This is a genomic window from Peptoclostridium sp. (assembly GCF_009881055.1).
GTDB lineage: Bacteria > Bacillota > Clostridia > Peptostreptococcales > Peptostreptococcaceae > Peptoclostridium_A.
Window position 1 is genome coordinate 1 of record NZ_WXFG01000022.1, and the last position, 57,671, is coordinate 57,671.

The window sequence follows — 57,671 nt, forward strand, 5'->3', positions numbered from 1 at the left end:
TAATGCTTTATCATTTGTCTGATTTGGTCTTTACTTAAAATTCCCATAGAAAAAGTGCGTACCTCCTTGAATGATAGTTTGATTATATCAATTCTAAGGAAGATACACACTTTATTTTACACACTCAAATCCTGCCTTAAGGCAGGATTTTTTAATGTTATTTTTAATAGAGTTAGTTGCTAGGGTGTTCGATTAACTTTTATACATCGCGTTAACCTTTACATAATCGTAGCTTAAGTCGCATCCCCAAGCCGTAGCGGAATGATCTCCCGCTTTGAGATCCACTGTTATGTTGACATACTCTCCTTGGAGTATTTTTTGAGCGTCATCCTCGCTAAAGCCTACCTCCATGCCGTTCTCGGCAATTTTGATCTGGCCTGATTCGTTCTTGAAGTAGATGTCGACTGTGTCAGGATTGAAATCGGCTCCTGAATAGCCAATAGAACACATTATTCTTCCCCAGTTTGTATTGTTGCCGAAGAAGGCCGCCTTTACAAGATTCGACGAGATTACAGATCTGGCACACAGTCTTGCTGTCTCGAGTGAAGGGGCATTTATAATCTGCGCTTCGAGCAGTTTTGTGGCGCCTTCGCCATCGGAAGCTATCATTTTGGCAAGCTCTGTATTTACATAGTCGAGTGCTTTCTTAAACTCGAAATAATCGTCTGATTCTGAAGTTATCATCTCGTTTCCTGCAAGCCCGTTGGCAAGAACAAATGCGGTATCGTTTGTACTGGTGTCCCCGTCCACTGAAATCATGTTGTAGGAATCGTCAACACTTGACTTGAGAGCCTTTGATAGCATCTGCTTGTTTATGCAAACGTCAGTTGCTATGAAAGAGAGCATTGTGCCCATGTTAGGGTGTATCATGCCCGAGCCCTTGGCCATGGCTCCTATAGTCACCTTTTTTCCACCTATGCTTACGCTTACAGCTATTTCCTTGGGGAAGGAATCTGTAGTCATTATCGACTGGGCTGCATCGCTTCCGCCATCTTCAGAAAGTGCACTGCAGGCATTTTCGATACCCGTGAGCACTGTATCCATAGGCAGCTGGATGCCTATTATCCCGGTTGAAGCTACTAGCACATTTTTGGCATCTATGCCAAGGCATGCGGCTGTCTTTTCGGCCATGGCTATGGCGTTGGCCATGCCCTGCTCACCAGTACACGCATTTGCATTGCCGCTGTTTACTATTATAGCCTGCGTTGTTTCGTTTTTTATGTTCTCCATGTCAAACAGCACTGGAGCAGCCTTGACCACGTTGGATGTGAATGTGGCGGCAGAAACCGCAGGCACGCTGCTGTATATTACGCTCATATCCTTTTTGTTCTTTTTAATGCCGCTGGCAATTCCTGAAGCTTTGAATCCGGGCACTGAAGTTACACCTTTGCTTGTCAATATATCCATTGTTTCATCTCCTTTCAAGACTATGGGAATGTAGGGGCGAAATTTATGCCCGTTTTTTCATCAATTCCAAAAATAATATTCATATTCTGGACGGCCTGGCTGGCTGCGCCCTTCATAAGATTGTCTATAGCTGATACGACAACGATTCTGCCAGTCCTTTTGTCTACGGTAAATCCTATATGGCAGAAGTTCGAGGATTTGACCCATCTTGTTTCTGGAACGCCGTCTATTACCTTCACAAAAAATTCGTCACTGTAGAAATCATTGTAAAGCTTCACTATGTCTGATTTGTCACACTTGTCGTTAAGCTTTGCATAGCAAGTCGAGAGTATTCCCCTGTTCATTGGAACAAGATGCGGAGTGAAGCTCATAATTATATCTTCTCCGCCGAGCAATGAGAGTTCCTGCTCAATCTCGGGAGTGTGTCTGTGGCTTCCAAGCTTGTAGGCCTTGATAGACTCGTTGACTTCTGTATATATGTTGGCTATGTCGGCAGACCTTCCGGCTCCTGAGACCCCTGATTTTGAATCCGCAATTATACTATTTGTGTCAATCAGGCGGCCCTTTAGAAGGGGTGCCAATGCAAGTATGATTGAAGTCGGATAGCAGCCAGGGTTGGCAATTATCTTGGCATTTTTGATTGACTCTCTATGCAGCTCAGGAAGGCCATACACAGCTTTTTCAAGAAGGTTGGGGTAGCTGTGCTCAAGCTCGTACCACTCACTGTATGTCTCCTTGCTGCTTATTCTGTAATCGGCGCTTAGATCTATTACCTTTATGCCCCTGTCGTATGCCGCTTTAACCGCATCCATAGACTTGCCGTGAGGAAGTGAGCAGAACAGGACATCAATATTATCAAGCATTTCATAAGCTGTATTTGTAGAGACGCAAGTGTAATCCGCCACGCCCTGATAGTTCTTGTATATGCTTGAAAAAGAGGCGTCCTCATAGCTGTTGGTAGACAAGAAGCTTATTTCAACTTCCGGATGGTTTAAAAGCAGCCATGCAAGCTGCTGCCCCGCATAACCCGTAGAGCCCATAATTCCTGCTTTTATCATTCAAAACATCCTTTCGATAGTATAATTTTTTTTTAAAGCTAAAACTATCAGAACAACGTTAAATTTCGCATGTTCTGTGGTATTAAAATACCCTAATTAGGTTTTAGTAAATCAGACTGCGAGTATAAAAAAAGCCTTCGTCTCTTGTATAAACAAGAAAGAGACGAAGGCTGATTCGCGGTACCACTCTTTTTAAAACGGCAGAAATGCTGCCATTTTATCTCAAAAGCTTTAACGGGCTGACCGGATTTTTCTACTCGAATATGCCTGTGCATACCTTTGGAAAAACCTCTTCATGGATACGTTTCGGCAAAGCTATGTGCCGGGCTCCCACCGCCGCCGGCTCGCTGTACAACAATCACAGTACCTACTCTTCCAATCGCAAGATTTAAATTATAAAGTTTTATTAGTATTGAATGATAAGGCAATTCGTCGTATAAGTCAATACTAAAAAATAATTTTTATGAATATGCATATTTTGGCTGTCAGTGGGAATAGATATCAATGGGGAGCCTATCTGAGAAATTGTATTCGCTGACTGAAAAAATAAAAAATTATTTGTTGACACGTAATATCATGTAATATATAATTGGCTTAAATTAAATGAAATATGCAAGTAAATCAGCGAAAAATTCAATATCATCAAATTCAGTGACGGGGAAAGTAGGTTGTGACAAGGCTCAAAGCGAGCCGGAGAAGGTGGAAGTCCGGCAGTACATCATTTCTGAAACGTACCCCTGAGAAGATTCCTTGAAATCATATCGAGAGTATGGGGATTCGGCTGTGGCCGTTATTTTATTACGAGTGAGTCCGGGCTGCAAAGCAGCGGACTAAAAAGAGTGGTATCACGGAAGGCTTTCGTCTCTTATTTTTATGGTAAGAAGCGCAGGTCTTTTTTTATTACAGCCAATGCAGCAACAGCAAATAAAAAAACCAAATTTCAAAAAATTCTGGAGGTGGCATGATGGATTTTTCTGGTGGCAAGGTTAAAGTACTTACCGAGGCGCTGCCATATATCAAGAAGTTTCAAGACAAAATATTTGTCATAAAATACGGCGGCAGCATAATGAGCAATGAAGAGGCGAAGGACGCATTCATAAAAGATGTGGCGCTGCTTAAACTTGTTGGTATAAACATAGTGCTGGTACATGGAGGCGGTCCTGACATATCAGGCATGCTCAAAAAGCTAAATATACAGACCAAGTTTGTCAAGGGCCTGAGAGTCACAGACCAGCAGACTGTGGAAGTGGTTGAGATGGTGCTCTCGGGCAAGGTTAACAAGGAGCTGGCTTCAAGGCTCTCAAGCCACGGCATAAAGGCAGTTGGAATAAGCGGAAGGGACAGCAACATAGTCACAGCCAAAAAGAAATACCTTGAAGACGGAGATGAGCTCATTGACATCGGCTTTGTCGGTGAGGTTACAAGCATTAACAAGGAGCTCCTCATAGATCTTATCAAGGCGGATTATCTTCCGGTGATATCGCCTGTGGGCTGCGATGAGACAGGTCAGATATACAACGTAAATGCGGACTATGTCGCAGGAGCTATAAGCTCTGTGCTGCAGGCCGAAAAACTGATACTCCTTACAGATGTAAAGGGGCTCTTCAAGGACATACAGGACGAATCGAGCTTCATATCGGAAATTACAGTGCCGGGGATTGTTGAATATATCAGAAGCGGCGTGATAAAGGGCGGCATGATTCCAAAGATGGAGTGCTGCATGCAAAGCATCGAGGAGGGCACTAAGAACATACACCTTGTGAACGGGAATGTCGAGCACAGCCTTTTGCTGGAGATATTCACAAAGGCCGGAATAGGAACAATGGTAAAAGGGGAGGAATAGGAATGCAGAGTCTAAAAGGAAGAAGCTTTCTAAAACTAAAGGATTTTTCAAGCGAGGAAATAGCATACATGCTCGAGCTTTCAAAAAAGCTAAAGCAAAAGAAAAAATCGGGTGAAAAGGGCAGCCTGCTATCAGGCAAAAATATAGTGCTTCTCTTTGAAAAAACATCGACAAGAACAAGATGCGCGTTCGAGGTTGCAGCCTACGACGAGGGCGCAAATGTGACATTCCTGTCCAATTCACAGTTTGGCAAGAAGGAGTCTGTAGAGGATTCGGCAAAAGTGCTGGGAAGATTCTATGACGGAATACAGTTCAGAGGCTTTGAACAGGAAACGGTAAAGATGCTTGCTGACTATTCAGGCGTGCCTGTGTGGAACGGACTTACAGACCTTGCGCACCCCACTCAGACGCTTGCGGATTTCCTGACTATAATGGAGCACGTGGACAAGCCCCTTTCTCAGGTGAAGCTTGTATACGTGGGTGATGCCAGAAACAATGTATGCAATTCCCTTATAGTTGGCAGCGCAAAGATGGGCATGAATTTTGTGGCTTTAGCGCCGAAAGAGCTATGGCCTTCGCCGGAGCTGCTTGAGGAAATGAAGGCAGTATGCGATGAAACCGGTGCAAGCATAAGCGTCACTGACAGCATGGACGACATAGAGGGCGCAGATGCTGTATACACAGATGTTTGGGTTTCTATGGGAGAAGAGGACATGTTCGCGGAGAGAATAAAGCAGCTCCTTCCATACCAGGTGAACATGGAGATGATGAAAAAGATAGGCTCAGACAGCTCCATATTCCTCCACTGCCTCCCTTCCTACCACGACCTTAACACGGAAGTTGGAATGGACGTGTTTGAAAAATTCGGCCTTGAGGAGATGGAAGTGACAGATGAGGTTTTCAGAGCTCCTATGTCCAAGGTGTTCGACCAGGCCGAGAACAGGCTGCACACGATAAAGGCTGTAATGGTAGCGACGCTTTCGGACCAGGAATAAAGGAGCACGGGAATATAAGGTTACTAAGAGATTACGGGGTGATAAATAATGGGGAAGACTAAATTCATGAGCACATACTGCAGGTTCGATTTGACTTTCGAAACAGGCAAGGGTGCCAAACTATACGATTCAAACGGCAAGGAGTATATAGATTTTGTGTCGGGCGTGGCGGTAAACTGCCTTGGGCACTCGCATCCTTCATTGGTCGAGGCAATAAAAACTCAGAGCGAAAAGCTGATACACATATCAAACCTCTACTGGAGCCAGAACCAGATGGACCTTGCAAAAAGGCTGTGTGAGCTGAGCGACCACGACCAGGTTTTCTTTTCAAACAGCGGAGCCGAGGCGGTCGAAACCGCCCTCAAGCTGGCAAAAAAATACGGCAGGATTTCAGGTGGCGAAGCAAAGCATAAGATTCTCTATATGAGCGATTCATTCCACGGCAGGACCATTGGTGCACTGTCGGTGACCGGAAGCTCTGATAACAAGTATCAGAAGGACTTCATGCCTCTGATGCCGGGCACGGTCAGCGTGAAATTCAATGATATTGAAGACCTGAGAGCCAAATTCGACAAGGACGTTTGTGCCGTCATAGTCGAGCCGGTGCAGGGCGAGGGAGGACTTGTTCCTGCTGCGGCAGAGTTCCTGAGCGCGATGAGAAGCTTGTGCGATGAAAATGACGCCGTCCTGATATTCGACGAGGTGCAGTGCGGCATGGGAAGGATGGGCACGATATTCGCATACCAAAGCTTCGGCGTGATTCCCGATGTGATATGCATGGCAAAGGGCCTTGGAGGAGGATTCCCAATAGGCGCCACGCTCGCTGTAAAAAAAGTCGGGGATGCATTCACTTACGGCGACCACGGCTGCACATTCGGCGGCAATCCTCTTGCCTGCGCTGTTGCGCTTGCAGTTCTTAAGGAACTCTCTGAAGGCAAGGTGGCTGAAGGAGTAAATGAAAAGAGCGCCTATTTATACGGAAAGCTTGAGGAACTGGCCAAAACGCACGGTGCCATTGTCGAATTAAGGGGCAAAGGACTGCTTGCGGGCATGCAACTTTCCTGCGACACTTCGCAGTTTGTAAACGGAGCAATAGATAACGGGCTGTTGCTTGCCAAGGCCGGAGGAAATGTGATAAGGCTCATGCCGCCTCTTAACGTTGAAAACAGGGACATGGATGCTGCAATTGAAATAATCGGCAAAGTACTCTCAGAGATGGAGAGCGAATAGAAATTGAAAGAGAAAACCGCGTGCATAGCATGCGGTTTTTGCTGTTATTATTGTAAACTTATGCTATAATTAGTCTTGTTTATAATTTGTTTAAATTATGTTAAGTTGGATTTACATAAAAATAGAAACGAAGGAGTATGCGTTATGAAGATAAAAGCTCCCATCAGAATTGACAGGAAGACAAAGAACCTGGCAAAAAGAATAAGTCCGGGAGAAATTGCAGTAATAAACCACAGAGACATTGACGAGGTGGCCGCCAATTCACTTGTGGAAAAGAAAATAAAGGCCGTCGTAAATGCAGACTTGTCTATAAGCGGCAAATACCCGAACAAGGGGCCTGAGATTCTCAGCGAAAAGGGCATAATACTGATAGACAACGCCGGCATTCACATATTTGAGGTGCTGAAGGAAGAAGACATAATAGAGATTGATGAAGACGGCAGTATTTACAAGGACAGTGAGCTGATAGGCAAGGGCGAGATTCTCAACGAAGACAGGATAAAGGAGTTGCTGGAGATTGCATACGGCAACCTTTCCCAGGAGCTTGAAAACTTCATAGATAACACCATAGAGTACGCGAAGAAGGAAAAAGGTTTCATATTAGGGGACATAGGCATGCCCAAAACATCCGTAGACATGCAGGGCAGGCACGCGCTGGTTGTGGTGAGGGGACAAAACTACAAGGACGACCTGAGCGCCATACTGTCTTATATAGAAGAAGTAAAGCCGGTACTTATAGGCGTGGACGGCGGTGCGGACGCTCTTTTGGAATTTGGCTACAAGCCGGACATAATAGTGGGCGACATGGACAGCGTAAGCGACAAGAGCCTTCAAACCAGCAAGGAGATAATTGTCCACGCGTATCCTGACGGCAGGGCACCTGGACTCAAAAGAGTCGAGGACATAGGCCTGAAGCCCATAGTGTTTCCAGCTATTGGAACAAGCGAGGACATAGCCATGCTCTTGGCATACGAAAATGGTGCGGAGCTGATTGTGGCGCTTGGAACGCATTCTAACATAATAGACTTCCTTGAAAAGGGCAGAAAAGGTATGTCAAGCACATTCCTGGTGCGAATGAAGATTGGCTCCAAGCTCATAGACGCTAAAGGCGTAAGCATGCTCTACAGGAGCCAGCTCAAGATCAAGTATATATGGGGCCTGATAATTGCGGCTCTCTTTCCTGTGTTCATTGTGGCATATCTTTCGCCGCCGATACAGCAAGTGCTCAGGATAATGGAGCTGAAAATGAAATTTTTGATGGACCTGTAAATGAGGAATTGAAAAGGGGAGAAAACAATGCTGATAAATATGAAATACTATATAACTACAATTGGGGCTATTTTCATAGCTCTTGGCATAGGAATACTCATAGGTTTCAATCTCGATGGGGATATTATGATAAGCGAGCAGCAGCTTGAAATGGTGAATAAACTCGAGGAGAAGATTTCAGAGGTAAAGGCACAAAACGAGACGCTTAGCGGAACAATATCAGGCATGGAAAAACAGAGGGCAGATATTGAAAAATATATTGAATACAGCAGCGAACATGTCATAAAGGACAGGCTTGCAGGCAAAAATATTGCAATCATACAGACTACAGAGGACTATTTCTATCCAAATACAGGTGCATTTTTGCAGAAGGCGGGAGGCGGCGTGCCTTTTGAGCTGCTGCTAAAGGACAGCCTTATTAAGGATCTGGATGTACAGGCCTTTAATCAGGAATTCGGCACCTCGTTTGCTACAAGCGCAGACATTGTAAATCATCTTTGCAAGACGATTTTTGAAGAAAAGAACATGGTATTTGCAAATACGCTTGCACAAAAGGGCTATGTCCAGATAAATGCGGGCAGCATGAATCTGAAAAATATTGACGCGGTAGTGATAGAATCGGGCGGAACCAGGGAAGACAAGGAAAAGATGCAGCTCTTCGACGGGAATGTAATAGAATACCTCAAGGGCAAGAATGTCAGGGTTGTGGGCGTTGAAAGAACTGATGTGGAGTTTTCGCATGTGCCTTTCTTCAAAGCTGCAAAAATATCGAGCGTTGACAATGTAAATAATATACTGGGAGAAATTTCTCTTGTGATGGCGCTGGACGGCAAGAGCGGCCATTTCGGAGAGAAGGAAACGGCGGAGGCAATACTTCCGCAAGAGTTAAACTAGGCGAGGTGAAAAGATGCGAATAAGCGTATTGATTCCTGCGTACAACGAGCAGGACAGAATAGGTGCAACACTAGAGGGGATTATTGGCCTCAATTCCATAGACGAGATTGTGGTAGTAGACGACGGTTCTGCAGACCGCACGTATGAGATAGCTTCCTCGTATGAAGGCGTTAGTTCATACAGGCTTGAACAGAACAGGGGCAAGGGTTATGCAGTTAACTTCGGCCTCTCAAAGATAAAGGGTGCGGATATAATAGTATTTCTAGATGCTGATGTAGGCTCGACATCAAGCGAGGTGCAAAAGCTTATTGAACCCATATTAAACGGAGAGTGCGACGTCACTATAGCGGCGTTTCCTCCGGCTGCAAAAAAAGGCGGCTTCGGCATGGTAAAGAGACTGGCAAGGGCTGGCGTGAAACTATTCACAGGCGCCGAACTGAGCGCAACGCTTTCGGGACAAAGAGCGTTCAAGAAAGAAGTACTCGAGATATTCGACACGATACCTTCAGGCTACGGGGTTGAGGTTGGAATGACAATAGACATTCTAAGGAAAGGCTTCAAAGTCAAGGAAGTGCCCGTGTACATGACGCACAACGAAACCGGAAGGGATATAAGCGGCTTCAAGCACAGGGGCAGGCAGTTCTACCATATTTCGGTTATTCTGTTGAAGAAGCTTTTCAATTAGAATGAGGAGGAATGGATTTGACAATCATTTCGTTTATACTTGGATTCATATCGACTAAATTATTCATGGGATTCTTTAAGGGGATGCTGGTGCAGTCAGGCATAGTAAGGCAAAACTATATGGGCACCATGATTCCCGTGGGGATGGGCCTTGTATTTCTGCCCTACATCATAGTAAACGCATGCATAGCCACGTATTTCTTTGATGAAAAGCTTGTGCCCTACTATGTGCTTGGCGTTATAGCTATGAGCCTTGCAGGCGTGGTGGATGACCTTGTGGGCGATAGGAGCTCAAGCGGATTCAAGGGGCATTTCAAGGCGCTCTTCAAGGGCACGCTCACAACAGGGGCGTTCAAGGCACTCTTTGGCGGAGCTGTGGCATTTTTGATATCGCTCTCATTCACAAAGGACATAGGCGAAATAATACTCAACACACTCCTTATAGCGCTGGCGACTAATTTTTTCAATCTGCTGGACCTAAGGCCGGGAAGGGCGCTTAAGGTCTATTCGGCATGCTGCATTCCCGTGCTGATATTATCCTCAGAGATTTCAAGGCTTTTGCTGGGAGGGATGCTCGCTTCGGCGCTGGCTTATTTCTGGGATGACATAAAGGCCAGGACAATGATGGGTGATTCGGGCTCGAATGTACTGGGGGCGTCAATAGGCATAATTGCTGCATATGAGTTTGGGATGTGGACGAAGACAGCCCTCCTTATAGCACTTATACTTGTTCACGCAGTTTCGGAAAAATATTCAATAACAAAGATAATCGAAAACAACAGACTGCTCAACTATATTGACAGGCTCGGGAGGTAATCATATGGACATGCTCAGCAAGAAGCTGGCAGTAGTTAAATCTGTAATAGGCGAATCAGATGAAATGCAGGAGCTGGCAGTACTAGTAGGAGATAAGGACGAGAAGGCCATATCATATATTCCCCTTACAGGAAGGGCAAAGCCGGGGCAAAGCGTGCTGCTTAACACGACAGCTGTGGAGCTGAGCCTAGGCACAGGGGGCTTTCACTTTGTGATAGCTAATCTGGATGAACCTGAATCGAGCATGACTCCGGGCGGGCACATAATGAAGCTAAGATATACGCCATATCAGATAAAATGCATGGCTGTTGAGGAGCAGGACAGCAAGTACCACGAGCAGATGCAGCTTTTCGAGTCCCTAGAGAAGCTGCCTGTTGTCGTTGGAACTCTTCACAGTCAGCTTGTGCCGTTTGCATGCACGGCCAAAAGCCTGATGCCTGCTAAAAGTATAACTTATATAATGACAGACGGGGCGGCGCTTCCAATGTACCTTAGCAAAAATGTAAAGGAACTAAAAAGCAAGGGTCTAATAGATCACACCATAACATGCGGCAACTCCTTCGGGGGCGACTATGAGTGTGTCAATGTATACAGTGCCATGATATTTGCAAAACAGGTGTTGATGTCTGACATGATTTTCATATGCATGGGCCCAGGGATTGTGGGCACGGGCACAAAATACGGCTTTACAGGGATTGAGCAAGCATATATACTTGACGCGGCCGGCAGGCTGGGAGGCACTCCCATAGCTGTTCCTAGAGTCAGCTTTGCCGATAAGAGACAAAGGCACACAGGCATATCGCACCATACTGTGACAGTGCTTCGAGATGCGGTATGCAGCAGAGTGGTTGTTCCTGTAAATGTGCAGGATGGCGAAAAGTTGGCTGTCTTGGAAAAGCAGCTTATGGAAAGTGGTCTGTTGGAGCTGCATGAAATCTATATGGTAAAATCAGACTCCACAAAAGCTTCAATGGATGAATTCGGAATGAAAGTTAAGAGCATGGGCAGGGGTTATGACGAGGACGAGGAGTTTTTCAAATCATCTTCGGGCGCAGCCAGCTACATAGCGGAGGTACTCCTATAATGGTTATAAAAGAAGAGACTATGAACAGCGAGATTATATACAACGGAAAAATAGTTAACCTGAGGATAGACACTGTGGAGCTGCCACAGCAAAAATATTCCAAACGCGAGATTGTTGAACATCCCGGGGGTGTTGCCGTAATAGCCATAACAGATGAGGGCAAGGTGATAATGGTAAGGCAGTATAGAAAAGCTGTAGAGGATGCAGTCCTTGAGATACCTGCCGGAAAGCTTGATCCGGGCGAAGATCCGAGAGAATGCGCTGCAAGAGAGCTCAAGGAGGAAACAGGGTACGAGGCTGATACGCTCGAGCATCTTGTGGACTTTTATTCATCTCCCGGCTTCACTAATGAAAGAATACACATATATCTGGCAAAAGGTCTAAGAGATGGTCTGGCACAACCAGATGAAAATGAGTATATTGATATAGAACTCTACGATATGCAGACACTTTTGGACATGGCATCGAAAAACATGATAAAGGATGCCAAAAGCCTGGTGGCCTTGTTGTATGCAAGCAGTTACAATAGATATCATTGCCAAAAGTGTATTGTTAGGAGATGTATGAATGGAAAAAATTTTGTCGGATTATAAAGAATATATACAGAATGAAAAAGGGCTTTCAAGGAGCACTGTATTTTCATATGAGAATGACTTGAAGAAATACTTTGAATACCTGGAATCGTGCAATATTGATATAATGGATGTCAATGAAAGTGATTTGGAAGGCTTTGTGGCGCACATAAAGACGCTTGCTATTTCGCAGGCCACAGTCTCCAGAATCGTATCGTCCGTAAAATCGATACACGAGTATATGTATGAAGCTAGACTCTCAGGCAGAAACCCTGCAAAAAAAATCAAAAAACCGAAAATAGAAAGAGAACAGACGGCGGATATATTAGTGGAAGAAGAGATTGTCAGGATGCTTTCAATACCTGATATCGATGGCTGTATGGGAATGAGGGACAAGGCTATACTCGAGATAATATATGGAACGGGCATGAAGGTGTCAGAAATAGTATCTCTAAATGTAGACGATGTAGATGTACAAATGGAGTATATAAACTGCGATGGAACAAGGAGCAAAAGAGTCGTCCCGCTTGGACGTTCTGCGCTTGACTGTGTGAATTCCTATATAGAAATAGCCAGACCATCGCTTATAAAGCCGTGCTCCGGAAGCGCTTTATTTCTGAACCTAAAGGGCGACAGGCTTACAAGACAAGGACTTTGGAAGATCATAAAGGGATATGCAAGGGAAGCAGGAATACAAAAGAATGTCACCCCGTCGGTGCTGCGCAATTCCTTTGCAGTTCATATGCTCAGCAACGGTGCAGACATAAGGATTGTAAGCCAGCTGCTTGGAAATTCCAACATTTCATGCCTGCAGCCCTATGTGCAGTCCAGAAAGAATGCCAGGATGGAGCTCAAAAGCAAGCATCCCAGAGGATAAATCTATTGTTGTAAGCTAGCTTTTATAAATAGTATAATATACTAAAAAAACAAGAGGTCAGCCCATGAAAAAGATACTTGTTATTTTGGCTTTAGCAGCAGCATCAGGCGTTGTCATAGCCGCCTTGGCGTTCAACGCATTGACAGGCCCGTATGACAAAGGCAGCAAGGAATACGAGATTGTAGACATTCCACAGGGAGCCTACATTGGAAAAGCTGCCGGCATACTCCATGAAAACAAACTCATAAGGAGCGAGTTGCTATTCAGGGTAGTGGCAAAGCTCGAAGGCGATCCGGGAATAAAAGCAGGAAGATACAAGATATTCAGGTCCTACTCCAACAGCGAAATACTCAGCATGCTCGAGGAAGGCAAGGTATACAACGACAATATTGCCGTCACAATACCCGAAGGCTTTGAAAGCTACAAGATAGCCGAGCGCCTTGAAAAGCTGGGCCTGGCAAATGAGGCCAGGTTTATGGAGCTTGTTGGAAAGCCGGAGGCGTTCGAATCAAAAGTCGATTTCATAAAGAGAGAAGGCTTGAGCAGCCTTGAGGGATATCTTTTCCCAGACACATATTTTTTCAAAAAAGGCACATCTGAGGAAGAAATCATTGAGACCATGCTCAAGAGGTTCGAGCAGGTATACGGCCAAAGCTACCAAAAAAGGCAGCTTGAGCTGGGTAAATCCCTCAATGAGGTGATAAGCATGGCTTCCATAGTCGAGAGGGAGGCCAAAATGGACTCGGAGCGGGATATGGTTTCTGCTGTGTTTTACAACAGACTTAAAATCGGGCAGAGACTCCAGTCGTGCGCTACCGTGCAGTATATCCTCAAGGAGAGAAAACAGAAGCTGTCGGATGCGGATTTGCTGATAGAATCGCCCTACAACACGTACAAGTACGCCGGGCTTCCGCCTGGACCTATCGCATCACCAGGCAAGAAATCAATCGAGGCCGCCTTGTATCCGGCGAACGTGGATTACTTGTATTTCGTTGCAAAAAAGGACGGAAGTCATACTTTTTCGCGGACATACGATGAGCATTTGAAAGCAAAAGCAAAAAACTTTGCGGAATAGGTGGGTGAGAATCCATCTATTTCTTTATGGAAGGATGGTACATTTGAGCAATATTGTAAACGAATCAGTCGAAAGCTATGTGAGGGAATCACTTAAAAGGAGTGAAGGCCTCATGCTCGACATGGAAGCCTATGCGCAGGAGCACAGCGTACCCATAGTTCAAAAGGAAGTGGCACAGCTAATAAATGTGCTGCTGAAGCTGCAAAAGCCCAAGAACATTCTGGAGGTGGGGACAGCCATAGGCTATTCGGCCATACTCATGGCAAAAGCGTCTGGGGAGAGTTGCACTATCACGACGGTAGAGCGCAATCCAATAATGGCCGAGCAGGCCAGGGCGAATATAGAAAAGGCGGGGCTTCAGGGCAGCATAAGGGTGATTGAGGACGATGCGATTGAGGCACTTAAATTGATAGACGGCGAATACGACCTGATATTCATGGATGCTGCCAAGGGCCAGTATATGCAGTTTTACGACATGGTGATAGACAAGCTCAAAGTGGGCGGGCTCCTTATATCTGACAACATACTCTACAAGGGCATGGTGGCTTCGGACGAATTTGCTGTCAGAAGGAAAAAGACGATAATAAAGAGAATGCGCAGCTATATTGACTACATATGCAGCGCGGATTATATTGAAACTAGCGTCATTCCAATAGGAGACGGAGTTGCGCTCAGCTACAAGCTAAGCAATCGAAATGGAAAATAGAAGAGGTGGAAATAATGGATAGAGAACAAATAGAAATACTGGCTCCAGCGGGAGATCTTGAAAAGCTCAAGCTGGCGATAATATATGGAGCGGATGCCGTATATCTTGGCGGAGATAGATTCGGGCTCCGAGCTGCGGCAAAGAATTTTTCGATAAAACAGATAAAGGAAGGGGTAGAATTTGCACACAGCAGAGGCAAGAAGCTTTATGTGACTGTAAATATGATACCCCACAACGAGGATTTTGATGGCCTTGAGGATTATCTCAGGGACCTGCAGCAGGCCGGCGTTGACGCCCTTATAGCTTCTGATCCGGGCGTAATAATGAAGATTAAGGAAGCTGTTCCGGGGATGGAAATACACCTTAGTACGCAGGCCAACAATACAAACTACATGAGCGCACGCTTCTGGCATGCCCAGGGAATAAAGAGGGTAGTTGTAGCAAGGGAGCTTTCTGTGGGTGAAATCGGCGAAATCAGAGCCAACATTCCACCAGATATGGAGATAGAAGCATTTGTGCATGGAGCAATGTGCATATCGTATTCCGGCAGATGTCTCATCAGCAACTACATGACTGGCAAAGACGCCAACAAGGGCGAGTGCAAACACCCATGCAGGTGGAAGTACGCACTGATGGAAGAGACCAGGCCCGGCGAATACTATCCAATATATGAGGACGAAAGAGGGACATTCTTTTTCAATTCCAAGGACCTTTGCCTGATTGAGCACATACCGGAGCTTGTAGAGGCGGGAATAAAGAGCTTTAAGATAGAGGGCAGGATGAAGTCTGCTTACTACGTGGCCACTATAGTAAGAGCCTACAGGATGGCCATAGATGAATACATCAAAGACCCTAAGGGCTGGCAGTTCAAGAGCGAATGGCTTGAGGAACTTGAAAAGGTGAGCCACAGGGGCTTTACAAAGGGTTTCTACTTCAACAAGCCGGGACATGAAGAACACCACTACGGCTCAAGCTCATACGTTAGAAACTACGACTTCATAGGTCTGGTGCAAAGCCGTGACGATGAAAATGGCGAGCTTGTTGTCCAGCAGAGGAACAGATTTTTTTCAGGGGATGAAGTGGAAATAATAGGGCCTGGCGGCGCACTGTTCTATGCCAAGATAGCCGGCATGCGTGATGAAGCCGGAAGCGATATAGAGGTAGCGCCAAGACCAAAGGAGATAATAAGAGTCAAGCTTGACATAGGACTCGAAGGCATAGGGGAAAATTTCATACTCAGGAAAAAAGCCGAATAGAAAAAAGATAGATACACAGTCAGTATACAAGGGGAGAATAGATGAGCGCGAAATCAGAAGTATTAGATAGATTTGAAAAAGCCATAGGGTATGAATTCAGTGACAAGAGGCTTCTGGCTGAAGCCCTGGTGCACAGCTCGTATGCAAATGAAAACAGGCATAAAGGAAGGGTCTGCAATGAAAGGCTGGAATTTCTGGGCGACTCCGTGCTGGGCATAGTTGTAAGCGACTATCTTTTCAAAAATACAGAGCTTCCCGAAGGCGAGCTTACAAAAAAAAGGGCTGCAATAGTCTGCGAAAAATCTCTCAGCGATGCGGGCAATAAAATAGGACTTGGAGGATACCTTTTTCTAGGCAAAGGCGAGGAGGCCACAGGAGGAAGGGAAAGAGCGTCCATACTTGCAGACGCCTTTGAAGCAGTCATCGGAGCAATATATCTTGACAGCGGAATATACGAGGCCTCTATTTTCATAATAAGGCTTCTGGAGGAGACTATAAAAGGGTCCATAGAAGGCAGGATATTCAGAGATCACAAGACTGAGCTGCAGGAGATACTCCAGGGGATAGGAAGCGGAGAAAAGATAAAATATGAGCTTGTGAGCGAATCAGGACCTGACCATAACAAGAAATTCGTGATGGAAGTCAAGTTTGGAGACAGGAGCCTGGGCGCGGGAGAGGGAAAGACCAAGAAGGAAGCAGAGCAGGAGGCAGCAAAAGTAGCTATAGAGAGGTTTGTGTAATGAAAAGAAAGATAATACCCATATTTGTGCCGCACATTGGCTGCCCGCATGATTGCATATTCTGCAATCAAAAGAAGATAACAGGCGCGGGGACTGACGTTACTGCTGAGTCGGCAGAAGAGATAATTAAGGAGCATCTGAGCACAATAGATGCGAAAAACAGCATAGTGGAGATAGCATTCTTTGGAGGAAGTTTCACTGCCATAGAGGAGAGTTTCCAAAGGAGTCTGCTTGCGGTGGCCAGCAGATACAAGAAGGCAGGAATAGTTAGCGACATAAGGCTTTCAACAAGGCCTGATGCCATAGACGGAGAAAGGCTTGCTCTGCTCAGGGAATATGGCGTTACAATAATAGAACTCGGCGTACAATCGCTGGATGGCGAGGTTTTAAGCAAGAGCCTCAGAGGCCATACCAGCGAGGACGTGTTTGCAGCGGCAGCCCTCATAAAGGAATGGGGCTTTACGCTCGGACTCCAGCTTATGGTAGGCCTTCCCGGTGACACTCCTCAAAAATGCATAGATACGGCAAGGAAGTTCATAAAGATGGAGCCGCAGCTTGCCAGGATTTACCCCACACTGGTGGTAAGGGATACGGCGCTCGAGCGGCTTCATGCCCAAGGAGAATACAGGGCGCTTGAAATCGAGGAGACGATTGAAATCTGCAAAAAACTGCTTGTGCTGCTGACCGGAGCAGGTGTGAATGTAATAAGGATAGGACTCCAGCCTACGGAGGAGATATCCATGGGCAATCAGGTGGTTGCAGGGCCGCTGCACCCATCGCTGAGAGAGCGGGTTGAAAGCAGGATATACAGAGACTACATCGAGTCAGCCTTACCTTCAAAAGGGCAGGCTGAGACCATAAGGGTATTTGGTTCAAAGAAAAACATGTCAAAGCTTGTGGGCAATAAAAGGGAAAATATCACCTACCTTAAGAGCATCAGCGCGGCAAGCGTAGAGATGAAGGAGGCAAAAATGGCTGACGACGCCATAGCCATAGAAATAGACGGCGAAAAAAGGATTGTTGACATTTCAACGGTATACCTGGAGCTTGAAAGGATATACTTTTAGGGGGCGTAAAGATGTATCTGAAAAAGATAGAGCTTAAGGGCTTCAAATCATTCCCGAACAAGACAGAGATACTCTTCAACAGCGGTATAACGTCCATAGTGGGTCCCAACGGGAGCGGAAAGAGCAATATTTCAGATGCAGTCAGATGGGTGCTTGGCGAACAGAGCATAAAGAGTCTTCGAGGAGAAAAGTCGGAGGATGTCATATTTTCAGGGACAGACTCGAAAAATCCCATGTCGTTTGCAGAGGTGTCCATATCGATAGACAACTGCGAGCGCATAATTGACATCGACTACGCTGAAATAACGATAAAGCGAAGGGTCTACAGGTCCGGCGAGAGCGAATACTCCATAAATTCCCAACAGTGCAGACTTAGGGATATAAAGGAGATGCTCCTGAACACAGGGATAGGCAAGGAAGGCTATTCCATAATTGAACAGGGCAAGATAGACGAGATACTCTCGGGGAATCAGACCGCAAGGCGCAGGCTCTTTGATGAGGCCACGGGAATCTCAAAGTATAGGTACAAAAAGGAAGAGGCCCAAAGGAAGCTTGAGAAAACAAGAGAGAATCTCGAGAGAATAAACGACATTTACTATGAAATAGAAAAGCACATAAGGCCGCTTGAAGTGCAAAGAAATAAGGCGCTCAGGTATATTCAGGTTGAAAGCGAGCTGAGGACTCTTGAGGTGAGCAGCTTTGCCATGCAGATAAGAAAGCTGAGCGAGGAGCTCCTGACTGTTGACGGGCTGCTAAAGGCCGCCGAGAATGAAAGCCTGCGCATTGAAAAAGCAAAAGAGCTCGAGTACGAAGCTTACGGCCATCTCAAGAGCAAGCATGCGTCTGCATGTAAAAGACTCGACATTCTGAGCCAAAACATGTACACGCTGAAGGAGTCAATTGAAAAGACGGCCTCTCAAATAAGAATATATGCCGAAAAAAAATCAAGCCTCCATAGCCTTGTGCGGAAAAACGAAAGTGAGCTTTTTACGCTAAAGGCATCTGCTGATGAGCTGGTAAACGAACAAAAGCTGGCACAGGAAAGGCTTGCAGAATTCAAAAGCGAGCTGGCTCTGCTGATATCAAACAGAAACAGAATAATGGATGAGAGCCGGCTGAATTCCTCGGACATTACAAGCAGTGAGCAGGAGATAGAAGAGCTCAAAAACAGAGCAATTGAACTGCTTGAGAAAAAGAATGCGTGCGCCGTCAGAATTTCAAGCGAGCTGGCTGCGATGGATGCGGCCCTGAGGCGCAGTGATGAACTCGAGAAGGAAAGAGCCGAGCTTTGCTCCTTGAACGAAACCAGGAGGTTGGAAACGGCCGCGCTGGAAAAGAGGCTCGAGTCGCTTAGGGACGAAAGCGAGGAAGGGAAGGCCCGCATTGAAGAAATAAGAAGTTCCATAGAAAACGTCGCCCAGAGCTTGTCAGAGCTTTCCGAGAGGATAAGGGGCCTGCAGCTGGAGATCAAGGACAAAAATTCAAGGCTGGCTGTATATGAATCGATGGAGCGCCAGCTCGAAGGCTACAACAAAGGCGTTAAGGAAGTCCTTACAAGCGGGATAGAAGGCATTGAGGATGTGGTGGCAAACGTCATAGATGTGGAGCGGGAGCATGAAACGGCCGTTGAAATAGCGCTTGGAGCGGCGCTCCAAAACATAATTACAGCTGATGAGGAGTCGGCAAAGCGCGCCATACAATATCTCAAGCAAAGCGGTCACGGCAGAGCTACATTCCTGCCGCTGAACGTGTATGCAAAAAAATCGAGCCAAGTTCTAAAAATCGGACACGGGCTCAGGGGTTTTGTGGGAATTGCTAGCACTCTTGTCGGCTGCAGCGACAAATACAGGCCTGTTATTGAAAGCCTCCTTGGGAGGACAATAGTAGTGCGCGACATGGATTGCGCCATAGCCGCAAACAGAGAAACTGGCTACCAGAACAGGATAGTTACGCTTGACGGACAGATTTTCAATCCAGGAGGATCTATAAGCGGAGGCTCCGTAAAAAAAGTTCAAAACAGCATACTCTCCAGGGGCAGGATTATTGATGAATTAAAGCGTGAGCTCAGCCATCTTCAGGACGAAATTCTCAAGGCGCAGGAGAATGAAATAAGACTCAGAGAAAACAATGCAAGCATGGAGTCGGACTTGAATATAGCCTTAAGCGGCCTGTCTGACATAGACAAGGAGCTCTTGAGGATGAATGCGCAAATTGAGGGCGCTGTGACCACTATTGAGGAATCCAGCGGAAAGGCTCAAAGGCTCATTGCTGAGAATGAAAGAATTAACAGCGAAATAGAGCTCCACAGAGAAAGAGCCCAGCAGACTGAGAAGGAGACAGCGGAAATAGAGCTCTCAATCGCAGGCATACAGGAGCGCCTCAGAACCGAGACGGCGGCAATCAGGGAAAAAAGCTCTGCAAGAGAGGCCAGCGAAAGGGAGCTAAGCCAGATGGGAGCCAAGATTGCAGGCCTTGAGGCGTATGCGGCATCCGGAGAAAGCGAATGTGCAAGGCTTTGCAGCGAGTTAGATTCGAAATGCTCGAGGTTAAAGGAGCTGGAATCAGAAAATTCAAGTCTGTTGCTGCAGATTGGCGAACTTACCGAGATAAGTGTCAAATCGGAAGGCGAGCTAGCATACTTGGAGACAGAACTAAGGCAGGTGGATCTTCAAATAAGCGAGCTTTCAGGCGAAAAAATGAAGCTTGAAAAGAGCATGGAGGAGAAGCTTGAGGCCATAAGAAATTTCGAGGAAGCGTACGCATCATCCAGAGAGGAGCTCATAAAGGCGCAGACGAAAAGGGCAGGAGTGCAAAGCAAGCATGAGGGAATATGCGACTCGCTCTATGAAAGCTACGGGCTTACATACGAGGACGCCAGCAGGGAAAGCTCCGGAAGCGACGCTCCGGACAATGCCCGAATAAGGCAGCTGCGAAGCGAGCTTCGGGAAATTGGAAGTGTGAACCTGGAGTCGATAGGGGAATATGACAGCGAAAAGGAAAGGTATGAGCTCTACAAGAGTCAAAAAAGTGACTTGGAAAGTGCAATATGCGAGCTTGAGGGCCTTATAGAAAGCATAGAAAGCAGCATGACAAGTGAGTTTACGGCTAATTTCGAAATTATAAATTCAAAGTTCAAGACTGTGTTTGCTGAGCTTTTCGGAGGCGGTGGAGCGCAGCTCAGGCTCGAGAGTCCGGAAGCTGTGCTAGAAAGCGACATAGAAATTGATGTAATGCCGCCGGGCAAGAAGTTAAGAAGCATTACGCTCATGTCGGGCGGAGAAAAGGCCCTTACAGCAATAGCTGTGCTGTTTGCAATACTGCTCACTAAGCCGACGCCGTTTTGCATACTCGATGAGATAGAAGCGGCACTTGACGATTCAAACATCGCGAGATTCGGCGCTTTTCTAAAGACGCTCTCGGGAAGCACTCAGTTCGTGGCAATAACACATAGAATGGGCACCATGGAGGTTTCTGACTACATATACGGTGTGACCATGGAGGAGAGCGGAGTATCCAAGCTGCTGACGCTTAAGCTTGAGGATGCCGAAAGATTTGCAGACGAAAAAACTGGTTAGGAGGGATAGAATGTTCAAAAAACTGTTCAATAAGATAACTGGAAAGAGCGAAGAAAAGCTTCAGGAGGAAGTGGAAACAGAAGAGGTTCAGGAAGAAGCGCAGGGTGATAATGCAGAAGAAAGCCTTCAGGAAAGTGAGCCCGTCGAGCCTGAAACTGTAACTCTCGAAGCTGAAAGTGCAATAGAATACGAAGCTGTCCATGAAGAAAAGCCTGAACCGGATGAGGCTGAAGCAGCAGAAGAACTAGAGGCATACGAAACAATCGAGCCTGTGTCGTCTGAAGTGGAGCCTGCTCTTGAGGAAATCGAGGAAGCCGAAGAAGCACCGCAAAAGGGTTTCAATCTTTTTTCAAGGCTCAAGGAAGGCCTTGAAAAGACGAAAAAGGGCATTACGGAAAAAATCGATGTCATACTCAAGTCCTACAAGGGCGTTGACGAGGAGCTTTTCGAGGAAATCGAAGAGGTGCTAATAACATCGGACATGGGCTTTGATACTACACTAAAGATAATCGACTCGCTTAGAGCCAAGGTCAAGGAGAAGAAAATAATCGAGGCCGAAGGTGTAAGAGAGGCTCTAAAGGAAGTCATAGTCGAACTGCTTGAGGGAGAAAGCGCGCTTGTAGAATCAACTCCTGCTATAATTATGGTGGTAGGTGTCAACGGCGTTGGAAAGACTACAACAATAGGCAAGTTGGCAAACAGATTCAAGAAAGAGGGCAAGAGCGTCATGCTCGCAGCCGGAGACACCTTCAGGGCTGCTGCGATAGACCAGCTTGAGGTATGGTCGGACAGGGTCGGTGTAGAGCTCATAAGGCACAGCGAAGGCTCAGATCCTGGAGCAGTCATATTCGATGCCATACAGGCGGCAAAGTCAAGAAAAGCTGACGTGCTAATATGCGATACGGCCGGAAGACTCCACAACAAGAAAAACCTGATGAATGAGCTTGGAAAGATATTCAAGATTGTAGACAGGGAGTATCCCGATGCAAACAGAGAAGTTCTGCTGGTTCTTGATGCGACAACCGGTCAGAACGCCATACAGCAGGCCAAAACCTTCAGTGAGGTTGCAAACCTGACTGGAATAGTTCTGACTAAGCTTGACGGAACAGCAAAAGGCGGAGTAATACTTGCTGTGAAATCAGAAATAGATGTTCCAGTTAAGCTAATAGGCGTTGGTGAAAGACTTGAGGATTTGCAGGATTTCGATGCCAAGAGCTTTGTTGAGGCCTTGTTTGAATAAAAAGGTTGACAAGAGAGGACATCTAATATAAAATACTTCTGTAAAGGCATTAAACTTTACACCGCTGTTTCAAGGGAAGTGAAAATATGGACCTGGACAAAGTAGTGGAAATTTCAGTCCTGTATGATTTCTACGGCGGGCTTCTCACTGACAAGCAAAGGGATGTAGTCAATCTTTACTACAACGAGGATTATTCACTAAGCGAGATAAGTGAGAATCTCCAGATATCTAGACAGGCGGTATATGATACTTTAAAGAGGGCAGTAAAGATACTCAAGGAGTATGAATGCAAGCTAAAGCTTCTAGAGAAGCTCTATGCCCGCAATGACCTTGTCGAAGAGATAAACGAAGGCCTTGCGCAGCTGGGTGAGATGACAGAAAACACAGGCTGCAGCGAGATGGCCGATTTGATACAAAGACTAAAAGATTGCTGCAGGGAGTTGTTGAAATGATTTTTGAAGGCTTAGCAGAAAAACTCCAAAACACGCTTGGCAAGCTTAAAGGCAAGGGCAAGCTTAACGAAAAAGACGTCAATGACGCCATGAGAGAAGTAAAGCTTGCGCTGCTTGAAGCGGATGTCAACTTCAAAGTGGTTAAGCAGTTTATTGAAAAAGTCAAGGAAAGAGCCATAGGCCAGGAGGTCATGGAGAGCCTGACGCCTGGACAGCATGTAATTAAAATTGTAAATGAAGAGCTTACAAATCTCATGGGTAACGTCCAGAGCAAGATCAATTTTTCCTCAAAGCCGCCTACTGTAATAATGCTTGTCGGACTTCAGGGAGCCGGTAAGACGACTACTGCCGGAAAGCTCGGAGGATACTTAAAGAAACAAGGCAAAAAACCTCTGCTGGTCGCATGCGACATATACAGACCGGCTGCAATAAAGCAGCTTAAGGTGGTAGGAGAGCAGCTGGGCATTCCGGTGTTCGAGCTGGGAGACCAGAAGAGTCCTGTTGACATAGCCAGAGAAGGACTTGAGAAATCAAGAAAAGACGGCAACGATGTTCTGATAATAGATACTGCGGGAAGACTTCACATAGACACCGAGCTTATGGACGAGCTTGTAAATATAAAGCAGTCTATAAGGCCGCATGAGATACTGCTTGTGATAGACTCCATGACAGGACAGGATGCGGTAAACGTAGCCGAGAGCTTTAACGGTGCCCTGGGTATCGACGGCGTAATTCTCACAAAGCTTGACGGAGACACTAGAGGCGGCGCGGCACTTTCTGTAAAAGCAGTAACACAAAAGCCAATAAAGTTTGCCGGAGTCGGCGAAAAGCTCGATGAGCTGGAGCCGTTCTATCCTGACAGGATTGCATCAAGGATACTCGGAATGGGTGACATTCTGGGGCTCATTGAAAAGGCGCAGGCCAACATCGATGAGAAGAAGGCCAAGGAGCTTGAGCAGAGGATAAGAAAGCAGCAGTTCACATTCGAGGATTTCCTGGAGCAGCTCGAGCAGGTCAAAAAGCTCGGTCCGCTCAACAAGATACTCGAAATGATGCCGGGCATGGGGCAGATGAAGCAGCTCAAGGACATCGACTTTGATGACAGGGAGATTGTCAAGGTGCAGGCTATCATACAGTCGATGACCAGGCAGGAGCGAAACGATCCGGATATCCTGAATGCAAGCAGGAAAAAAAGGATAGCCAGGGGAAGCGGCACAAGCGTGCAGGAAGTAAACAGACTGCTCAAGCAGTTCGAGCAGACAAAGAAGATGATGAAGAAGTTTGCAGGCATGGAAAAGAGCTTTAAAAAGGGAGGCAATGCAAAGTTTCCTTTCTTTTAGCATAAAAAATAATCTATATGAAAAATTTGAGGAGGTTCAATAAATATGGCAGTAAAGATAAGACTTAAAAGAATGGGTGCACACAAAAAACCTTTTTACAGAATAGTAGTTGCAGATTCTCGTTCTCCAAGGGACGGAAAATTCATAGAGGAAATAGGCTTCTACAATCCGGTTTCAGAAGCTAAAGAAGTGAGAATAAACGATGAGAAAGCTGTTAAGTGGCTTAAAGATGGCGCTCAGCCAACTGAAACAGTAAAAGATCTTTTCAAGAAGAATGGCATACTTGAGAAGTTCGAAGCTGCAAAAAAAGGAGAATAACCACTTACTAGGAGGTGGGACTTATGGGTGAATTAGTTAAGATAATTGCAAAATCTCTAGTAGACAATCCATCTGAGGTTTCAGTAAATGAGATTGAAGGTGAGCATTCCCTTGTAATTGAATTGAAAGTTGCCCCTGACGACATGGGCAAGGTGATAGGCAAGCAGGGCAGAATAGCTAAAGCCATAAGAACACTAGTAAAAGCGGCAGCCACGAAAGAGAACAAAAAAGTAATAGTTGAAATAGTACAATAATAATAAAAAGGATTAGATTACTAATCCTTTTTTGTGATTGGAGGCTGATTTTCATAGAAGTTAACGTCAAAATTGGCCAGATTGTCAATACGCAGGGTCTAAAGGGCGAAATGAGAATATATCCGCTAACCGACTATCCAGAAAGATTTGAGGAAGTAGGCTGGGTATTCTTAGGCGATGACTTTGACAAGAAGATCAAGATACAAAAGGTCAGATACAAGAAAAACATCGTGATACTAAAGCTTGAGGGCATAGACAGCATAGAGCAGGTTGAGCTACTCAGAAACAGGTATTTGTATATTCCAAGGGAAAGCAGAGAACTGCCTGAAGATACATACTACATCGACGATCTCATAGGGCTCAAGGTTTACCTGGTCGATGGCGATTATGTGGGCGTTATGGAGGATGTTTTCAGCACAGCTGGGGCTAATGACGTGTATGTCATAAGGTCTCAGGAGGGCAGGGAAATAATGATTCCTGCTGTGGGTGAGTTTGTAAAGGAAATAGATATTCACGGCGGAAGGATTACGATCGACCCTATTGAGGGGATGATATAATGAATTTCCACTTCCTTACGATTTTCCCTGAAATGATAGAAAACTACGCAAATGAGAGCATAATTAAAAGAGCCTCAGAAAGCGGAGCCATAAGCGTAAAGACATGGAACATAAGGGACTATTCAAAAAACAAGCACAAGAAGGTGGACGACTACCCTTACGGCGGTGGAAGCGGAATGGTGATGACGGCTCAGCCGATATACGACGCCTACATGGACATGCTCAAAAGTGAAGGAATGGAAAAGGAAAAGCCTCATGTGATATACATGTCGCCGAAGGGTAGGGTGTTCAGCCAGGAGATAGCCATAGAGCTTGCAAATCACTCCGACATAGTGTTCCTGTGCGGGCACTATGAAGGTGTGGACCAGAGGATAATAGACCTTATCGTGGACGATGAGATATCGATAGGCGACTACGTGCTCACGGGCGGCGAGCTGCCTGCACTGGTTGTAATGGACGCCGTTTCGCGCATGATTCCCGGCGTGCTTGGCGGCGAAGATTCGCATATTGACGAATCTTTCATGGAGGGAATGCTTGAATACCCGCACTACACAAGGCCTGCAGAGTTCATGGGGCACAGCGTGCCGCAGGTACTCCTCTCTGGCGACCACAAGAAGATAGAACAGTGGAGAAAAGAGCAGGCACAGGCAATAACCAGAAAAAGAAGACCGGATCTTATCAAATAAAAACTTGATTAGAATACGGATTTGTAGTACAATTTATATGCTGAATACGCGCGTTCCTCTGTTTCGCAACAAAGAATTGAAATAAGAACGTAGCAGAATAGGAGGAAGTATAATGGATATAATAAGAAGCATTGAACAAGCGCAGCTTAAAAGCGATCTGCCATCATTCGGAGCAGGAGACACAGTAAAGGTGCACATTAAGGTAACAGAGGGCAAAAGAGAGAGAATCCAGATTTTCGAAGGCGTTGTAATAAAAAGACAAGGCGGCGGAAACAGAGAGACTTTCACAGTTAGAAAAATATCTTTCGGAGTAGGCGTTGAGAAGATATTCCCTGTTCACTCACCTGTAATCGAGAAAATCGAAGTTACAAGAAAAGGTAAAGTCAGAAGAGCGAAGATCTACTATCTACGTGAAAGAACTGGTAAGGCAGCAAAAGTTAAAGAAGCCAAGAAGTAAAGCTAAGGGACTGGTATTTCAGTCCCTTTTAAAATCCCCAAAATATGACGATTTAAACAGGATGTGTTTCATATGGAAAATATCAACTGGTTCCCCGGCCACATGAAAAAAACCAGGGATCTTTTGCGCGACAACCTAAAGCTTATTGACGTGGTAATAGAAATACTAGACAGCAGAATTCCAATAAGCAGCAAGAACCCTGAGATAGATAAGATAATTGACGGCAAGGCCAAGGTGGTAGTGCTCAACAAGCTTGACCTCTCGGATCCTGCCAAGACTGACCAGTGGAAAAAACACTTTAAGGACAACGGCATAAGGGCCATATTTTTGGACTCCATAAAGGGAGTAGGCATAGAAGCGCTCATATCAGAGTGCCGCCTGGCCGCCAGCGAGAAGATGAGTCATCTTGCAAGCAGGGGCCGAAACGAACGCGCCATAAGGGTCATGATAGTGGGCATACCTAATGTAGGCAAGTCATCCCTGATAAACAAGCTGTCAGGCAAAAAAAGCGCCAAGGTAGGCAATAGGCCGGGCGTGACAAGAGGAAAGCAGTGGGTGAAGCTAAAGGGCGACCTTGAGATGCTCGATACTCCGGGCATACTCTGGCCGAAATTCGAGGACCAGAGCGTTGCTCTCAATCTGGCTTTCACAGGAGCCATAAAGGACGAAATTCTTGACTCGGAGACCGTAGCCCTTAGGCTTATAGAAAAGCTCTCTCTAATCGAGCCTGAGAAGCTTAAAACAAGATTCGCGCTCGAGGAGCTCGGCGAAACTCCGCTTGAGACAATGGATGCCATTGGCAGAAAAAGAGGCTGCATAATATCAAAAAGTGAAATAGACTACGAAAGGGTTGCGGGAATAATACTCCACGAATTCAGAAGCGCAAAAATCGGGAGAATTACGCTAGAAACGCCAGACGACCTGCAGACAATAGAGAAGGATTAATCTTTCTCATTTTTTTGCGTGTGATATCATTACATTAATATATGAGAATGCCGATATACTATTCAGGCGCATTCGTTACTAGGGGAGAGGAAGAATACATGTTTTCAAGGATGAATCTTAAGTCAATAGAAGAACAGCTCAAGGGAGTTGGCAAAGATGAAATAATTGAGGCCATAGAGCTTCTAAGGCAGGATGAAAGAAAGACAGTACAAAAGCTGGCAGACAAGTACGAAAAGCAGCTCAGGAGGGCGCAGGCGGAAATTGAGAGAGTAGAGAAGCTAAAGCGCTATGAAAAAGAGCTCATAGGCAAAGGCTACGCCCTTGTGGCGGGCATCGACGAAGCCGGCAGAGGACCCCTTGCAGGGCCGGTGGTTGCCGCAGCTGTGATACTCCCCGAGGATGCATTCATAGAGGGAATAAACGACTCCAAAAAGCTGAGCCCTCAAAAGCGCGACCTGCTGTTTGATGAGATAAAAGCTAAAGCCATTTCATGGGGCGTGGGGATAGTAGACAGCGACGAGATTGACAGAATAAACATACTTAACGCCACTATAAGGGCCATGAGGCAGGCCATAGTGGCTTTGGACAAAAAGCCGGACTATCTTCTTATTGATGCGCTCGAGCTGAACGCAATAGGAATACCACAAAAGGGCATAATCAAGGGTGATGCAAATTCGATTTCAATAGCGGCCGCAAGCATAATAGCCAAGGTTACCAGGGACAGGATGATGCTCGAATACGATAAAGAGTTTCCGGGGTTCGGTTTTAGCGAGCATAAGGGGTACGGCACGCGGGAGCACTACGAAGCTATAAGCAACCAGGGAATATGCAGCATACACAGGAAGACTTTCCTTAAATCAATAATCTAAAAGCGGTGATATCATGAAAATACAGTCGCAGTCTCTAAAATCCATAGAAAGCAGGCTGGAAAAGGGTGCTCGCAGGGACGAACTTGGCATATCAAAAGGAATGGAGATAAGAGCAACAGTCGTTGATTCCTCGCTAAGCAAGGTAAGAATAATGCTTGAAAATGGCAGGCAGCTAAGCGCAAAGACCAGCGTCCCCTTTGAAAATTTTATAAATGAAAAGCTCGTTTTCAAGGTGCTTGCTGATGAAGGTGGCCTGGTAATAAGGCCTAAGCTCCAGGATGCGAATATTAGGCATGAGCTGGACATGAAGGTAAGCAAGTTAATAGCCTCACTTGGCCTGCAGGACAATCAGGAGAGTAGGGAAATCGTTCGTGACATGATGAAGCTTGAGATACCTGTAACAAAAAATAACTTTCAGGCTATAAGCGAGAATATAAAATCGCTTGAAATACTAAAAATGCTTGACAAAGATGAAGTCGCAGCTCTAAAGTCAACTGTTGCAAAAGCTGAAAGCATGGAGCTGCGGGAACTTGGCAAGCTTGTAATCGCAGAAAGCAAGGGAGAAAACCTTAAAGGACTCCTTGATATACTCAAGGCCGCCTCTGCCGGAAGAGACGAATTGCTTTTCATGTTCAAAAACGGCATTAAGCTTAACGTGCAGAATACAATCAACATGAGCGGAATAAATGACGGAAGCGTAAATATAGCAACTGTTTTGGAGCAGCTAGGTGAAGGTCTGCAAAACATGGCAGTATCAAATGAAACGCCGCAGATTAAAATTAAAAATGAACTCGTAAGAATAATGGAAAATATTGTGGTGGATTTTTCAAAAGAAGAAACACCGCAGATTTCAAACAAAAGAGGGCTAGATAGCCTGACCGGCAAGCTCGAGGAGCTTATAAAGGCGGACATCAATAAAGCAGAAGGGGCAGGCGAACTGGAGTCTGCCTTTGGCAAGCTCCAGCTTCTTAGCGAGCTTGGCAAGGCAGAAGGTTACTTTCAGCTCCCGCTAAGGGGGCAAAATGAAAACCACGTGGCACAGCTGCTTGTTAAAAGGGAGAGGAAACGAGAACAGGGCGAGAGTGAGAGGTACTCAGCCTTGATTGCTATAGGTACAAGCAATTTGGGCAATGTTGCCTGCAAGGTGGGTTATTCTGCCAGCTGCGGCTATGATGTTGAATTCAGCCTTGAGGACGAACGGACAGTCAGGCTTTTCAAGGCCAGCGCCCGGGCGATAGACAAGAGTCTTTCGGAGCTCGGTGGAATGCCTGTACGGACAAGTTTCAGGCTGGCTGAGGATAGAGACGATAGATCCGAGCTTATAGGGAATAGCAGGGATACGATTCAAGAAATGCCAAATTTTGATATGTGGGTGTGATTATATGAAGCCTAGAAAGGGTATAAAAATTGCAGCGGCACTCAAGTATGACATGAAAAATGACGGTGCGCCTATGCTCCTGGCAAAGGGCAAGGGGCTAGTGGCCCAGAAAATACTTGAGCGGGCCAGCGAAGGCGGCATTGATGTACATGAAGATGCCAGCGTAGCTGGCAGCCTTATGCAGCTTGATATTGGCAGCGAAATACCAGAATGCCTTTACGAAGCTGTTGCAAGAATACTTGCTCATATTATAGACATTGACAATAAAGAGGCGGGCAGGAAATGAACAATGTACAATTGGGCGCCAAGGGAGAAGAGGTTGCATTGCAGTTTCTCCTGAAAAGAGGTTACAGGATACTCGAAAAAAATTTCAGGCTGCGCATGGGTGAAATAGATATAATTGCCTCGAAAGGCGGCTGCATAATTTTCGCAGAGGTCAAATCCAGAAGAAGTCTTTCCTTCGGCTACCCATGCGAGGCTGTTGATTTAAGAAAGCAAAGAAAGATTCTGATGGTAGCCAAGAGCTACATTCACATGAAGAGGCTCTACGATGCAGATTGCAGATTCGACATAATAGAAGTGTACATAAATGAAAAAAAGGTGAACCACATAGAGGGAGCCTTTTGCGAATGATAACATAACTGGGGGAGATTTCCTTGTTTAGCAAGATTCTGAGTGCTGGAATAAGCGGCATCGACGCCTTCATAGTTGACGTAGAAATAGATGTGGGCAAAGGTTTGCCCACTTTTAACGTCATAGGACTTCCAGATGCTGCCATAAGGGAGGCGAAGGAGCGAATAAAGTCGGCTATACAAAACAGCGGTTACAAATTTCCAAACAAAAAAATACTTGTGAACCTCTCGCCGGCAGACATCAGAAAGGAAGGAAGCCATTTTGATCTGCCAATGGCGGTAGCCATGCTAAGCAGCTGCATTGAGCTCTCAGAGAAAAAGCTCAGCGATTGCGTAATAGTGGGCGAGCTCTCACTTGACGGGAGAATTAAAAAAATAAAGGGTGCGCTTTCGATTGCCATAATGGCCAGAGAAGCGGGCTTCAAAAGCGTAATTGTGCCGCACGACAATAGAAACGAGGCTGCATCAGTAGAGGGAATTGACGTTTTTGCCTATGAAAATCTGAGCCAGGTGATAAAGGCGCTTGAAGACGGCGAAGACATGAAGCCACATTCTGTCAGCGCTCAGGCATCAGGCCTGGATGAGAGCAGATTTGACTTTAGCGATGTAAGGGGCAACTATTTTGCAAAGCGCGGCTTTGAAATAGCAGCTGCAGGCAACCACAACATCATGATGATAGGCCCTCCTGGCTCAGGCAAGACAATGATGGCAAAGAGGCTCACCTCGATACTCCCCGGACCTACACACGAGGAGTCCATGGAGATAAGCAAGATATACAGCTGCTGCGGTATGCTGGGAGGAGAAGGGCTCATGCTCGCTCGTCCGTTTCGCTCGCCACATCATACTGCGACAAAGGTCTCCTTAATAGGAGGAGGAAAAGACGCAAAGCCGGGTGAAGTGGTCTTGGCCCACAGGGGCGTCCTGTTCCTGGACGAGCTTCCGGAGTTCGACAAGAAAGCTCTCGAGTGTCTGAGGGAACCAATCGAGGACGGGATTGTCAGCATAACCCGTCTCAAAAACTCAGCATGCTATCCGGCCAGCTTCCTTTTCGCTTCGAGCATGAATCCCTGCCAGTGCGGCTACTTTAGACATCCGAGTATCGAGTGTACATGCACTCCAGGGGATGTCAGAAGGTATCTGGGCAGAGTGTCCGGACCAATACTCGACAGGGTCGATATTTTTATAGAAATGGTGCCGGTTGACTTTGAGAGCATAAGCACAAGGACTTGCGAGGAGAGCTCCAGGAGCATAAAGGAGAGGATATACAGAGCCCGCAAAGTTCAAGGCCAGCGGTACAAGACGGAGAACTTCTCCTGTAACAGCCAGATGAGCACCTCGGACACAGAAAAGCACTGCAGTCTTGAAGGCGAGGCCAAGGATTTCATGAGGATGCTGTTTGAAAAGTATAACCTTACAACCAGGTCGTACTACAGGATGCTCAAGGTGGCAAGGACAATTGCAGACATGGAGGAAAGTGAACATGTTGAAATAAAACACCTTTCTGAAGCTTTTTCTTTCAGAAAGGCTTATTACTCGTATTGGAGGGCGTAGCTATGAAGAGAAGGGATGCATATTTGCTTTTGTGGTGCACAAGCGGCATAGGCTACAAGACGCTGAGAAGCATCGAGACTTATCTGGGTGACATAGGAAGGCTCTGGAACTTGGATCCGGGCGAAATAAACTCTATGCAGTTTGTCGGCAAGAAGGCAAGGAGAGCACTTATAGATGGAATAAAAGATGGAGCCGTAAATAGAATTAAAGAAAGGCTTGAAAAAGAAAATATATCATACATGACAATAGAGTGCGAGGGTTATCCGTCAAAACTAAGGCAGATATTCGACCCTCCATATGTGCTTTTTTACAGAGGAAACCGGGCGCTGCTGGAGAATTTCTCAATAGCCATAGTCGGCTCACGGAAACCTTCAGCATATGGCATGCTCTGTTCAAAAAAATTTTCTGGAGAGCTATCAAGATTGGGCGTTACTGTAGTGAGCGGCATGGCGACAGGAATAGACTGCTGTTCGCATTACGGCGCATACAACCAAAAAGGCAAGACTGTGGCTGTGTTGGGTTCTTCACTTGACAATCCGTATCCGCCCGAGAATGCAGGGCTCATGAACAAGATAGTGGAAAGCGGCGGAGTCGCGGTGTCAGAATATCCACCAGGAACAAGGACACTTCCTGGATTTTTTCCTATGCGAAATAGAATAATAAGCGGCATGTCGGACGGGGTGCTTATAGTGGAGGCAGCCCAAAAAAGCGGCTCGTTAATAACAATGGACTATGCTCTTGATCAAGGGAGAAATGTCTATTCTGTGCCGGGCAACATAAATTCGTTGATGAGCGAGGGGACAAACAGGATCATAAAAAGCGGAGCAAAGCTGGTTACGTGCGTAGAGGACATACTGGAGGACTATGGGCTTGGCACGAAAAAGGCCGGGCTTGAGATGGCGGCTGCAGCCGCAGCGGCAGACTTTTCAGAGAGCGAAGCCGCAGTTATCGGCGCGCTAAGGCAGAATGGAATTATGCATATTGATTCGATATGCGATGCCACATCCATTCCTCTGAGCGAAATCATTGGGGTGTTGAATATTTTGCAGATAAAGGGTATAGTATTAGAGTTAGGAGCAAACACATATGCTATAGCATAAAAAGCGCTGCGGCGTAAGTGTTTGAATATGCATTCAAGGACATTTCGGAGGTGTAAGTCTTAATGGCAAAAAATCTAGTCATAGTTGAATCACCTGCCAAAGCTAAAACAATAGGAAAATTTCTCGGAAGCAATTATAAAGTGAAGGCCTCCGTAGGACATGTCAGAGATTTGCCTAAAAGTAAGCTTGGAGTTGACATAGAAAACGAATTCGAGCCCCAGTATATAACAATAAGAGGCAAGGGGCCTACTATAAATGAAATAAAGAAGGAAGCTAAAAAATCTGAAAAGATTTTTCTTGCAACCGACCCTGACAGGGAGGGCGAGGCTATATCATGGCATCTTGCGAACATACTCAAACTCGACGAAAAAGAGGCGTGCAGGATAGAATTCAATGAGATAACAAAGGACGCCATAAAAAAGGCTATTAAGGCTCCACGGCAGATTGACACCGACCTTGTGGATGCACAGCAGGCCAGAAGAGTGCTCGACCGTCTCGTGGGTTATCAGATAAGTCCTCTTCTCTGGGAGAAGGTTAGAAAAGGTCTCAGCGCCGGAAGGGTCCAGTCTGCAGTCACAAAGATAATATGTGACAGGGAGAAGGAAATAGAAGCATTCGAGCCAAAAGAGTACTGGACGCTCGATATAACTGCCGCAAAGGAAGACGGAAGCAGTATAGAGTTCAAGTTTCATGGAGACAAGGACAACAAGATAGAAATAAGCAGCGGGCAGGAGGCTGATGCAATAATAGCTGCAATAGCCGACGGAGAGTTGAATGTGTCACAGGTTGAAAAAAAGGACAGGAAGAGGAAGGCTATGCCGGCCTTCACAACAAGCTCCCTTCAGCAAGAGGCATCAAGCAGACTCAATTTCTCGACAAAAAAGACCATGATGGTGGCCCAGCAGCTCTATGAGGGCATAGACGTCAAGGGCGAGGGCAATGTCGGTTTGGTGACATATATAAGGACTGACTCGACGAGGATATCAGACGAGGCGGTCGATAAGGCAAAGGAGTATATAATAGCGGAGCTTGGTGATAAATACTTCAAAGGATTTGAAAAGAGCAAGAGCAAGGCCAAGAAGGTTCAGGACGCACACGAGGCCATAAGACCGACGTATATTGACAAGACTCCAGATTCAATAAAGGATTCTCTAAGCTCTGACCAGTACAAGTTGTACAAGCTTATCTGGGAGAGGTATACAGCATCGCTCATGAAGGATTGTGTTTACGACAGCATGAGCATACTTGCGGAAGCGGGCGGATATAGCTTCAAGGCTACAGGCTCCAAGCTAAAGTTCGATGGATTTCTCAAGGTGTACAGCTTTGCAAAGCAAGAGGATACCATACTCCCTGATGTCAGCGTGGGCGAGAAGCTGAATATCGTAGAAACGCTTCCAAAGCAGCACTTTACTCAGCCGCCGCCTCGCTATTCTGAGGCGTCTCTGGTAAAGACTCTTGAAGAGCTGGGAATAGGAAGGCCGAGTACGTATGCTCCTACAATATCTACAATACTGGCAAGAGGATATGTAGAAAAGCAAGGCGGCGCGCTTAAGCCTTCTGAGCTCGGGGTTTTAATAAACGAAATTATGGAGAAAAATTTCGACTATATAGTTGATGTCAAGTTTACTGCAGACATGGAAAGTAAACTCGACCTTATAGAAGAAGGCAAGCTTAAGTGGAAAAGCCTTATTACGGAATTTTACGGGCCGCTCAAGGTTTCGATAGAAAAGGCTGAGCAGACAATAGAGAAGATATCAATGGATGAGGAAACAGATGAAATCTGCGACAAGTGCGGAGCAAACATGCTGATTAAGTACGGCAGATTCGGAAGATTCCTGGCATGCAAAAATTACCCTGAATGCAAGAGCACAAAGCCACTCCTGAACAAGACTGGCATTGCGTGTCCAAAATGCAATGAAGGCGATCTTGTCGAGAGAAGGAGCAAGAGAGGGAGATTTTTCTACGGCTGTTCCAGATATCCGGAATGCGATTTTGTATCCTGGGACAAACCGACCGGTGAAAAATGTCCGGAATGCGGGGAATTCCTTGTGGAAAAATACACAAAAAAAGAAACAAAAATCAAGTGCTCAAACAAGGAATGCGGTTATGTAAAACTTGACAAGTAAAGCTGCCTATTGATATAAATGTCGCATTGTGGTAATATTTTAAATGTTTTTCAAATAAAACAGGCGATCAGCCGGCTCTATTTTGAAAAATGTGTGAAGAATAGTTTGAAAAATTGATAAATTATTAGTGGAATTATAGTAAAATATAAATATATATAAGAGGAGGGAGTATATGGCTAGCGACATTTTGGTCAAAACTAGAAAGCTAAATGAGATACTTCAAAAATCGGGCACAAATCCCGTTTCGTTTAGGGAGCTATGCAAGATACTGAGCGAGGTTCTGAATTCCAATGTATACCTGCTAAATGAAACAGGGAAAGTTCTGGGAATGGATCTGACTCATGTGATGGATAGTTCAGCCGTGTTGGACGAAGAGACCGGCGAGGAAAAGTTCCATGCTGATGATGTGGAAAATCTGATGAAAATCAACCAGACTATATACAATGTTACAAAAGAAAAACTTATAGAAATTTTCAGGAACGAGCCGGAAAGCTCATACAACAAACTGGCGACAATAGTCCCGGTCGTGGGAAGCGGCAAAAGGCTGGGAACCCTTATACTCTCGAGATACGAGCAGGAGTTCAATGACGAGGACCTTGTGCTTGCGGAGTACAGCGCAACTATTGTGGGGCTTGAGATACTCAGGGCAAAAAGCGAGGAGCTTGAGGATGAGATGCGCAAGAAGGCTGTAGTTCAAATGGCCATAGGGACCCTTTCATATTCCGAGCTTGAAGCGGTGGAGCACATATTCGACGAACTCGATGGCATGGAGGGACTGCTTGTGGCCAGCAAAATTGCTGACAGAGTGGGAATAACCAGATCGGTAATAGTCAACGCCCTAAGAAAGTTTGAAAGTGCAGGAGTGATTGAATCAAGATCACTTGGAATGAAAGGCACCCACATAAAAATACTAAATGACAAACTCTTGGACGAGCTTAAGAAGCTAAAAGGGTAAGATAAGACAGTAGGATTCGTAAAAAGTAGGGGCTTCCCTACTTTTGTTTTTTGCTAGGAGGGGACAGCTTGAAACCACTTGCGGAGAGAATGAGGCCCAAAAGCCTGGATGATGTTATAGGACAAAGGCATATTCTGGGTGAAGGAAAGATACTTAGAAAGCTTATATTGTCCAAAAATATAATGAATATGATATTTTACGGACCCCCCGGAACAGGCAAGACTACTCTTGCAAATGTCATAGCAGGCTATACGCACAAGCGGTTCTACAAGATAAATGCTACCGTAGCCTCCGTGGGCGACATAAAAGACATAATAAGTGATTCGAAAGGCCTACTAAATACAGCCGGAACACTTCTTTATATTGACGAGATACAGAATTTCAACAAAAAGCAGCAGCAGGTGCTGCTTGAATTCATTGAAACGGGAGAAATCAGCCTGATAGCCAGCACAACTGAAAATCCGCACCACTGCGTCTACAAGGCGATACTCAGCAGATCAAACGTTTTTGAGTTTAAGCCTCTTGGAAACGAAGATATAGCCATGGGCATGAAAAGGGCCATAAAGCTGCTTGAAGAGAATGATTTCGAAGGCTACAGCATAGAATACGACAATGACGCATTGTATGCCATAGCCGATTTTAGCGACGGGGATATGCGCAAGGCACTCAATCTTCTTGAAATTGCCGTATATTCGCTCGAGGCCGGGGTGAACATGAACCTGCAGCTCGACAAGGCGGCTGTCATGGAATGCCTGAGCAAGAAGATGGTGTATTCTGACAGCTCGGGAGATTACCATTACGATCTGCTGAGCGCATTCCAAAAATCGATACGCGGCAGTGATGTGAATGCAACGCTGCACTACATGGCAAAGCTTATAAAGACAGGGGACCTGCAGTCGATTACACGAAGACTGCTTGTGATAGCCGCTGAGGACATAGGCCTTGCATATCCGAATGCTATAACAATAGTTAAGTCATGCACGGATTCTGCAGCCCAGCTTGGATTCCCCGAAGCCAGGATCCCACTTGCCCAGGCCGCCATACTTTTGGCCACACTGCCCAAGTCAAATTCGGCAATTACAGCTATCGATGCCGCGCTGCGCGATATTGAAATTAAAAATACAGGCCAGATACCAATGCACATAAGATGCAACCATTACCAGGGAGCGGAAAGTCTGGGGAGGGGAGTTGGGTACAAATACCCGCATGACTATGAAAACGGCTATGTGCAGCAGCAGTATCTTCCGGAGGAGATCGCAGGTTCGGTTTACTATGTCCCGGGTGAAAACAAGTTTGAAAGAAGTCTTAGAGAACAGCAGGAGAGAATCAGGAAGCAGTCAAAATCCGCAAAAGAATAATGATTATGTATAAAAACAATTTTTTGAATAAATTCATCAAATCTGTTAAAATCATAAAGTTGTATGTCACTGCATGCAATGTGTTTAAAACTATGACAATATGGTAACAATAAGTTATATAAATGGTAACGCTTTCACGGTAACTAATCTATTGAAAAATGAGGTCTGTTGTGATATCATTCTATTAATTTAAGCAGACTGAAATATAAAAAAAATAAATAAAAAAACATACGCTTAAATGCGAACAAATGCATATTTTGAGTTGGGAGTTGATGAGTGTGGTAAGAGAATTCAAAAAGGTGCTCGTGGCAAACCGTGGCGAGATTGCCATAAGGGTGTTCAGAGCATGTACAGAGCTAGGCATCAGGACTGTTGGAATCTATTCGAAAGAGGACAAATACAGCCTGCACAGAACAAAAGCAGACGAATCTTATCTGATTGGCGAAGGAAAAGGCCCGATAGAGGCATACCTTGACATGGATGAGATAATCCATATTGCAAAGAAAAAAGGAGTAGACGCAATACATCCAGGCTATGGATTTTTGGCTGAGAACTCTGAATTCGTTAGAAAATGTGAAAAAAATGGTATTGCCTTCATAGGTCCAAGCGCTGAAACAATGGAAAGCATGGGAGACAAGATAAGCTCTAAAAAAATGGCCATGGAGGTAGGCGTGCCTACAATACCTGGCGTTGACCACGCCCTTGCAAGCAAGGAGGAGGCAAAGCAGGTTGCCGAAATGATAGGCTATCCTGTGATACTCAAGGCTTCAAACGGCGGAGGCGGCCGTGGCATGAGAATCATAGAGAAGGAAGAGGACCTCGAAATAGGCTTTGAAAGCGCTGTGAGCGAATCGCAAAAGGCTTTCGGAAGCTCAGCAGTGTTCGTGGAGAAATACCTTAGGAATCCAAAGCACATCGAGGTGCAGGTGCTAGGAGACAAGCACGGCAATATTGTTCACCTTTTTGAAAGGGACTGCTCAGTGCAAAGAAGGCACCAGAAGATAGTCGAGTATGCACCGGCCTTCTCTCTGCCTGATGATCTAAGGCTAAGCATATGCAACGACGCAGTAAAGCTTGCAAAGCACGTAAAGTATGCGAATGCAGGTACTCTTGAATTCCTTGTGGACAGCACAGGAAGCTACTACTTCATAGAGATGAACCCAAGAATACAGGTTGAGCATACTGTGACAGAGATGATAACAGGTATAGACCTTGTACAGAGCCAGCTTCTGGTAGCGCAGGGCTACGAGCTTGGAGGCTCTGAAATAAACATAAAGTCGCAGGACGACATCAAGATAAACGGCTACTCTATACAGTGCAGGATTACGACAGAGGATCCAAAGAACAACTTCATGCCTGATACGGGCAAAATAGACGTGTACAGAACAGGTTCGGGCTTTGGCATAAGGCTTGACGGCGGCAATGGATTTTCCGGCGCCGACATAACTCCTTTCTATGACAGCCTTCTTGTGAAGACTATTTCGTGGGACAGGACTTTCGAGGGTGCAGTAAGAAAAGCTGTGCGTTCTATAAAGGAGCTGCGTGTAAGGGGAGTTAAGACCAACGTGGGCTTCCTTGTAAACGTACTCAGCCATGAGAAGTTCAAGGCGGGTCAGTGCGATACGAACTTCCTTGACAAGACAAGAGAGCTGTTTGACATAGAAGAGAGTAAGGACAGAGCCACAAAGATATTGAACTTCATAGGCAATGTCGTTGTAAACGAAAGAAAAGGCGCAAAGCTGGAACTTGAAAACATTTCTGTTCCAGGCACTGAAGACATAGAGATTAAAAAAGGCTCAAAGGACATGCTGGATGAGCTTGGAGCCAAGGGCTACTCTGAGTGGGTCAAGGCTCAAAAGAGACTTCTCATTACGGACACTACAATGAGGGATGCGCACCAGTCGCTTGTGGCCACAAGATTCAGAACCAGAGACTTTGTAAAGATATCAGATGCAACAAGCAAATACATGAACGACCTTTTCTCGCTTGAAATGTGGGGCGGAGCTACTTTCGACGTTGCATACAGGTTCCTCAAGGAGTCTCCATGGGAAAGGCTTGAGATTCTTAGAAATAAGATACCTAACGTAATGTTCCAGATGCTCCTTAGAGCGTCGAATGCGGTAGGCTACAGAAACTACCCTGACAACGTTATAAAGCAGTTCATAGAGGAGTCGGCCGCTTCAGGCATAGACGTCTTCAGGATATTCGACAGCCTTAACTGGGTTGAAAACATGAAGCTTCCAATCCAGGAAGCCCTTAAGACTGGGAAACTTGTAGAGGGATCTATATGCTATACAGGCAACATACTCGACGAGAGCAGACTCAAGTACAACCTCGACTACTATGTGAAAATGGCCAAGGAGCTTGAAGCTCAGGGCGTACACATGATAGCAATAAAGGACATGGCGGGACTTCTCAAGCCTTACGCAGCATACAAGCTTGTCAAAACGCTCAAGGAAGAGGTTTCGCTGCCTATACACCTGCATACACACGATTCATGCGGCAATGGCGTTTCAACTCTTATGATGGCAGCCGAGGCGGGTGTAGACGTAGTCGACTGTGCGCTTGAAGCCATGTCGGGACTTACAAGCCAGCCGTCTATGAACAGCCTTATAGAGGCGCTCAAGGATACTCCAAGGGATACGGAGCTTAACCTTGACAACATAGTAAAAGTTGACGACTACTACAAGGAGCTCAGAAAGACCTACCTAAGCTTCGAGAGCGACCTTAAGACTACTTCTGCCGAGATATACAAGTATGAGATACCTGGCGGACAGTACTCCAACCTCAAGCCGCAGGTGGAGAGCCTCGGACTTGGCGAGAGATTCCACGAGGTCAAGGAAAAATACAAGATGGCCAACGAGCTGCTTGGCGACATCGTAAAGGTTACTCCGACATCGAAAGTGGTGGGAGACCTGGCGATATTCATGGAAAAGAATGATCTGGACAATGAAAACATATACGAGCTTGGAAAGAACCTTTCGTTCCCTGACTCTGTAGTGGACTACTTCAAGGGAATGATAGGACAGCCTGAGGGCGGTTTCCCTAAAGAGCTTCAGGAGATAGTCCTAAAGGGAGACCAGCCTATATCATGCAGGCCTGGAGAACTTCTGCCTGACGAGGACTTCGAAGGCATAAAAGCAGAGCTTGAGAAGAAGTTTGGCGTTAAGCAGACTATGAAGGATGTAGTGAGCTACTGTCTGTATCCTAAGGTTTATGAGGATTTCCTCGAGCACAACCTCAACCAGTACACAGACGTGTCAAACCTTGAGAGCCACGTATTCTTCTACGGCCTCAGAAAGGACGAGGAGTGCGAAGTCGAGATAGAGGAAGGAAAGACTCTGTCAATTAGGCTAGTGGATATTGGAGAAACTAAGAAAAACGGCCAAAGGACAGTTACCTTCGAGCTTAACGGCATAAGAAGAGAAGTAGACATACAGGATAACAATGCCCAGTCTGCTGAAGACCATATCTTAAGGGCCGACATGAACGACCCGTTCCAGGTCGGCGCGAGCATACCTGGCAAGGTAATAAAAATACTTGTCAAGGAAGGCGACGCAGTAGTTGAGAACCAGCCGCTTATAGTCATAGAAGCCATGAAAATGGAGACTACAATTGTGTCTAAGTGCAACGGTCTAATAGACAAGGTATATGTAAACCAGAACAACATGGTTTCAGACAAACAGCTTCTTATATCGCTTAAAGAAGAATAGATCAAACAACAAGGATAGCCTGAATTTTGGGCTATCTTTTTTTTCGTGATAATATTGACAACATTGTCCTAGGGATGTATACTGAAAATGTAGTCAATCCCGATAGGTTTACTAGGGATTAAAGATATGAAATATCCCACAGACGGGGTGATATAATGATACTTTCGACAAAGGGCAGATACGGACTTAAGGCAATGTTTGTCCTGGCTCTAAACGAAGGCAAAGGGCCCATACCGCTAAAGCAGGTGGCCAAGGAACAGCACATATCCGAGCAGTATCTGGAGCAGTTAATGAGCACTCTGAAAAAGGCGAAGCTAGTAAAGAGCGTAAGGGGTGCCCAGGGCGGATATCTTCTCTACAGGGATGCACAGACCATAAGCGTAGGAGACGTCATAAGGGTACTTGAAGGCCCGATGGTTCCATCAGAATGCGTGGCTGATGAGGATTCGAGCTGCGACAATGCGGACTTCTGCGTCACAAAGGAAGTTTGGGAGAAGATGAAATCAAGCATAAATTCCGTAATGGACGGAATCACATTAAAGGACATGGTCAACGACCACCACAAAAAAATGGAAGCAGGCAGCAGGCTAAAACTCAAGGAATAGGAGATGGATGTTATGGAAAAGAAACGAATTTACATGGACTATGCAGCTACAACTCCGATAAAAAAGGAAGTAGTAGACGCGATGATGCCGTATCTTACAGAGCATTTTGGTAATCCATCTAGCGTACATGGATTTGGAAGGGATGTCAAAAAGGCAATAGACGAATCAAGAATGACTATTGCCAAAGCCATAAATGCGGCTCCGGAAGATATATTCTTTACAGGGGGCGGCTCAGAATCAGACAACATGGCAATAAAGGGAATAGCTTTCGCATACAAGGACAAAGGCAATCATATCATAACCTCCAAAATAGAGCACCATGCAGTGCTCCATACGTGCGAATACCTTGAAAAGCATCATGGCTTCGAGGTTACATACCTTGATGTCGATAAGGACGGAATAATAAGCCTAGATGAGCTCAGTGCTGCAATAAGCGACAAAACAATACTGATAACAATAATGCAGGCAAACAACGAAATAGGCACGGTTCAGCCTGTTAAAGAGATAGCGGAGCTTGCCAGGGAAAAGGGAGTATTCTTCCATACTGATGCTGTTCAGGCTCTTGGCAATATAGAAATAGACGTCAAAGACATGGGTGTCGACCTGATGTCGTTTACAGCCCATAAGATATATGGTCCAAAGGGAATAGGAGCTCTCTATATGAGAAAAGGGATTAAGCTTCATCCGCTGATTCATGGAGGCTCGCAGGAGAGGAAAAAAAGGGCCGGCACAGAAAATGTGGCAGGAATCGTAGCATTTGCCAAGGCTGTAGAGCTGGCAACAAAGGATATAGAAGGCCATGCCAGCAGACAGATGCAGCTTAGAGACCACCTAATAGACAGCGTGCTCAGCAGAATTCCGCACACAAGACTTAACGGTCACAGACAAAAGAGGCTTCCTGGAAACGCCAATTTTTGCTTTGAGTTTATTGAAGGAGAATCAATACTTCTTAGCCTTGACCTTTTAGGAGTTGCAGCTTCAAGCGGTTCTGCATGCACATCCGGTTCGCTTGACCCGTCGCACGTGCTAATGGCGCTAGGACTGCCTCACGAGATAGCACACGGCTCTTTGAGGCTTACTATAGGCGACATGACGACTAAGGAAGATATTGATTTTGTGGTGGACAATCTTGAGAGGATTGTTATAAGGCTAAGGGAACTTTCGCCGCTGTATGATAAATTTGTTAGGGAGGAAAGCCAACATGTATAATGAAAAAGTAATCGAATATTTTGTTCATCCAAGAAATGCAGGAGTTTTAATAGACGCTGACGGAATAGGTGAAGCGGGAAGCCCGGCGTGCGGAGATGAAATGAAGGTATATTTAAAAATAGAAAATGATGTAATAGTAGATGTCAAGTTCCAAACATACGGCTGCGCCTCTGCTATTGCAAGTTCAAGCATGGCTACTGAAATGATAAAGGGCAAGACTATACAAGAGGCTCTTGCCGTTACAAACAAGGATGTAATAAATGCACTTGGAGGCCTGCCAGCTCCTAAGATTCACTGTTCTGTACTAGCCGAGCAGACAATAAAAAGAGCTATACTTGATTATGCAAAAAAGCACAACATAACAATTGAAGGTATTGACAGCAAGATACTTGAGGATGACGCACACGACCACGGACATGACGAAGAATAGACTAATACCAAAAAGACCTGTAAAGCAGGTCTTTTTTCTTGATAAAGCCACATTGATGATGTAGTATTAATTATTATGTAAATATGAAATTGAAGACAGGTGGGAATATGAACAATAAAGTTATGATAGGTATGAGTGGGGGAGTCGACAGCTCAGTCGCTGCTTATCTGCTCAAGGAGCAAGGCTATGAGGTGATAGGCGTATTCATGAAGCTCTGGGAGGGCCAGCACGAGACTGAAAGAGCCTGCTGCTCGCTTTCTGCGGCTGAGGATGCCAGAAGAGTGGCAGACAGGATAGGCATACCCTTTTACGTTATAAACATGAAAAAGCCTTTTATGGAGAAGGTGGTAGATTACTTTGTGGACGAATACCTCCTGGGCAGAACGCCGAATCCGTGCATAGCATGCAACAAGCACATAAAATTTGATGAATTTCTTAAAAAAGCAATAATGCTTGGCTGTGACCATGTGGCCACAGGCCATTATGCGAAGGTGGAGTACAGCAGCGAGCACGGCAGGTTCTTACTGAAAAAATCGGCTACGGACGAGAAGGACCAGACATACGCCCTCTACAATATGACACAGGAGCAGCTCAGCAGGACTGTGCTCCCGCTTGGAACCTACAACAAGGGTCAAATCAGAGAGATAGCAGCAAATATAGGTCTTGTAACGGCCAACAAACCGGACAGCCAGGAGATATGCTTTGTGGAGGACAACGACTACGCGTCCTTTGTAAAAAGCAGATCAAATAAGAAAATACAGCCGGGCAATTTCGTTGACAGACAGGGGAATGTGCTTGGAAGGCATGAAGGCATAATCAAATATACCATAGGCCAGAGAAAGGGCCTCGGAATAGCACTTGGTTGGCCGGCATACGTTGTGGATATTGATTCTGAGACTAATTCGGTGGTGCTGGGCACAAACGAAGAGGTGTTCAAAAAAGGGCTTGTGGCAGATGACGTCAACTTAATAGCTTATGATAGGATAGAAGACGGCATGAAGGTGGAGGCCAAGGTAAGATATAATGCCAGACCGAAACCGGCTACTGTCTACAATGTTGACGGAGGCAGAATAAAACTTGTGTTTGATGACAGGGAAAGAGCAATAACTCCTGGACAGTCTGTTGTCATGTACCAAGGCGATATAGTGGTGGGCGGAGGCATAATAGAAAGCTCTATTGTGTAATTAGGGACTATCATATTGACACATCAAGACTCGTTGTATTAATATTTATAGTAATAGCTTGCCGCTGTTTAAATGCTTAATAAACGGGATAAACATATAATCCCTGGCCAGATTTTAACTGTGGCGAGGGATTTATTTTTAGATGATGAACTTTAAGGAGGCAGTGTATGAAAAAGTTAGGGCTCAACGAATTGAGAAGGATGTTTTTGGAATTTTTTGAATCTAAAGATCACTACGCGCGCGGCAGCTTTCCTCTAGTACCTGAAAACGACGAGAGTCTGCTTCTCATAAATGCAGGAATGGCCCCTATGAAGGCGTATTTTATGGGAAAGGAAACACCTCCCAACAAGAGAATGGCAACTTGCCAAAAATGTATTAGGACGGGCGATATCGAAAACGTAGGGATTACTGCGAGACACGCAACTTTCTTTGAAATGCTAGGCAACTTCTCCTTCGGGGACTATTTCAAGAGGGAGTCCATAAAGTGGGGATGGGAGTTCGTAACTGAGCACCTTGAGATACCTCAGGACAAGCTCTGGGTCACAGTATACGAAGAGGACGATGAAGCCTACGACATATGGAACAAGGAAGTAGGAGTGCCTGAAGACAAGATAGTAAGACTTGGCAAGGCGGACAACTTCTGGGAGATAGGCACCGGCCCTTGCGGACCGTGCTCCGAGATATATTTCGACAGAGGAGAAAAATACGGCTGCGGCAGCCCTGACTGCAAGCCTGGCTGCGACTGTGACAGATACCTTGAGTTCTGGAACCACGTTTTCACTCAGTTCGACAAGGATGAAAACGGCGTATATAATCCGCTGCCAAATCCAAACATAGACACAGGCATGGGCCTTGAAAGAATAGCCTGCATAATGCAGGATGTCGACACCATATTCGAAGTCGACACAATAGACCATATACTTAAGGGCGTATGTGAGATTTCAGGTGCTAGCTACGGCAAGGAAAGAAATACAGACATATCAGTAAGAATCATAACAGACCATATAAGGGCTGTGACGTTTATGATAGGAGACGGCGTGCTCCCTTCAAACGAAGGCAGGGGCTACGTGCTAAGAAGGTTGCTGAGAAGAGCCGCAAGACACGGCAGACTGCTTGGAATCAAGGGGGCGTTCCTGTGCGAGCTCATGGACAAGGTGGTTGAAGTCAGCAGCGACGCATATCCCGAGCTTAAGGAAAAGCAGGAGTATATTAGAAAGGTCCTTAATGTGGAAGAGGACAGATTTGAAGAGACTATTGACCAGGGTATGGATATACTAAAGGGTTATATGGAAGCTTTAAAGGGAGCAGGCAAAAATGTAATCCCGGGAGAGGACGCATTCAGGCTGTATGACACTTATGGATTCCCAATAGACCTTACTAAAGAGATAGCCGGAGAAGAGGGCTTTACTGTGGATGAAGCCGGTTTTGAGAAGGAAATGGAAGACCAGAGGGAGAGAGCCAGAAGCGCAAGAGGCGAGATGGAGGGCGCAGGCTGGAAGGAAGACGTCTTTGCAGCGATTGACAATTCGGTAAAAAGCGAATTCCTAGGCTATGAAACTCTTGAAACCCAGGCAAAGGTGCTTGCCATAGTAACTGACAGAGGCGTTGCAGAAAGCCTGGGCGAAGGAGAAAAAGGCATAGTAATACTCGACAGGACGCCTTTCTACGCGGAAAGTGGCGGCCAGGCAGGCGACCAGGGACTTATAGAGGGCGATAATCTCATTGTTGAGGTTATAGACACGCAAAAGGGCCTTAACGACAGAATACACCATGAGGTAGTTGTAAGGAAAGGCGAGTTGAGCATAGGGCAAGAGGTAAAGCTTTCTGTTGTTGAAGAGATAAGGATGGCTACAGCTAGAAACCATACGGCGACACACATGCTGCAGGCGGCGCTTAGAAAGGTTCTTGGAGAGCATGTAGAGCAGTCTGGATCTCAGGTGAATCATGAGAAACTGAGGTTTGACTTTACGCATTTTGAGCCTATATCGAAGGAGCAGCTGCTCGAAGTTGAAAATATAGTCAACATAAACATACTAAAGTCGCACGGCATTGAGGTTAAAACCACAACTCTCGATGAAGCCAAGCAAAGCGGAGCAACCGCGCTTTTTGGCGAGAAATATGGTGACATAGTCAGAATGGTTAAAATGGGAGACTACTCTACTGAGCTTTGCGGAGGAACTCACCTTGAAAATACTGCACAGGTTGGCCTCTTTAAGATAATATCAGAAAGCGGCATAGCGGCAGGCGTTAGAAGGATAGAGGCTGTAACAGGAATGGCAGTATACAACATGCTAAACCACAAGCAGCAGGTCATAGACAGCGCGTGCTCAGCACTAAAGACTAAGGAAGATAACATAGTGCACAGAGCCGAGGGCGTGATGCAGCACGTAAGGGAACTTGAAAAGGAAGTTGAAGAGCTCAAAGCCAAGCTGTTCTCAAGCTCACTTGATGACATACTGGGCAAGAAGGCTTCAATCGACGGAGTTGACTATATCGTTGAAAGAATGGACGGTCAGGAAATGGATTCTCTTAGGGCCAATGCTGACAAAATAAGAGACAGGATGGTTTCAGGCGTAGTAGTACTTGCAGGAGCCGAAGGCGAGAAGGTGAATTTTGTGGCTACGGTTACAAAGGACCTTGTAGCAAAAGGACTCAATGCCGGAAATATAGTCAAGGAAGCCGCCAAGATAACAGGCGGAGGCGGAGGCGGAAAGCCTAATATGGCCCAAGCCGGAGGAAAGGACGCATCAAAGCTAGAAGAGGCCCTTTCTGCAATTCCTGGTATAATTAAGACTCAGATAAAATAAATATAATAAACTCCAAGGGGCAGGTCAACCTGCCCCTTGTTAAGTGGAATAATGATGATACAACTGTAAAAAAACGAGGCATAAATGTGATATAATAGTTAATGAAATAACTAAAGGGGTGATATTAGTGAACTTTAACAATGAAAACACAATGAAGTTTGAAGCTGTAAGAGACGAAAACATGACTCCAAGGGTGGTACTTGAGACGGTTTACGAGGCTCTCAAGGAGAAAGGCTATAATCCCATTAATCAGATGGTGGGCTACTTGCTTTCTGGAGACCCGACCTATATAACAAGCCACAAAAACGCCAGAAGCATAATAAGAAAAGTCGAAAGAGACGAGCTGCTGGAAGAAATCCTAACTGAATATCTTAAAGGAAAGTAGGCGGTATCCAGGTGAAAAAAACAATTTTTGCGACTTTCATGTGCATTGCCCTGCTGCTTAGTCTGGCGTCGGGCAATTCTGCGTATGCGGCCCCAAAGGGCAAGGTGGTAGTAATAGTTGCAAATAGAATGGGAATGCAGGAGCTGCTTGAAATTAAAGCTCTAAAGAGAGAGCTTGAAAATCGTGGTTATGCAGGCCTTATGAATATCAGAGGCTCCAAGGGGTCGAGTGATATAAGATCATATGCATCCATAGGCTGGGGCACCAGAGCATATTTAAACGTTGAAGACGTTGATATCAGGACAAAGGACCCGCTAGAGCAGGACGTTTTTGAAAGAAGGACTGCAGCAGAGGCGGCGCATATAAACAACGTTAATATCAACGCTCTGCAGACAACAAATCTCGACGGTGAATATAACGTATTTCCAGGACTGCTTGGAGAGGAGCTAAAAAACAACGGACTTTCCATTTCTGTTGTGGGCAATGCTGATACTGATGTTGCAAAGGTCAGGTATGCAGCTCTTATAGCAATGGACAAGGACGGTAACGTACCCTCGGGCGAGATAGAGGACGTAAGCAAGGTGGATTCCAGAATGCCTTTTGGGATAGCCACTGATTACGACAAGCTTAAAAAGTATACTCAGCAGTATTATGAGAATTCTGATGTGACGATAGTGGAACTAGGTGACACATACAGGCTTGACGACTACAAAATCTACCTAAATGACAAAGCCTACGGAATAATGAAGGACAGCATATACAAAAATGCCAACGATTATATTGAATATGTCCTTGGTAGCCTGACCTCTGAGGATGACAGGGTATATGTGGTTTCGCCGTATACAAGACTTGCGGACTACAAGAATTACCAGAGGCTCGCGCCGATTTTTATATTTGAAGGTGACAAAGCTGGTGTTGCATATTCAGATACCACAAGACGCGATGGCATCATAGGCAACATCGACGTTGCCGCGGATATACTTGATTATTATGGCATAAGCTCTGAACTGGCTTCGGGCAAGCCGATAGAGGCCAAGGACAAGTCAGATGCGCTTGCTTATCTTGAAAAGGAATATGCAAAGATTGCCGCTACGTACCAGTTGAGGATTCCCGTACTCTATACGTATGCAGTTTTTGAAATGCTGCTATGGATAATAGTGTTTACATGTATAATGAAAAAGGACAGGGTTAAGAACAAGTATTTCAACCTGCTATCTAGGACGCTGCAGTTCACAGGAGTTGTTCCGTTTGTGATGCTCATAGAGCCTGCCTTTGGAATTGTATCCAAGTTAGGCACAGTGGCATTCATACTTGCAGTATCTTCCGGCATATACTACATGATGCACAGGATGATAAAGACTGATCTGGACAGGCTCATATTCCTAAGCGTGCTAAACGGTCTGGGAATACTTAGCGATGCAGTGCTTGGCCAAGAGATGATAAAGCGCTCCCTGCTTGGATATGATTCGATGATAGGTGCAAGATTCTATGGCATAGGAAACGAATACATGGGTATACTGATAGGGGCCGCTCTTCTCGCTGTTTCAGGCCTTTTGCAAAAAGGGAAAATCACAAGGAGCGTAACAGCAGGCGTTCTCGTTACAACCATGATAATACTTGGTTTCCCCAAAATCGGAGCCAATGTGGGCGGTCTTATAACGGCGGCCACATGCTTTCTACTTTTCGTGCTCAAGTCGTATAATATAAAGATAGATTTCAAGAGGATAATACTGATAGGCTGTTTCGTTGTTGGCGCTGTGGTTTCAATGGCGCTGCTGGACATATATGTTCTTGGCAGCAAGTCCCACCTTGCTGGAGCAATACAAAGCATAGGAGAGGGCGGACCGCAAGTAATACTCCAGATAATACAAAGAAAGCTTGAGATGAATTACAGATTGATTGGCGCATCGATATGGAGCAAGGTATTCATAATTGCGCTTCTGATTGTAGGGATACTTTTCTACAGGCCGTTTGGAATACTAAAGACAATATGCGGTGAGAATCCGTGGCTTGCAAAAGGCTGGATTTCAATTATCGTAGGAAGTTTCGTTGGTTTTGCTGTAAACGACTCTGGTGTGGTTGCAGCTGCAACCAGCATATCGTTTGTAATAATTTCAGCGCTAGTGCTTTGCATGAATAAAATAGTATCTGAAAAAGTCAGTTAGCCAGTTGGAGGTAAAATGCATAAAAAAATGGGATTAGACGTAGGCGACAAGACAATAGGAGTTGCTCTAAGCGATATTATGGGGATTACTGCGCAGCCTCTTAAAACAATAAGAAGAAAAGGTTACGAAAAGGACTTTGAGGAGCTAATGCAGATAATAGAATCAAACTCTGTGGATGAGATAATATCTGGACTCCCAAAGAACATGAATGGAACTCTAGGACCTCAGGGAGAAAAGGTAATTAAATTCATAGAAAAGCTACAGAAGGCTATAGATATAAAAGTGGAGTACTGGGATGAAAGGCTAACTACGGTTGCAGCCCAAAAAGCCCTTATAGAGGCCGACATGAGCAGGGAAAAGAGAAAAAAGGTAGTTGACATGGTGGCTGCAGCTCTCATACTGCAGGGATACCTAGATATGAAGAATATGAAAAAATAAGGAGCGATAACAATGGAAGAAAACAAGATAACTCTGCTTGACGAAGAGGGCAATGAAATGGAGTTTGAAATAATAATGACTCTTGATGTTGAGGGCGTGGAATATGCAATACTTGCTCAGGAAGGCGATGAAGAATCGGCTGTTGTACTAAGAATGGATTATGACGAGGACGGCGAGCTGCTGCTTGTGCCAATAGAGGATGACGAGGAGTACGAAAACGTAGTTAGCGCGTATGAAGTGCTTGCAGAAGAGGAAGAGCTTTAGGCCATAACATATCGAAGGGACAGACATCTTAATGGTGCCTGTCCCTTTTAACTGCAGGGCTGCTTTTAGTCATAAAAGAAGAAAAAGCTGTTGACAGTTGTCTTTTATTGCCATATAATAACTCTTAAATGATATTGTTTTTTAAATGAAAATAAAGGTGATCATACATGGACACAAGCTTCGATATAATAAAGGAAAGGCTAAAGGACAAGGGCCTCAAGTTCACTCCCCAGAGAAGAAACGTCATAGACACTGTCGTGGAGTCTTCCGGTAGACATTTGAATATAGAGGAAATATACAACATAGTAAAGAAAAAATGTCCAGAAATCGGCCTGGCAACCGTATATAGGACTATACAGCTGCTGGATGATATAAATGTACTGTCAAAGCTCGACTTGAATGATGGCTGCATAAGGTATGAGCTCTCGATTAACGACGATGACGATCACAGCCACCATCATCTGATATGCAGAGAATGCGGCGAGGTCATAGAGGTCAAGGAAGACCTGCTTGAGATGCTTGAAAATATCATAGAGAAAAACTATAATTTCAAGATATATGACCACGATCTTAGGGTGTTTGGCATATGTTCAAAGTGTAGAAAGTCTGAATAGGTGACATTGTTTATAAAGACCTGGGAAGCAGGTCTTTTTTATTTTGAACCAACTGCGGTTTTATGCTAAAATTATTATGTGAAGAGTTATAGATGACCGGCTATTATCTATGGCTTGCTGAATTAACAGTGCGGAATAAAATCGGACAAATACGAAAACAGGAGGAAATGATTTGAAAAAAAATACACCAAAAATAAAGGTTATACCCTTGGGCGGCCTTAATGAAATAGGCAAGAACATGACCGCAATAGAGTATAAGGATGAAATAATATTAATTGACTGCGGGCTTAGCTTTCCGGAGGAAGAAATGCTGGGAATCGACATAGTAATACCAGACATTTCATATCTTATAAAGCACAAGGACAAGGTCAAGGGCATTTTTCTGACTCACGGACACGAAGACCATATAGGGGCGCTGCCTTATTTTCTCAAAAAAATAAATGTGCCTATTTATGGTACAAAGCTTACGCTTGGCCTTGTGGAGTTCAAGCTGAAAGAGCACAAGCTTGGCAATGTCAAGCTTCAGGTTGTCAAGCCGGGACAAATTCTTAAAAAGTCCAACTTCGAGGTTGAATTCATACGGGTAAACCACAGCATAGCCGATGCATGTGCTATAGCAGTGCATACTGAGGTTGGGACAATATTCCACACGGGCGACTTCAAGATTGACCATACTCCGATAGACGGAGACCTCATGGATTTTGGAAGAATAGCCGAAATTGGAAGCAAGGGCGTACTGCTTATGCTGGCAGAGAGCACAAACGTCGAAAGGCCAGGAGCTACCATGTCTGAAAAGACTGTTGGCGCCACGCTTGACGAAATATTCAGCGGAGCCAAAAGCAGGATTATAGTGGCGACTTTTGCTTCCAACGTGCACAGGTTGCAGCAGGTTATAAATTCTGCGGACAAATACCACAGGAAGGTCGTAGTTTCGGGAAGATCCATGGTCAATGTAGTAGGCGTCGCAAGCGAACTTGGGTACCTTAATGTACCTGAAGGGCTTATGATAGACATAAATGACATGGGAAATTATAATGACAGTGAGCTTGTACTTATAACAACAGGATCGCAGGGTGAACCTATGTCGGCGCTTTCGAGGATGGCGGCATCTGAGCACAAGAAGCTTGATGTGCAGCCGGGAGACCTGGTTATTATATCTGCAAATCCAATACCGGGCAATGAAAAACTGGTATCAAGGGTCATAAACCAGTTGTTTGAAAGAGGAGCAGAGGTTATATACGAGGCTCTTGCGGACATACACGTTTCAGGACACGCATGCCAGGAGGAGCTGAAGCTGATGCACAGGCTCGTCAGGCCTAAATTCTTCATGCCTGTCCACGGTGAATACAGGCACCTAAAGCAGCACGGTGAGCTTGCTGTAGAGCTTGGAATGCCAAGGGAGAACATACTCATAGGAAGCAACGGTTCTATCCTTGAAATAGACAGCAAGGGAGCCAAATTCACTGGCAGCGTGCCGTCGGGCAACATACTCATAGACGGCCTTGGCATAGGTGATGTAGGAAACATAGTGCTAAGGGATAGAAGGCATCTTTCTGAGGACGGGCTGATGGTTGTTGTAGTCACAATATCCAAGGAAAACGGCGAGGTGGTAGCCGGACCAGACATAATATCCAGGGGCTTTGTGTATGTGAGGGAATCAGAGGACCTCATGCACAACGCAAGGCTCATAGTTAAAAAGGCTCTTGAGAACTGTTCGGGAAGACAGATAAAGGAATGGTCATATATGAAGAATTCAATCAAGGATGACCTAAAGAACTACCTTTACCAAAAGACAAAGAGGAACCCTATGATACTTCCGATAATAATGGAAGTCTAGCAGTTTATTTCTCATGACATATATGGCCGCTGCAGAATTCGCGGCGGCCTTTTTCAATTAAGGAGGATAGCTTAGATTGATACTTAATATCTTAAAGCAGTTTCCGGCAATACTTATTGCAATATCAGTCCACGAGTATGGACATGCACTTGTGGCTTATGCAATGGGGGATGACACGGCTAAGCGTGCAAACAGGATGACGCTCGATCCCTTAAAGCACATTGACATGGTGGGAATGATAGTTCTCCTTTTGGCCCATTTTGGATGGGCAAAGCCGGTGCCGATTGATGAGAGGAATTTTAGGAACAAAAGACTCGGCCTTTTTGCCGTGTCTCTTGCTGGCCCGGCATTCAACCTGATATGCGCTCTTGTATTCCTCATACTATACAAGCTGGAAGCAGCATTTATTGGAATGTATGCACTAGATGTAATGCTTGCGTATGTATTCAAGTTCAACATACTGTTTGCTGCGTTCAACATGCTGCCTATTCCGCCGCTTGACGGCTCAAAGATGCTGCTTTCTGTGCTGCCAGGCAGCGTGAGCAGATTCTACTGGCAGTATGAAAGTTACGGTACAGTAATACTAATAGCGCTCATATTCACTAACAAGATAGGACTCTTCATATATCCTATTGTGGATGTTTTCGAAAGGATGCTGCTTAGCATAGCATAGGAGTTGATTTGATTTGGGATGCAGCTTTCAGATTGAGGTTTACGAAGGACCGCTCGAGTTTTTATACGAACTCATAAAAAAGCACAAGATTGACATTTGCGATGTTCCCATATATGAAATCACGAGCCAGTTCAATGAATATGTAAAGGAGCTCAAGAGTTTCGACATTGAGCTTGCGAGTGATTTTATAGTGATGGCAGCTGAGCTTCTTGAAATAAAGTCCAGATATCTTCTCTATCTTAGGCAGGAAGAGGATGAAGCAGAGGATCCTAGAAAAGACCTTGTCGAAAGGCTCCTCATATACAATAAGTTCAAGCAGGCAGGAGAACATCTTAAGGAGAAAGCTGTCGGTCTGGGAGAGAGATTCTGCAGGAAGCAGGAAGAAGTGCTGCTTGACGAGGAGTTTCAAATAGAAGACATGAGCATTGAAAGTCTAATGGCAGCCATGGCTCAAATTCCCCAGCGAACCCAGGTGGAGGAGCCGGACTTGATGCAAAGGACCTACAGGAAGAAAAGTTTCACAATGGAGGAAAAGACAAAGCTGATACTCCAGAAGATAAATGAAAGCGAGGATGTGGCTTTTGAAGACATCATCTTCACAGGTACCTCCGAGGAAAAGATAGTAGCATTTCTCTCGGCGCTCGAGCTTGTAAAGAAAAAGTTTATAAAGTTGTGCCAGGCGGGTTTTGCGATGCCAATAACGATACAAAGGCGGGTGGCCTATGAAATATAGTGAAATACAAAGCAGCATAGAATCGCTTCTTTTTGTCTACTCGGACCCGCTGGATGAAAAAGAAATAGCAGCGGCTCTCGATGCAAGGGAAGACGAGGTTGCAAGGGAGCTAAAGAGCCTTATGATTCACTATGAGGAATCAGGCAGCGGCATCAGGCTCATAAAGCTCAATGGAAAATATCAGCTTGTAAGCAACCCTATGAATGCAGGCTGCATAAGAAAGCTCTTTATGCCTTCAAGAAGAAAGTCACTTACTCAGGCCGCGCTTGAAACTCTGGCCATAATCGCCTACAAGCAGCCGGTTACAAAAATAGAGATCGAAGACATAAGAGGGGTAAAGTGCGACAAGCCGCTCAAGACGCTTGCGGAATATTCACTCATTGAAGAGGCCGGAAGGCTAAAAAAAATCGGGAATCCGATACAGTACAGGACGACCGAAGAATTTCTGAGAGTGTTCGGCTTGGAATCCTTGAAGGAGCTTCCGCAGCTGGATTCCTTCAAAGAGCAAAGCGATTAATTCATTAAAAAGATAGGAACTGATACTCAAAACCTGAATAATTCAGGTTTTTTTTGCAGTTATGGCCATCAAGCAGTATTTGAATAATCGGCTATGTAGTATATAATAAAGCTATAGACTGATGAAAGTGAATTTTAATGCAAAAGTATAAGGAGCTGCTTATGAGGCTGAACAAATATATTTCACTCTGCGGAATTGCATCAAGGCGAAAGGCCGATGAGCTTGTGTTGCAGGGCAGGGTTAAAATCAATGGCATTAAAGTCGAAGAGGTAGGGGTTCAGGTTGAGCCAGGAATTGACACTGTCGAGATAGATGGAAATTCAATAGTTCCGGAAGGTGAAAAAGTATACATAATGCTCAACAAACCGGTAGGGTATGTCTCGACAGCAAAGGATCAATTTGGAAGAAAGACTGTGCTGGATCTTGTCGACACGGATAAAAGGGTTTATCCCGTGGGACGCCTTGATTATGACACGTCGGGGCTTATTATTCTCACAAACGACGGAGATTTTTCATATGCCATGACACATCCCAAGCACGAGATTAAGAAGGTGTATATAGCTAAAATAAAGGGAAAACCAAGCCTGGCACAGATAGCGCTGTTTGAACGAGGTCTTAACATAGAAGGCTATAAAACAGCTCCGGCCCGTTTGGAGCTGCTTAAATACGAGCCCGGTCCCGATGAAAGTGTTGTAAGGATAACGATACACGAAGGCAAGAACAGACAAGTGAGAAAAATGTGTGACGCCATAGGACATGGAGTCATCTCTCTCACTAGGGTCCAGATAGGACCACTAAAGCTTGGCGAACTTGAAAAGGGCAAGTCAAGGAGGCTTAAAGCCGATGAAGTCAAAATCCTGCTTGAGGCTGTATCGATTTAGAAATGGCACATCAATATAGTCAAAGATTATAATGAGACGGAGGAGATAGTATGCTTGAGCTTACAAGGATAAAGCCCCAGGACATCCAGCGGCTGGAGGATATGCTTAAGGAGAAGGGTATTGGCAAATGCAGCCATGAAAACTGCATGGTAATATATGATGGCTCGGAAATAACAGGTGTCGCAAGTTTTGCAAGACATGGCAGCATCGCCATTTTGGAAAACATAGCAATATTAGGTGGAGACCCTGGAGACAGGTTAAAGGACGGATTGTTAAGGGCGCTCCTTAACATGGCTGATCTGCAGGGCGTCAGGATCTTCATAGTTGAAAAAGGTACTGACTCTGCATTCTATGAGAAAATGGGATTCAAAGGTATATCGCAGAGGGAATTCGTATTGCCGGATGAACTCAAAGGTCTAATCGGTGAGGATAATAAGCACATTTATACTCTGCTCCCGGATTTTTTTGAGCAGGGCTGCAAAAGTTGCAGCAGCTGCAGCGGCTGCAATAAATAGACGGAAGTGATTATATGAACATACTTGTAACTAACGATGACGGCATATATTCAAAGGGCATATACGAGCTTTGCAACGCCATAAAGGATATTGCAAAAGTATACGTAGTGGCTCCCGATGCAGAAAAAAGTGCGGTGGGCCATGCCATAACCATGCACAATCCGCTCAAGATAAAGAAGATTAATTTCCACGGCATCGATTCGATAGAGGCATATGCTGTCAGCGGTACGCCGGCTGACTGTGTGAAGCTGGGCATAGAGGCGATACTAAGGGATGTAGATATCGACCTTGTGCTCAGCGGAATAAACAACGGTTCGAATCTGGGCTCGGATGTCATATACTCGGGCACCGTATCTGCGGCGCTCGAAGCGTACATGCTCGAGAAGGCTTCAATAGCTATATCATACGATGCTAATGGAGATTCATCACACGAGTACAAGATAGCGGCTGATTACATTGCAGAGTTCATTACGGGTAACTACATTGAAAGCAGCGAGCTTAAAAGCTCGGTGCTCAATATAAATTTTCCGAATCTCCACATGCGCAATCCGCTGGGATATAAGACAACAAGACTTGGCATTCGAAGATATGAGAACTCTTTCGAGGAAAGAAAGGATCCCAGAGGCAATACTTACTACTGGATGGGCGGCAGTATAAAGAAAATGCACCAGGAACCCGACAGTGATATTAGCGCTGTGGAAGAAGGGTATATATCTATAACGCCGCTTCAGTTTGACCTTACCAACTATGAAAAACTAAAAGGGATTTCAAAAGCTATAACCAAATAAATTCAAAAGAGGTATCAGAGTATGAATGAAGATAATAAAGATCTCATAAGGATGATTAAGCAGAATTTCACAAAACTAAGCAAGGGGCAAAAGCTGATTGCACAGTTCATAATGGATAACTATGACAAGGCTGCATTCATGACTGCGTCCAAGCTTGGCGATAAGGTCGGTGTAAGCGAGTCTACTGTAGTTAGATTTGCAGGCGCACTGGGATTTGACGGCTATCCGAAGCTGCAAAAGTCCCTGCAGGAACTTATAAAGACAAAGCTGACAACCGTGCAAAGAGTAGAGATGTCGCAGGACTACTCCAGCGACTTTGAAGTGCTTAACAAGATACTCAAATCCGATATAGACAATATAAGAAACACCCTTGAGGATATCAATCCCAAGGCATTTGAAGACGTTATAGACAAGATAGCGTCCGCCAAGAAGATATATATTGTCGGACTTAGAACATCAAGTGCGATTGCCGACTACCTGGGCTTTTATCTGAACCTCATACTGGACAATGTTGTGATTGTTAACTACGGCATAAGCGACGTTTTCG

The 57,671-nt window shown here is 45.3% G+C and carries 55 protein-coding genes and 2 other annotated features (1 of these 57 running past the window's edge); of the genes, 53 read left to right on the forward strand and 2 right to left on the reverse strand.

Annotated elements, in window-relative coordinates; all coding sequences use genetic code 11:
- Positions 1–192 precede the first annotated feature (192 nt).
- A complete protein-coding gene (argJ, locus tag GT589_RS05320; protein WP_293397104.1) occupies positions 193–1,407 on the reverse strand; it encodes a bifunctional glutamate N-acetyltransferase/amino-acid acetyltransferase ArgJ in 1,215 nt (404 codons plus the stop codon).
- Positions 1,408–1,427: 20 nt separating this feature from the next.
- On the reverse strand, positions 1,428–2,465 hold the full coding sequence (gene argC / locus GT589_RS05325; protein ID WP_293397107.1) for an N-acetyl-gamma-glutamyl-phosphate reductase: 1,038 nt from the start codon (positions 2,463–2,465) through the stop codon (positions 1,428–1,430).
- Between the two features lie 156 nt (positions 2,466–2,621).
- Positions 2,622–2,857 (reverse strand) — a binding site (T-box leader).
- Between the two features lie 250 nt (positions 2,858–3,107).
- Positions 3,108–3,334: a binding site (T-box leader), on the forward strand.
- 95 nt (positions 3,335–3,429) lie between these two features.
- On the opposite strand from argC, the gene argB reads away from it, so the two are divergent.
- The 53 genes from argB to GT589_RS05590 form a co-directional block, all read left to right on the forward strand.
- Positions 3,430–4,308 (forward strand): acetylglutamate kinase, encoded by an 879-nt coding sequence (argB, locus tag GT589_RS05330; protein ID WP_293397110.1) that lies wholly within the window; start codon positions 3,430–3,432, stop codon positions 4,306–4,308.
- Between the two features lie 2 nt (positions 4,309–4,310).
- Positions 4,311–5,303, forward strand: coding sequence for an ornithine carbamoyltransferase (gene argF / locus GT589_RS05335; RefSeq protein WP_293397113.1), 993 nt, complete (start codon positions 4,311–4,313; stop codon positions 5,301–5,303).
- A 48-nt stretch (positions 5,304–5,351) separates the two neighbouring features.
- On the forward strand, positions 5,352–6,533 hold the full coding sequence (locus GT589_RS05340; RefSeq protein WP_293397116.1) for an aspartate aminotransferase family protein: 1,182 nt from the start codon (positions 5,352–5,354) through the stop codon (positions 6,531–6,533).
- Positions 6,534–6,677: 144 nt separating this feature from the next.
- Positions 6,678–7,802 carry a putative cytokinetic ring protein SteA gene (gene steA, locus GT589_RS05345; RefSeq protein ID WP_293397118.1) on the forward strand — a complete coding sequence of 375 codons (1,125 nt, stop codon included), beginning with the start codon at positions 6,678–6,680 and terminating at the stop codon, positions 7,800–7,802.
- A 27-nt stretch (positions 7,803–7,829) separates the two neighbouring features.
- Complete coding sequence (locus GT589_RS05350) at positions 7,830–8,696, forward strand: copper transporter (protein WP_293397120.1); 867 nt, start codon at positions 7,830–7,832, stop codon at positions 8,694–8,696.
- Between the two features lie 13 nt (positions 8,697–8,709).
- Positions 8,710–9,381 (forward strand): glycosyltransferase family 2 protein, encoded by a 672-nt coding sequence (locus GT589_RS05355; protein ID WP_293397122.1) that lies wholly within the window; start codon positions 8,710–8,712, stop codon positions 9,379–9,381.
- 11 nt (positions 9,382–9,392) lie between these two features.
- Positions 9,393–10,196 carry a glycosyl transferase gene (locus GT589_RS05360; RefSeq protein WP_442952078.1) on the forward strand — a complete coding sequence of 268 codons (804 nt, stop codon included), beginning with the start codon at positions 9,393–9,395 and terminating at the stop codon, positions 10,194–10,196.
- A gap of 4 nt (positions 10,197–10,200) precedes the next feature.
- Positions 10,201–11,280: a DUF3866 family protein gene (locus tag GT589_RS05365; RefSeq protein WP_330582862.1), complete on the forward strand. Its 1,080-nt coding sequence runs from the start codon at positions 10,201–10,203 to the stop codon at positions 11,278–11,280.
- Positions 11,280–11,873 carry an NUDIX hydrolase gene (locus tag GT589_RS05370; protein ID WP_293397126.1) on the forward strand — a complete coding sequence of 198 codons (594 nt, stop codon included), beginning with the start codon at positions 11,280–11,282 and terminating at the stop codon, positions 11,871–11,873. Before GT589_RS05365 ends, GT589_RS05370 begins: the two co-directional genes overlap by 1 nt.
- Entirely contained in the window at positions 11,848–12,729 is an 882-nt protein-coding gene (locus GT589_RS05375; protein ID WP_293397129.1) for a tyrosine-type recombinase/integrase, read from the forward strand. Before GT589_RS05370 ends, GT589_RS05375 begins: the two co-directional genes overlap by 26 nt.
- A 64-nt stretch (positions 12,730–12,793) precedes the next feature.
- Positions 12,794–13,804, forward strand: coding sequence for an endolytic transglycosylase MltG (gene mltG, locus GT589_RS05380; protein ID WP_293397132.1), 1,011 nt, complete (start codon positions 12,794–12,796; stop codon positions 13,802–13,804).
- A gap of 43 nt (positions 13,805–13,847) precedes the next feature.
- Positions 13,848–14,510, forward strand: coding sequence for an O-methyltransferase (locus GT589_RS05385; RefSeq protein ID WP_293397135.1), 663 nt, complete (start codon positions 13,848–13,850; stop codon positions 14,508–14,510).
- A gap of 14 nt (positions 14,511–14,524) precedes the next feature.
- Positions 14,525–15,766 (forward strand): peptidase U32 family protein, encoded by a 1,242-nt coding sequence (locus GT589_RS05390; protein ID WP_293397138.1) that lies wholly within the window; start codon positions 14,525–14,527, stop codon positions 15,764–15,766.
- A 41-nt stretch (positions 15,767–15,807) separates the two neighbouring features.
- Positions 15,808–16,506, forward strand: coding sequence for a ribonuclease III (gene rnc, locus GT589_RS05395; RefSeq protein ID WP_293397141.1), 699 nt, complete (start codon positions 15,808–15,810; stop codon positions 16,504–16,506).
- A complete protein-coding gene (locus tag GT589_RS05400) occupies positions 16,506–17,573 on the forward strand; it encodes an elongator complex protein 3 (protein WP_293397144.1) in 1,068 nt (355 codons plus the stop codon). Before rnc ends, GT589_RS05400 begins: the two co-directional genes overlap by 1 nt.
- Positions 17,574–17,584: 11 nt before the next feature.
- Positions 17,585–21,148: a chromosome segregation protein SMC gene (smc, locus tag GT589_RS05405; protein WP_293397147.1), complete on the forward strand. Its 3,564-nt coding sequence runs from the start codon at positions 17,585–17,587 to the stop codon at positions 21,146–21,148.
- Between the two features lie 10 nt (positions 21,149–21,158).
- A complete protein-coding gene (gene ftsY / locus GT589_RS05410) occupies positions 21,159–22,388 on the forward strand; it encodes a signal recognition particle-docking protein FtsY (RefSeq protein ID WP_293397150.1) in 1,230 nt (409 codons plus the stop codon).
- Positions 22,389–22,474: 86 nt separating this feature from the next.
- The gene (gene ylxM, locus GT589_RS05415; protein ID WP_293397153.1) at positions 22,475–22,840 is read left to right on the forward strand and encodes a YlxM family DNA-binding protein; all 366 of its coding nucleotides are present in this window, start codon (positions 22,475–22,477) and stop codon (positions 22,838–22,840) included.
- Positions 22,837–24,180 (forward strand): signal recognition particle protein, encoded by a 1,344-nt coding sequence (gene ffh, locus GT589_RS05420; RefSeq protein ID WP_293397156.1) that lies wholly within the window; start codon positions 22,837–22,839, stop codon positions 24,178–24,180. Before ylxM ends, ffh begins: the two co-directional genes overlap by 4 nt.
- Positions 24,181–24,225: 45 nt before the next feature.
- Positions 24,226–24,498, forward strand: a complete 273-nt coding sequence (rpsP, locus tag GT589_RS05425; protein WP_293397159.1) for a 30S ribosomal protein S16 — start codon at positions 24,226–24,228, stop codon at positions 24,496–24,498.
- Between the two features lie 23 nt (positions 24,499–24,521).
- Positions 24,522–24,752 (forward strand): KH domain-containing protein, encoded by a 231-nt coding sequence (locus tag GT589_RS05430; RefSeq protein WP_293397162.1) that lies wholly within the window; start codon positions 24,522–24,524, stop codon positions 24,750–24,752.
- 71 nt (positions 24,753–24,823) lie between these two features.
- Positions 24,824–25,309, forward strand: coding sequence for a ribosome maturation factor RimM (gene rimM / locus GT589_RS05435; protein ID WP_293397339.1), 486 nt, complete (start codon positions 24,824–24,826; stop codon positions 25,307–25,309).
- Positions 25,309–25,995: a tRNA (guanosine(37)-N1)-methyltransferase TrmD gene (trmD, locus tag GT589_RS05440; RefSeq protein ID WP_293397165.1), complete on the forward strand. Its 687-nt coding sequence runs from the start codon at positions 25,309–25,311 to the stop codon at positions 25,993–25,995. The genes rimM and trmD overlap by 1 nt, the downstream gene beginning before the upstream one ends.
- 112 nt (positions 25,996–26,107) lie before the next feature.
- Positions 26,108–26,452, forward strand: coding sequence for a 50S ribosomal protein L19 (gene rplS / locus GT589_RS05445; RefSeq protein ID WP_293397168.1), 345 nt, complete (start codon positions 26,108–26,110; stop codon positions 26,450–26,452).
- Between the two features lie 72 nt (positions 26,453–26,524).
- Entirely contained in the window at positions 26,525–27,397 is an 873-nt protein-coding gene (gene ylqF, locus GT589_RS05450) for a ribosome biogenesis GTPase YlqF (RefSeq protein ID WP_293397171.1), read from the forward strand.
- A 41-nt stretch (positions 27,398–27,438) separates the two neighbouring features.
- Positions 27,439–28,266: a ribonuclease HII gene (locus GT589_RS05455; protein WP_330582863.1), complete on the forward strand. Its 828-nt coding sequence runs from the start codon at positions 27,439–27,441 to the stop codon at positions 28,264–28,266.
- A 13-nt stretch (positions 28,267–28,279) separates the two neighbouring features.
- Positions 28,280–29,644 (forward strand): hypothetical protein, encoded by a 1,365-nt coding sequence (locus tag GT589_RS05460; protein WP_293397174.1) that lies wholly within the window; start codon positions 28,280–28,282, stop codon positions 29,642–29,644.
- Between the two features lie 4 nt (positions 29,645–29,648).
- Positions 29,649–29,930, forward strand: a complete 282-nt coding sequence (locus tag GT589_RS05465) for an EscU/YscU/HrcU family type III secretion system export apparatus switch protein (protein ID WP_293397177.1) — start codon at positions 29,649–29,651, stop codon at positions 29,928–29,930.
- Positions 29,927–30,277 carry a YraN family protein gene (locus GT589_RS05470; protein ID WP_293397179.1) on the forward strand — a complete coding sequence of 117 codons (351 nt, stop codon included), beginning with the start codon at positions 29,927–29,929 and terminating at the stop codon, positions 30,275–30,277. The genes GT589_RS05465 and GT589_RS05470 overlap by 4 nt, the downstream gene beginning before the upstream one ends.
- 23 nt (positions 30,278–30,300) lie before the next feature.
- Positions 30,301–31,827 (forward strand): YifB family Mg chelatase-like AAA ATPase, encoded by a 1,527-nt coding sequence (locus tag GT589_RS05475; RefSeq protein WP_293397182.1) that lies wholly within the window; start codon positions 30,301–30,303, stop codon positions 31,825–31,827.
- Between the two features lie 2 nt (positions 31,828–31,829).
- Positions 31,830–32,927: a DNA-processing protein DprA gene (gene dprA / locus GT589_RS05480; RefSeq protein ID WP_293397185.1), complete on the forward strand. Its 1,098-nt coding sequence runs from the start codon at positions 31,830–31,832 to the stop codon at positions 32,925–32,927.
- Positions 32,928–32,989: 62 nt separating this feature from the next.
- On the forward strand, positions 32,990–35,053 hold the full coding sequence (gene topA, locus GT589_RS05485; protein ID WP_293397188.1) for a type I DNA topoisomerase: 2,064 nt from the start codon (positions 32,990–32,992) through the stop codon (positions 35,051–35,053).
- Between the two features lie 172 nt (positions 35,054–35,225).
- On the forward strand, positions 35,226–36,008 hold the full coding sequence (codY, locus tag GT589_RS05490) for a GTP-sensing pleiotropic transcriptional regulator CodY (RefSeq protein ID WP_293397191.1): 783 nt from the start codon (positions 35,226–35,228) through the stop codon (positions 36,006–36,008).
- A gap of 89 nt (positions 36,009–36,097) precedes the next feature.
- The gene (locus tag GT589_RS05495) at positions 36,098–37,366 is read left to right on the forward strand and encodes a replication-associated recombination protein A (protein WP_442952081.1); all 1,269 of its coding nucleotides are present in this window, start codon (positions 36,098–36,100) and stop codon (positions 37,364–37,366) included.
- Positions 37,367–37,638: 272 nt separating this feature from the next.
- Positions 37,639–41,079 (forward strand): pyruvate carboxylase, encoded by a 3,441-nt coding sequence (locus GT589_RS05500; RefSeq protein ID WP_442952079.1) that lies wholly within the window; start codon positions 37,639–37,641, stop codon positions 41,077–41,079.
- A gap of 155 nt (positions 41,080–41,234) precedes the next feature.
- Positions 41,235–41,684: an RrF2 family transcriptional regulator gene (locus GT589_RS05505; protein ID WP_293397200.1), complete on the forward strand. Its 450-nt coding sequence runs from the start codon at positions 41,235–41,237 to the stop codon at positions 41,682–41,684.
- A gap of 12 nt (positions 41,685–41,696) precedes the next feature.
- Complete coding sequence (nifS, locus tag GT589_RS05510) at positions 41,697–42,893, forward strand: cysteine desulfurase NifS (RefSeq protein WP_293397203.1); 1,197 nt, start codon at positions 41,697–41,699, stop codon at positions 42,891–42,893.
- Positions 42,886–43,323 carry a Fe-S cluster assembly scaffold protein NifU gene (nifU, locus tag GT589_RS05515; protein ID WP_293397206.1) on the forward strand — a complete coding sequence of 146 codons (438 nt, stop codon included), beginning with the start codon at positions 42,886–42,888 and terminating at the stop codon, positions 43,321–43,323. The genes nifS and nifU overlap by 8 nt, the downstream gene beginning before the upstream one ends.
- A 107-nt stretch (positions 43,324–43,430) precedes the next feature.
- Positions 43,431–44,507 (forward strand): tRNA 2-thiouridine(34) synthase MnmA, encoded by a 1,077-nt coding sequence (gene mnmA / locus GT589_RS05520; RefSeq protein ID WP_293397209.1) that lies wholly within the window; start codon positions 43,431–43,433, stop codon positions 44,505–44,507.
- Between the two features lie 167 nt (positions 44,508–44,674).
- On the forward strand, positions 44,675–47,314 hold the full coding sequence (gene alaS, locus GT589_RS05525) for an alanine--tRNA ligase (protein WP_293397212.1): 2,640 nt from the start codon (positions 44,675–44,677) through the stop codon (positions 47,312–47,314).
- Positions 47,315–47,465: 151 nt separating this feature from the next.
- Positions 47,466–47,699: an IreB family regulatory phosphoprotein gene (locus GT589_RS05530; RefSeq protein WP_330582867.1), complete on the forward strand. Its 234-nt coding sequence runs from the start codon at positions 47,466–47,468 to the stop codon at positions 47,697–47,699.
- Positions 47,700–47,710: 11 nt separating this feature from the next.
- Positions 47,711–49,864 carry a hypothetical protein gene (locus GT589_RS05535; RefSeq protein ID WP_293397218.1) on the forward strand — a complete coding sequence of 718 codons (2,154 nt, stop codon included), beginning with the start codon at positions 47,711–47,713 and terminating at the stop codon, positions 49,862–49,864.
- A 15-nt stretch (positions 49,865–49,879) separates the two neighbouring features.
- Complete coding sequence (gene ruvX, locus GT589_RS05540) at positions 49,880–50,302, forward strand: Holliday junction resolvase RuvX (protein ID WP_293397221.1); 423 nt, start codon at positions 49,880–49,882, stop codon at positions 50,300–50,302.
- A 12-nt stretch (positions 50,303–50,314) separates the two neighbouring features.
- The gene (locus GT589_RS05545) at positions 50,315–50,566 is read left to right on the forward strand and encodes a DUF1292 domain-containing protein (protein WP_293397224.1); all 252 of its coding nucleotides are present in this window, start codon (positions 50,315–50,317) and stop codon (positions 50,564–50,566) included.
- A gap of 167 nt (positions 50,567–50,733) precedes the next feature.
- The gene (locus GT589_RS05550; RefSeq protein ID WP_293397227.1) at positions 50,734–51,180 is read left to right on the forward strand and encodes a Fur family transcriptional regulator; all 447 of its coding nucleotides are present in this window, start codon (positions 50,734–50,736) and stop codon (positions 51,178–51,180) included.
- 172 nt (positions 51,181–51,352) lie between these two features.
- Entirely contained in the window at positions 51,353–53,017 is a 1,665-nt protein-coding gene (locus GT589_RS05555) for a ribonuclease J (RefSeq protein ID WP_293397230.1), read from the forward strand.
- Positions 53,018–53,093: 76 nt separating this feature from the next.
- The gene (locus GT589_RS05560; protein WP_293397233.1) at positions 53,094–53,690 is read left to right on the forward strand and encodes a site-2 protease family protein; all 597 of its coding nucleotides are present in this window, start codon (positions 53,094–53,096) and stop codon (positions 53,688–53,690) included.
- Positions 53,691–53,703: 13 nt separating this feature from the next.
- Positions 53,704–54,423, forward strand: a complete 720-nt coding sequence (locus tag GT589_RS05565) for a segregation and condensation protein A (RefSeq protein WP_293397236.1) — start codon at positions 53,704–53,706, stop codon at positions 54,421–54,423.
- Entirely contained in the window at positions 54,413–54,940 is a 528-nt protein-coding gene (gene scpB, locus GT589_RS05570; protein ID WP_293397239.1) for an SMC-Scp complex subunit ScpB, read from the forward strand. Before GT589_RS05565 ends, scpB begins: the two co-directional genes overlap by 11 nt.
- A 137-nt stretch (positions 54,941–55,077) precedes the next feature.
- Positions 55,078–55,821 (forward strand): pseudouridine synthase, encoded by a 744-nt coding sequence (locus GT589_RS05575; RefSeq protein ID WP_293397242.1) that lies wholly within the window; start codon positions 55,078–55,080, stop codon positions 55,819–55,821.
- Between the two features lie 50 nt (positions 55,822–55,871).
- Complete coding sequence (locus GT589_RS05580) at positions 55,872–56,336, forward strand: GNAT family N-acetyltransferase (protein ID WP_293397245.1); 465 nt, start codon at positions 55,872–55,874, stop codon at positions 56,334–56,336.
- A 14-nt stretch (positions 56,337–56,350) separates the two neighbouring features.
- Positions 56,351–57,124: a 5'/3'-nucleotidase SurE gene (gene surE / locus GT589_RS05585; RefSeq protein WP_293397248.1), complete on the forward strand. Its 774-nt coding sequence runs from the start codon at positions 56,351–56,353 to the stop codon at positions 57,122–57,124.
- 21 nt (positions 57,125–57,145) lie between these two features.
- Positions 57,146–57,671 carry the 5' portion of a MurR/RpiR family transcriptional regulator gene (locus tag GT589_RS05590; protein WP_293397251.1) on the forward strand. It continues 341 nt past the right edge of the window, so 526 of the gene's 867 nt are visible here — the first part of the coding sequence; it begins with the start codon at positions 57,146–57,148; the stop codon falls past the right edge of the window.

Excerpts from the sequence above, each read along its gene's own strand:
- argJ (WP_293397104.1), bottom strand. The coding sequence starts at position 1,407 with ATGGATATATTGACAAGCAAAGGTGTAACTTCAGTGCCCGGATTCAAA.
- argC (WP_293397107.1), bottom strand. The coding sequence starts at position 2,465 with ATGATAAAAGCAGGAATTATGGGCTCTACGGGTTATGCGGGGCAGCAG.
- argB (WP_293397110.1), top strand. The coding sequence starts at position 3,430 with ATGGATTTTTCTGGTGGCAAGGTTAAAGTACTTACCGAGGCGCTGCCA.
- argF (WP_293397113.1), top strand. The coding sequence starts at position 4,311 with ATGCAGAGTCTAAAAGGAAGAAGCTTTCTAAAACTAAAGGATTTTTCA.
- GT589_RS05340 (WP_293397116.1), top strand. The coding sequence starts at position 5,352 with ATGGGGAAGACTAAATTCATGAGCACATACTGCAGGTTCGATTTGACT.
- steA (WP_293397118.1), top strand. The coding sequence starts at position 6,678 with ATGAAGATAAAAGCTCCCATCAGAATTGACAGGAAGACAAAGAACCTG.
- GT589_RS05350 (WP_293397120.1), top strand. The coding sequence starts at position 7,830 with ATGCTGATAAATATGAAATACTATATAACTACAATTGGGGCTATTTTC.
- GT589_RS05355 (WP_293397122.1), top strand. The coding sequence starts at position 8,710 with ATGCGAATAAGCGTATTGATTCCTGCGTACAACGAGCAGGACAGAATA.
- GT589_RS05360 (WP_442952078.1), top strand. The coding sequence starts at position 9,393 with ATGGATTTGACAATCATTTCGTTTATACTTGGATTCATATCGACTAAA.
- GT589_RS05365 (WP_330582862.1), top strand. The coding sequence starts at position 10,201 with ATGGACATGCTCAGCAAGAAGCTGGCAGTAGTTAAATCTGTAATAGGC.
- GT589_RS05370 (WP_293397126.1), top strand. The coding sequence starts at position 11,280 with ATGGTTATAAAAGAAGAGACTATGAACAGCGAGATTATATACAACGGA.
- GT589_RS05375 (WP_293397129.1), top strand. The coding sequence starts at position 11,848 with ATGGAAAAAATTTTGTCGGATTATAAAGAATATATACAGAATGAAAAA.
- mltG (WP_293397132.1), top strand. The coding sequence starts at position 12,794 with ATGAAAAAGATACTTGTTATTTTGGCTTTAGCAGCAGCATCAGGCGTT.
- GT589_RS05390 (WP_293397138.1), top strand. The coding sequence starts at position 14,525 with ATGGATAGAGAACAAATAGAAATACTGGCTCCAGCGGGAGATCTTGAA.
- rnc (WP_293397141.1), top strand. The coding sequence starts at position 15,808 with ATGAGCGCGAAATCAGAAGTATTAGATAGATTTGAAAAAGCCATAGGG.
- GT589_RS05400 (WP_293397144.1), top strand. The coding sequence starts at position 16,506 with ATGAAAAGAAAGATAATACCCATATTTGTGCCGCACATTGGCTGCCCG.
- smc (WP_293397147.1), top strand. The coding sequence starts at position 17,585 with ATGTATCTGAAAAAGATAGAGCTTAAGGGCTTCAAATCATTCCCGAAC.
- ftsY (WP_293397150.1), top strand. The coding sequence starts at position 21,159 with ATGTTCAAAAAACTGTTCAATAAGATAACTGGAAAGAGCGAAGAAAAG.
- ylxM (WP_293397153.1), top strand. The coding sequence starts at position 22,475 with ATGGACCTGGACAAAGTAGTGGAAATTTCAGTCCTGTATGATTTCTAC.
- ffh (WP_293397156.1), top strand. The coding sequence starts at position 22,837 with ATGATTTTTGAAGGCTTAGCAGAAAAACTCCAAAACACGCTTGGCAAG.
- rpsP (WP_293397159.1), top strand. The coding sequence starts at position 24,226 with ATGGCAGTAAAGATAAGACTTAAAAGAATGGGTGCACACAAAAAACCT.
- GT589_RS05430 (WP_293397162.1), top strand. The coding sequence starts at position 24,522 with ATGGGTGAATTAGTTAAGATAATTGCAAAATCTCTAGTAGACAATCCA.
- trmD (WP_293397165.1), top strand. The coding sequence starts at position 25,309 with ATGAATTTCCACTTCCTTACGATTTTCCCTGAAATGATAGAAAACTAC.
- rplS (WP_293397168.1), top strand. The coding sequence starts at position 26,108 with ATGGATATAATAAGAAGCATTGAACAAGCGCAGCTTAAAAGCGATCTG.
- ylqF (WP_293397171.1), top strand. The coding sequence starts at position 26,525 with ATGGAAAATATCAACTGGTTCCCCGGCCACATGAAAAAAACCAGGGAT.
- GT589_RS05455 (WP_330582863.1), top strand. The coding sequence starts at position 27,439 with ATGAGAATGCCGATATACTATTCAGGCGCATTCGTTACTAGGGGAGAG.
- GT589_RS05460 (WP_293397174.1), top strand. The coding sequence starts at position 28,280 with ATGAAAATACAGTCGCAGTCTCTAAAATCCATAGAAAGCAGGCTGGAA.
- GT589_RS05465 (WP_293397177.1), top strand. The coding sequence starts at position 29,649 with ATGAAGCCTAGAAAGGGTATAAAAATTGCAGCGGCACTCAAGTATGAC.
- GT589_RS05470 (WP_293397179.1), top strand. The coding sequence starts at position 29,927 with ATGAACAATGTACAATTGGGCGCCAAGGGAGAAGAGGTTGCATTGCAG.
- dprA (WP_293397185.1), top strand. The coding sequence starts at position 31,830 with ATGAAGAGAAGGGATGCATATTTGCTTTTGTGGTGCACAAGCGGCATA.
- topA (WP_293397188.1), top strand. The coding sequence starts at position 32,990 with ATGGCAAAAAATCTAGTCATAGTTGAATCACCTGCCAAAGCTAAAACA.
- codY (WP_293397191.1), top strand. The coding sequence starts at position 35,226 with ATGGCTAGCGACATTTTGGTCAAAACTAGAAAGCTAAATGAGATACTT.
- GT589_RS05495 (WP_442952081.1), top strand. The coding sequence starts at position 36,098 with ATGAGGCCCAAAAGCCTGGATGATGTTATAGGACAAAGGCATATTCTG.
- GT589_RS05500 (WP_442952079.1), top strand. The coding sequence starts at position 37,639 with ATGAGTGTGGTAAGAGAATTCAAAAAGGTGCTCGTGGCAAACCGTGGC.
- GT589_RS05505 (WP_293397200.1), top strand. The coding sequence starts at position 41,235 with ATGATACTTTCGACAAAGGGCAGATACGGACTTAAGGCAATGTTTGTC.
- nifS (WP_293397203.1), top strand. The coding sequence starts at position 41,697 with ATGGAAAAGAAACGAATTTACATGGACTATGCAGCTACAACTCCGATA.
- nifU (WP_293397206.1), top strand. The coding sequence starts at position 42,886 with ATGTATAATGAAAAAGTAATCGAATATTTTGTTCATCCAAGAAATGCA.
- mnmA (WP_293397209.1), top strand. The coding sequence starts at position 43,431 with ATGAACAATAAAGTTATGATAGGTATGAGTGGGGGAGTCGACAGCTCA.
- alaS (WP_293397212.1), top strand. The coding sequence starts at position 44,675 with ATGAAAAAGTTAGGGCTCAACGAATTGAGAAGGATGTTTTTGGAATTT.
- GT589_RS05530 (WP_330582867.1), top strand. The coding sequence starts at position 47,466 with ATGAAGTTTGAAGCTGTAAGAGACGAAAACATGACTCCAAGGGTGGTA.
- ruvX (WP_293397221.1), top strand. The coding sequence starts at position 49,880 with ATGCATAAAAAAATGGGATTAGACGTAGGCGACAAGACAATAGGAGTT.
- GT589_RS05545 (WP_293397224.1), top strand. The coding sequence starts at position 50,315 with ATGGAAGAAAACAAGATAACTCTGCTTGACGAAGAGGGCAATGAAATG.
- GT589_RS05550 (WP_293397227.1), top strand. The coding sequence starts at position 50,734 with ATGGACACAAGCTTCGATATAATAAAGGAAAGGCTAAAGGACAAGGGC.
- scpB (WP_293397239.1), top strand. The coding sequence starts at position 54,413 with ATGAAATATAGTGAAATACAAAGCAGCATAGAATCGCTTCTTTTTGTC.
- GT589_RS05575 (WP_293397242.1), top strand. The coding sequence starts at position 55,078 with ATGCAAAAGTATAAGGAGCTGCTTATGAGGCTGAACAAATATATTTCA.
- GT589_RS05580 (WP_293397245.1), top strand. The coding sequence starts at position 55,872 with ATGCTTGAGCTTACAAGGATAAAGCCCCAGGACATCCAGCGGCTGGAG.
- surE (WP_293397248.1), top strand. The coding sequence starts at position 56,351 with ATGAACATACTTGTAACTAACGATGACGGCATATATTCAAAGGGCATA.